Source organism: Desertivirga arenae (assembly GCF_017355785.1).
Classification (GTDB): Bacteria; Bacteroidota; Bacteroidia; order Sphingobacteriales; family Sphingobacteriaceae; genus Desertivirga; species Desertivirga arenae.
The window spans coordinates 173015-230685 of the sequence record NZ_JAFEWE010000005.1; the positions used below are offsets into that span (position 1 = coordinate 173015).

At 39.8% G+C, this 57671-nt stretch carries 41 protein-coding genes and 2 tRNA genes (2 of these 43 running past the window's edge); 14 read left to right on the forward strand and 29 right to left on the reverse strand.

Annotated features, from left to right (window positions below; all coding sequences use genetic code 11):
- The 5 genes from J4N24_RS12605 to J4N24_RS12625 form a co-directional block, all read right to left on the reverse strand.
- A protein-coding gene (locus J4N24_RS12605) for an MG2 domain-containing protein (RefSeq protein WP_207534048.1) crosses the window boundary here: on the reverse strand, positions 1-1978 show its 5' portion. It extends 479 nt beyond the left edge of the window; the window shows 1978 of its 2457 coding nt (coding positions 1-1978); it begins with the start codon at positions 1976-1978; the stop codon falls past the left edge of the window.
- An 82-nt stretch (positions 1979-2060) separates the two neighbouring features.
- The gene (locus J4N24_RS12610) at positions 2061-3131 is read right to left on the reverse strand and encodes a metallophosphoesterase (protein ID WP_207534049.1); all 1071 of its coding nucleotides are present in this window, start codon (positions 3129-3131) and stop codon (positions 2061-2063) included.
- A 49-nt stretch (positions 3132-3180) separates the two neighbouring features.
- Positions 3181-5295, reverse strand: a complete 2115-nt coding sequence (locus J4N24_RS12615) for a ComEC/Rec2 family competence protein (protein ID WP_207534050.1) — start codon at positions 5293-5295, stop codon at positions 3181-3183.
- Entirely contained in the window at positions 5292-7343 is a 2052-nt protein-coding gene (locus J4N24_RS12620; RefSeq protein ID WP_207534051.1) for a ComEA family DNA-binding protein, read from the reverse strand. Before J4N24_RS12620 ends, J4N24_RS12615 begins: the two co-directional genes overlap by 4 nt.
- The gene (locus tag J4N24_RS12625; protein ID WP_207534052.1) at positions 7333-8142 is read right to left on the reverse strand and encodes a PorV/PorQ family protein; all 810 of its coding nucleotides are present in this window, start codon (positions 8140-8142) and stop codon (positions 7333-7335) included. The genes J4N24_RS12620 and J4N24_RS12625 overlap by 11 nt, the downstream gene beginning before the upstream one ends.
- An 87-nt stretch (positions 8143-8229) precedes the next feature.
- Between J4N24_RS12625 and J4N24_RS12630 the strand changes: the two genes are divergently transcribed.
- Positions 8230-8898: a hypothetical protein gene (locus tag J4N24_RS12630; protein ID WP_207534053.1), complete on the forward strand. Its 669-nt coding sequence runs from the start codon at positions 8230-8232 to the stop codon at positions 8896-8898.
- 58 nt (positions 8899-8956) lie between these two features.
- On the opposite strand, the gene J4N24_RS12635 is transcribed toward J4N24_RS12630, so the two are convergent.
- Genes J4N24_RS12635 through J4N24_RS12645 form a run of 3 tightly spaced genes read right to left on the reverse strand, consistent with a single transcriptional unit; the run spans position 8957 to position 11540 of the window.
- A complete protein-coding gene (locus J4N24_RS12635; RefSeq protein ID WP_207534054.1) occupies positions 8957-9706 on the reverse strand; it encodes an ABC transporter ATP-binding protein in 750 nt (249 codons plus the stop codon).
- Positions 9703-10572 carry an ABC transporter permease gene (locus J4N24_RS12640; RefSeq protein ID WP_207534055.1) on the reverse strand — a complete coding sequence of 290 codons (870 nt, stop codon included), beginning with the start codon at positions 10570-10572 and terminating at the stop codon, positions 9703-9705. The genes J4N24_RS12635 and J4N24_RS12640 overlap by 4 nt, the downstream gene beginning before the upstream one ends.
- A complete protein-coding gene (locus tag J4N24_RS12645; RefSeq protein ID WP_207534056.1) occupies positions 10572-11540 on the reverse strand; it encodes an ABC transporter substrate-binding protein in 969 nt (322 codons plus the stop codon). Before J4N24_RS12645 ends, J4N24_RS12640 begins: the two co-directional genes overlap by 1 nt.
- Before the next feature lie 317 nt (positions 11541-11857).
- Here J4N24_RS12645 and J4N24_RS12650 point away from each other — a divergent pair, with 317 nt between their 5' ends.
- The 4 genes from J4N24_RS12650 (at position 11858) to J4N24_RS12665 (ending at position 19646) form a co-directional block, all read left to right on the forward strand.
- Positions 11858-13003 carry a methionine aminotransferase gene (locus J4N24_RS12650; RefSeq protein ID WP_207534057.1) on the forward strand — a complete coding sequence of 382 codons (1146 nt, stop codon included), beginning with the start codon at positions 11858-11860 and terminating at the stop codon, positions 13001-13003.
- Between the two features lie 23 nt (positions 13004-13026).
- Positions 13027-13803, forward strand: coding sequence for an amidohydrolase (locus J4N24_RS12655; protein ID WP_207534058.1), 777 nt, complete (start codon positions 13027-13029; stop codon positions 13801-13803).
- A gap of 91 nt (positions 13804-13894) precedes the next feature.
- Positions 13895-16348 carry a penicillin-binding protein 1A gene (locus J4N24_RS12660; protein ID WP_207534059.1) on the forward strand — a complete coding sequence of 818 codons (2454 nt, stop codon included), beginning with the start codon at positions 13895-13897 and terminating at the stop codon, positions 16346-16348.
- A gap of 70 nt (positions 16349-16418) precedes the next feature.
- The gene (locus J4N24_RS12665; RefSeq protein WP_207534060.1) at positions 16419-19646 is read left to right on the forward strand and encodes a basic secretory protein-like protein; all 3228 of its coding nucleotides are present in this window, start codon (positions 16419-16421) and stop codon (positions 19644-19646) included.
- A 59-nt stretch (positions 19647-19705) separates the two neighbouring features.
- Here J4N24_RS12665 and J4N24_RS12670 read toward each other — a convergent pair whose 3' ends face one another.
- Positions 19706-20377, reverse strand: a complete 672-nt coding sequence (locus J4N24_RS12670; RefSeq protein WP_207534061.1) for a DUF6766 family protein — start codon at positions 20375-20377, stop codon at positions 19706-19708.
- Between the two features lie 240 nt (positions 20378-20617).
- Between J4N24_RS12670 and J4N24_RS12675 the strand changes: the two genes are divergently transcribed.
- Together J4N24_RS12675 and J4N24_RS12680 are read left to right on the forward strand one after the other, a co-directional pair.
- Complete coding sequence (locus J4N24_RS12675) at positions 20618-22003, forward strand: type III PLP-dependent enzyme domain-containing protein (RefSeq protein WP_207534062.1); 1386 nt, start codon at positions 20618-20620, stop codon at positions 22001-22003.
- An 80-nt stretch (positions 22004-22083) separates the two neighbouring features.
- The gene (locus J4N24_RS12680) at positions 22084-22281 is read left to right on the forward strand and encodes a hypothetical protein (protein WP_207534063.1); all 198 of its coding nucleotides are present in this window, start codon (positions 22084-22086) and stop codon (positions 22279-22281) included.
- A 17-nt stretch (positions 22282-22298) separates the two neighbouring features.
- Here J4N24_RS12680 and J4N24_RS12685 read toward each other — a convergent pair whose 3' ends face one another.
- Positions 22299-22730 carry a GNAT family N-acetyltransferase gene (locus J4N24_RS12685; protein ID WP_207534064.1) on the reverse strand — a complete coding sequence of 144 codons (432 nt, stop codon included), beginning with the start codon at positions 22728-22730 and terminating at the stop codon, positions 22299-22301.
- A 143-nt stretch (positions 22731-22873) separates the two neighbouring features.
- Here J4N24_RS12685 and J4N24_RS12690 point away from each other — a divergent pair, with 143 nt between their 5' ends.
- Positions 22874-23950 carry a spore photoproduct lyase family protein gene (locus tag J4N24_RS12690; RefSeq protein ID WP_207534065.1) on the forward strand — a complete coding sequence of 359 codons (1077 nt, stop codon included), beginning with the start codon at positions 22874-22876 and terminating at the stop codon, positions 23948-23950.
- 80 nt (positions 23951-24030) lie between these two features.
- Here the strand turns inward: J4N24_RS12690 and J4N24_RS12695 are convergent, their stop codons facing one another.
- The 4 genes from J4N24_RS12695 to rpe are packed head-to-tail and all read right to left on the reverse strand — an operon-like array spanning position 24031 to position 29236.
- Positions 24031-24981: a D-2-hydroxyacid dehydrogenase gene (locus tag J4N24_RS12695; protein WP_207534066.1), complete on the reverse strand. Its 951-nt coding sequence runs from the start codon at positions 24979-24981 to the stop codon at positions 24031-24033.
- Between the two features lie 34 nt (positions 24982-25015).
- Complete coding sequence (serC, locus tag J4N24_RS12700) at positions 25016-26083, reverse strand: 3-phosphoserine/phosphohydroxythreonine transaminase (RefSeq protein WP_207534067.1); 1068 nt, start codon at positions 26081-26083, stop codon at positions 25016-25018.
- Between the two features lie 53 nt (positions 26084-26136).
- On the reverse strand, positions 26137-28566 hold the full coding sequence (locus J4N24_RS12705; RefSeq protein ID WP_207534068.1) for a TonB-dependent receptor: 2430 nt from the start codon (positions 28564-28566) through the stop codon (positions 26137-26139).
- Position 28567: 1 nt separating this feature from the next.
- Positions 28568-29236 (reverse strand): ribulose-phosphate 3-epimerase, encoded by a 669-nt coding sequence (rpe, locus tag J4N24_RS12710; RefSeq protein WP_207534069.1) that lies wholly within the window; start codon positions 29234-29236, stop codon positions 28568-28570.
- A 382-nt stretch (positions 29237-29618) separates the two neighbouring features.
- Between rpe and J4N24_RS12715 the strand changes: the two genes are divergently transcribed.
- Positions 29619-30482, forward strand: coding sequence for an alpha/beta fold hydrolase (locus tag J4N24_RS12715; RefSeq protein WP_207534070.1), 864 nt, complete (start codon positions 29619-29621; stop codon positions 30480-30482).
- A gap of 66 nt (positions 30483-30548) precedes the next feature.
- On the opposite strand, the gene J4N24_RS12720 is transcribed toward J4N24_RS12715, so the two are convergent.
- Positions 30549-30836, reverse strand: a complete 288-nt coding sequence (locus J4N24_RS12720) for a DUF3817 domain-containing protein (protein WP_207534071.1) — start codon at positions 30834-30836, stop codon at positions 30549-30551.
- A 273-nt stretch (positions 30837-31109) separates the two neighbouring features.
- Here J4N24_RS12720 and J4N24_RS12725 point away from each other — a divergent pair, with 273 nt between their 5' ends.
- Positions 31110-31502 carry an SPW repeat protein gene (locus J4N24_RS12725; RefSeq protein ID WP_207534072.1) on the forward strand — a complete coding sequence of 131 codons (393 nt, stop codon included), beginning with the start codon at positions 31110-31112 and terminating at the stop codon, positions 31500-31502.
- A 132-nt stretch (positions 31503-31634) separates the two neighbouring features.
- Positions 31635-31799, forward strand: a complete 165-nt coding sequence (locus J4N24_RS12730; RefSeq protein ID WP_207534073.1) for a hypothetical protein — start codon at positions 31635-31637, stop codon at positions 31797-31799.
- Positions 31800-31842: 43 nt separating this feature from the next.
- On the opposite strand, the gene J4N24_RS12735 is transcribed toward J4N24_RS12730, so the two are convergent.
- The 9 genes from J4N24_RS12735 to J4N24_RS12775 form a co-directional block, all read right to left on the reverse strand.
- Entirely contained in the window at positions 31843-32787 is a 945-nt protein-coding gene (locus J4N24_RS12735) for a DUF6929 family protein (RefSeq protein ID WP_207534074.1), read from the reverse strand.
- 63 nt (positions 32788-32850) lie between these two features.
- Positions 32851-33348, reverse strand: coding sequence for a pyridoxamine 5'-phosphate oxidase family protein (locus J4N24_RS12740; RefSeq protein ID WP_207534075.1), 498 nt, complete (start codon positions 33346-33348; stop codon positions 32851-32853).
- A 45-nt stretch (positions 33349-33393) separates the two neighbouring features.
- Positions 33394-33990 (reverse strand): DNA-3-methyladenine glycosylase, encoded by a 597-nt coding sequence (locus J4N24_RS12745; RefSeq protein WP_207534076.1) that lies wholly within the window; start codon positions 33988-33990, stop codon positions 33394-33396.
- An 11-nt stretch (positions 33991-34001) separates the two neighbouring features.
- Positions 34002-35471 carry an RtcB family protein gene (locus J4N24_RS12750; RefSeq protein WP_242691609.1) on the reverse strand — a complete coding sequence of 490 codons (1470 nt, stop codon included), beginning with the start codon at positions 35469-35471 and terminating at the stop codon, positions 34002-34004.
- A gap of 3 nt (positions 35472-35474) precedes the next feature.
- Entirely contained in the window at positions 35475-35837 is a 363-nt protein-coding gene (locus J4N24_RS12755) for a cupin domain-containing protein (RefSeq protein WP_207534077.1), read from the reverse strand.
- Between the two features lie 161 nt (positions 35838-35998).
- Positions 35999-37003 (reverse strand): PorP/SprF family type IX secretion system membrane protein, encoded by a 1005-nt coding sequence (locus J4N24_RS12760; RefSeq protein WP_207534078.1) that lies wholly within the window; start codon positions 37001-37003, stop codon positions 35999-36001.
- A gap of 2 nt (positions 37004-37005) precedes the next feature.
- Positions 37006-43701 carry a PKD domain-containing protein gene (locus J4N24_RS12765; RefSeq protein ID WP_207534079.1) on the reverse strand — a complete coding sequence of 2232 codons (6696 nt, stop codon included), beginning with the start codon at positions 43699-43701 and terminating at the stop codon, positions 37006-37008.
- Between the two features lie 693 nt (positions 43702-44394).
- Complete coding sequence (locus J4N24_RS12770; protein WP_207534080.1) at positions 44395-44988, reverse strand: DUF502 domain-containing protein; 594 nt, start codon at positions 44986-44988, stop codon at positions 44395-44397.
- A gap of 62 nt (positions 44989-45050) precedes the next feature.
- Complete coding sequence (locus J4N24_RS12775; RefSeq protein WP_207534081.1) at positions 45051-47519, reverse strand: bifunctional UDP-N-acetylmuramoyl-tripeptide:D-alanyl-D-alanine ligase/alanine racemase; 2469 nt, start codon at positions 47517-47519, stop codon at positions 45051-45053.
- A 63-nt stretch (positions 47520-47582) separates the two neighbouring features.
- Between J4N24_RS12775 and J4N24_RS12780 the strand changes: the two genes are divergently transcribed.
- The 3 genes from J4N24_RS12780 to J4N24_RS12790 all read left to right on the forward strand — a co-directional run bounded on the left by J4N24_RS12780 (position 47583) and on the right by J4N24_RS12790 (position 48393).
- Positions 47583-48056: a regulatory protein RecX gene (locus J4N24_RS12780; protein ID WP_207534082.1), complete on the forward strand. Its 474-nt coding sequence runs from the start codon at positions 47583-47585 to the stop codon at positions 48054-48056.
- Between the two features lie 103 nt (positions 48057-48159).
- Positions 48160-48232: transfer RNA gene (locus J4N24_RS12785), tRNA-Gly, on the forward strand.
- Positions 48233-48304: 72 nt separating this feature from the next.
- Positions 48305-48393: transfer RNA gene (locus tag J4N24_RS12790), tRNA-Leu, on the forward strand.
- Positions 48394-48539: 146 nt separating this feature from the next.
- Here J4N24_RS12790 and J4N24_RS12795 read toward each other — a convergent pair.
- From J4N24_RS12795 to J4N24_RS12815, 5 genes are all read right to left on the reverse strand, one after another.
- The gene (locus J4N24_RS12795) at positions 48540-50744 is read right to left on the reverse strand and encodes an alpha-galactosidase (RefSeq protein ID WP_207534083.1); all 2205 of its coding nucleotides are present in this window, start codon (positions 50742-50744) and stop codon (positions 48540-48542) included.
- Between the two features lie 22 nt (positions 50745-50766).
- On the reverse strand, positions 50767-53106 hold the full coding sequence (locus tag J4N24_RS12800; protein WP_242691610.1) for a glycoside hydrolase family 95 protein: 2340 nt from the start codon (positions 53104-53106) through the stop codon (positions 50767-50769).
- Positions 53107-53140: 34 nt separating this feature from the next.
- Positions 53141-55489: a GH92 family glycosyl hydrolase gene (locus J4N24_RS12805; RefSeq protein WP_207534084.1), complete on the reverse strand. Its 2349-nt coding sequence runs from the start codon at positions 55487-55489 to the stop codon at positions 53141-53143.
- 8 nt (positions 55490-55497) lie between these two features.
- Positions 55498-57342, reverse strand: coding sequence for an SGNH/GDSL hydrolase family protein (locus tag J4N24_RS12810; protein ID WP_207534085.1), 1845 nt, complete (start codon positions 57340-57342; stop codon positions 55498-55500).
- Positions 57343-57506: 164 nt separating this feature from the next.
- Positions 57507-57671: the end of a DUF4998 domain-containing protein gene (locus J4N24_RS12815; RefSeq protein WP_207534086.1), read on the reverse strand. The gene runs 1056 nt beyond the window's last position; the window shows 165 of its 1221 coding nt (coding positions 1057-1221); the start codon falls outside the window, past its right edge — the gene reads right to left on this strand; it ends in the stop codon at positions 57507-57509.

A 57671-nucleotide genomic window follows, 5' to 3' on the forward strand; every position in this document is an offset into this window, starting at 1 on the left:
GCCTTACCCTTTTTCCATCCGACAGGAACTCAACTCCATCAGCAGTAGCATCTTCAGGATTAAGGGCTCCATTCACATTCGTCATAAGATAGTGTGTCAGGCTATTATAATCATAATCTTTGGGTCCAATTACGAAATTTTGATCAGGGTAACCAAAAGAAGTCAATACATCTCCGAAAATAGTCAGAGTTTTACTTCCTTTCACGTTTACCTCCTTCAAGGCAATCGTATCAGAAAGAGAAAATTTGTCCATGGCAACCTTTCTTTTAGCTGCTTCAGTTTTAAACTTTATTGAGAGCACGCTTTCTGTTTTGTATGCGGGTAGAACGTTAATAGCAAAGGGTGGTGAATATAGTGAATCGATTACAAGACGCCCTACTTTCTTTGCCTTACTGTCTGTAGAAACCAGCTTGATTACTTTGTTACCATCGAAATTGATATTATCAAAATAATATCTCCCTTCTGCATTAGTTGTTGCAGCAAAAAGTTTATCACCTTTGGAACCACTGGCAAACAAAGTGACATTCGCTCCAACCACTGGTTTAGTTGAACTCTTCTCAGTAACGCGTCCCGATATCGTAAATCCAGTTTCATTCCTATTCTTGATCACTATAGAGGTATCGCGCATACGCTTCCAAATAAAATCTCTCCAGCCCTGGGTGATCAACAAGTTGTCAAGGTCCTTTTCCCGATCGCGATTGGCAGGATCGAAATATTGCCTTGGGTTTTCTATTTCGCCCCGGAGCTCCGATTCAAGCATATAATAAGTCATTAAATTATTTCTTCCCTCCCGGACAATGTCGGCATCAACTGCAGCTAAAGATAGATTAGCTTTAACAGGCCTATTCTGTAAATCTGTTGTTTTTACTGTTACAACTACTCTTTCTTTAGACTGGTAAACAGGTTTCGTAGTACTTACATTCACCTTTAAGGCATTTTTGGAATGAATGTAAACCAAACGTTCACAGTGAGAACGCCCTTTGTCATCCGCGAGAGAAATCGCTGCAATTCCAGCAGGGAACTTATCCTTTGGAATTTCAGCAATAGCCTGAGGGTTATTCATGGGAAATCTTACTGAAAAATAAGAAATCCCCCCATGCCTTGCCCTTAACTCCATTTCATGTCCTTTGTAATCTGCAAGGGTGGCGGGATTCGTACTTATAATCACTTTAACAAAAGCTGAATCGGTATTTACAGTCCTGATGGAAAAACCTGTATGTAAAACTTCCGGAAGACTTGCAGTAAATGCCGTTTTACCATTTATTACCCCCTTCACCAAATATTTCAGGCCAGCTTCTGGTTTTAATAAAAACCGACCTATTCCTTGATCATTACTTTCCAAACTGGTAATGGTATCTCCAGTGTTTGAAATGACAACAGCCCTTACTTTGCCGCCCCTGCCATTACTTGCCTCTGTCTTAAAAGCCACTATCCCGGCTACACCTTCAAGCATACTCCCTCCTTCGGGAAAAAATCGAAGAATGTTTTTTTGCCCGGTATCATTTATTGCAACAAAACTTTTAGCCGGTGCAACTCGACCACCTTTAGGGAGTTTAGCATGATCATTGCTTACTTCGATCCTTTTTTCAAAAACAAAATTATCTCCGAAATTCTTCATCCAGTTGGTGTAGGCCCTAAGGCGGTAGGTTCCTGCACTAATGGAGTCACTTAAACGGATATCGCCGTAGCCTAGCCCCTCTTCTAGTCGGATCACTTTGCGGTCAACAATTGCGGCGTCAGGAGTAATAAGTTCAACATACAAATTGTTACTGGTATTGAGGAGTTGATTTACCTGTCCATTCAGGAGATAAGCTTTATACCAAATATCTTCTCCGCTAAAATAGAGGTCACGGTCTGTATGCAAATAAACTTTCTCAAAGAAGACTCTCACTTTCGAATTATCCTGAGGGTAGGACGGCGTTATAGTTGCCATAGCCACAATTAACATAACCCAGCAAAGGAGTTTAGGTCTTCTCATAATTGGTTGAAAATTTAAGCTAAGTTATAGCTTAGCACGAGAATTCCTATACTATGCTATTGAACCTTCAAAATCTTTTAATCTAGATGATCTGTTCTTCAAACACTACTCTTCCTTTGTCGAGCTTCCTGCTCATGTCAACCGCCCAGGCAGATAAATAGACGGCACCATCAGGATCATATCGAAGTTTGAAAAAACCTTTAACCTTCTCTCCAAAACGAAGATATTTTCCGTCTTGCACAACATATTTCACTTTCGAGCCTGATCCGCTTACAATAAAATGGTTGTGATTTTTGCAGATATATTGCAGATTATGTTCATGGCCTGCGGCATAGATCAGGTCGGGATATTGAGATAAGATCTCTTTAAGTTTTTTTCTCAAGCGCCTGTATCGGGGGTGAGCCATATCTTCCCGCGCCCCTAAAAACTTCCGGTATAATGGAAGCAGCGATCCGATGCCGGGTAATGGAAGCCAGGCGTTCTTGTCGTAAATAGTTAGAGGAAATATATGATGCTTAAGCTGAAACTTTCCCCCGTGAATGGCATAACTGTAGACGGGATGGTGCCCTACTACCAGTAAGTGCTTATTCTCGCGCTTATTCCTATCAAGAATCTCTATCAAATGCTCAAAGAACTCTTCCTCTGTAGAAACCCTGCACCCGTACTGTTTTCCAATCGGCCTTAATCCCTTCTGGAGCCACCATTGAGTATCCAGCGCAACGATTGTTAAACGTGGATTAATGTCCATTTCTACAGGTCCGGGACAACCGTTAGAAGGAAGAAACACATTGCGCCCTTCAAAAAGCTTCTGTATGTATTTTTCCTGACGGACAATGTAATCGTAGCCATCCTTCCTTCCCTTGTTCCAGTCATGATTACCCGCTATAAAAACCACCTTACCATGATAATCTTTCAAAGCTTCAAAATGCATCTTCATGGTATTTTCAGCATTTCGCCTTAATAAAGTTCCTTTCGGCGGCATTCCTCTCGGATAGATATTATCACCCAGAAAGACAACAGCGGATGGTTGGTCTGGATTAAAATGGGCGCACAGCGTTTGAAGAACAGGATCGGGCTTTGTAGGATGGATATCACCGGTATCGCCAATTAAATATACTTCAAAGGAATGGTTTGACTGAGCTATTAGGGACATATGGCTTTTAACAACAGAAAAAGGAAGATTGTTGGTTTTAATGGTTGGTTTAAGATTTGATGACAATCCTGAATGCAGGATGATGCTTTAAAACATAATACTTAATTCCAAGTTTTTGAGCTTGCTCTACCCATTGCTTTATTCGATACTCCCTGTTTGTAGCATCAATTAGCAGTAAGGAAAACTGGATTTCATCCATCAACTTCCTCAAATCAATTTTAACATTATTGGTCAATAAAAGAGTGTTAACCTTTATGCTTTTATTAAAATGTTTTCTATTCCAACGGTTATCCCAGATCATCAGGCGCCAGTTTCTGAAGGAAAAAAAATAATTGCAGGGATTGATGCTGTCTGGAGTTACAGTAGAGTTCACAATTTTAACATGAGAGGCAAATGCGCTAAGGGAAGGTTGAATTGAAAAGGAATAGTTTTTTTGATGAGGCTGAAGGTCAGTATATAATAGGCACTCGTCGCCACGAAAAAAAGCAATAGCCCGATTTTTCCTTAAGCTATAAATGATCACCTCCTCCCTGTTATTTCGTTTCACCTGCTCAAAAGAGGTATAGATTGAAATAAAAGCAAATGCTAGCAAGGATAAAAACAGCGTCTTTTTATTTTTAAACTGAATGGAGATCATTAGTAATAGGGTAAAAATAAAAAAGGCGAAGTAGTACGCAGCACCGTATGGATAAAAGCTCAGGCTGGAAAAAGACAGTTTTCCAATATAGATCAATCCACTGTCAATGCATTCAATACAAAGTTTTAAGAACCATCCAACTACTTCAAGAATACTAATAGGAATGGATGCCTTAAAGGAGAACAAGATCAAAAACCCGATCCCTATATACATCACCACTTGTATTGGGACAGTAATAAGGAGGTTGGCTATAAGAAAGTACAAGGGGAACTGATGAAAGTAGTATAGACTTAAGGGTAATGTGGCCACTTGCGCTGCGATAGAAACCGCTGCACCAGTCCATATAGTGTCGATGATTCTATTTTTAAAGAAAAACAGGTGCCGTATTTTGGGATATAAATAGACAAGACCAGCAACAGCAAGGTACGATAATTGAAACCCGGCATCAAGAAGAAAAAAGGGGTTATATAATAAGAGTAAGAGTGCAGAAGCCGCGAGAGTATTGTAAGAATTTGTCCTTCTGTTAAACGTTTTTCCAATTACATAAATGGTACACATAACTGCAGCCCGGCAAACTGCAGAAGAGAATCCCGTTAACATAGCATAGAACCAAACCGCACTTATGATTAACATAACCTTAAGCACCCGTAACCAAACGTTCTTATCCAGGAACGACAGAAGTACCGTTAATATTGAAAATACAAGAAGCACATGCATTCCAGAAACTGATAATACATGCATGGTACCTGTTTTAGAATAAGCTGTTATGATCTCTGCACTTAACTCTGCCCTATATCCTAATACTAAGGTGGATGCTAAAGCTGCAGCTTCCTTATCTTTAATATATTCTGAAAACCCTGCAACTAACTTTTTTCTTAGCCTCAATGCTGAGGAGACAAAACCATTTCCTTTATTACTTCCAATAACCCTGTACTGAGCAACGTTTAAAAAGACCTGTTTCTCTAAACCCTGGTTTTTGAGATAGCTTTTGTAGTCGAATTCAAAGGGATTATACGGCGGATCTATTTCAGCTAACTTATTCGGAATGATCAGGTCGTCCCCATACTTAGGATTGCTTTTCCCATCGGTCCTTATGGAAACAAGTAATTTCCCTCTCGATGTCTTAGCGCCCGTTTCATTGAATACCTTCAAAACCTGGGATTCGAACCGAAGCAGGCCATTTGCCAGACGAGGTTCCGACTTTACCCTTATCATAAAGGCTTGTCCTCGGATTTTAGCATAATAGTCCGGCTGTATTGAATCAATTTCAGATAATGTGATAGAGAGCCCCAGGCTAAATAAGAATATATGAAGCACGCAGCCAGGCAGCCATCTATAGAAATAAATATCGAGTGCTTTGTAGAGATACCAGAGAATGATAAGAGTTGCAAGGGAAACTAAAGAACCCTTTATAGCTATGCTCAACAGGAGCAGATTCGGAAAAAGTAACGCAGTTATGATAGCGCCAATTACAGGAGTGAGTACCCTGACAAATACAAGTTCTCCTTTATAAATTACATTTTTCAAAACCGTGCTCTTATTTGTACTTTGAAATCGGATTTACTGTTTCCCGATATTTTATCCAAACCTGATCCTACTTCATCTACATTTGAATAACTAGTGATCGAATACCGAAGCCAGAGGTCTAGGTTCCTTAGTATCTTGTACCTCAAGTTAGTATAAAATCTCAATCCCTGATTCTGATAATCAGGTGCAGAAAAACCATACAAGACATCATTTTCGTAAGCATAAATTCTGGAATTAAAACTCTGAGTATCAAATAGGGCAAGCCTTAGGTTACCTGCTACCTTTGATCTCATCGGACTGTAGATAACATCCTGAAAAAGTAGAAAACCAAGTTCTTTATCAGCTTCTCCTTTCTTAAAACTTGTAACTTCGGCTCTGTTTCTCAGCTGAAGGGAGGTGTTTAACTTATAGCTAAACTCCAGACGGTAATTTTGTCGGACCTCTACTTCCAGATAATTCAAGGTATTTTCCAGGTTGTCGTTCTCCTGCTTGCATTCATATTTATATCGCAATGTAGTCTTCAACCTCTTATTCGGAGTATAGCTGAATTGTGAGAGAAGTTCATAACCAGTAGAAGGAGCGTCCGCTTTAAATCTGAGCCAGGGGAACCGGAAGAAATCGACGTAAGAACATAACTCGAACTTACGTGTTGGAGTGAAGACTACGCCGGAATAAAAACCTTTTTCATTGACAGCTTCCGATGCTTCTGAAATTGCCTGGTTAAAAAAGGAATGGTAATCAGGCTGATATGTCCGGTGAAAAAGTACAGCAGCTACCTTCGGGCTCATACTGACTACAGCTCCATTTAAAAAAGCGTATCCGTATTTCAAGCTATGTGCACCCTCACCAAATAAAAATAAATTGCGCCAACCATAGTTATAAAAAGCACTTATATTAAACAACTTACTTCCAGTAAACTCATTAATATTGTACATCGCGTCATCACTTTCGAAAGATCTGTTGAACCTTGTGTGAAAAGTATTCAGGCCTACTCGCAACGAGTTTGAGGTGTATTGAGTATTGAAACCGTAAACATTCTGGGCAATACTATTTCTGTTTTTTATCTCAGCCTTAGTTCTGTGTAATCCACTTTGGTTAATAGCACCGATCTCGGTTTCACTCGTTTCATCATTCTGATTAAGACTCGCGTCAAGTTTTCGTGATGATATAAACGGTGTTACCTCAATCCTTCGAAACTTTAGGGTAGTAGCAATGCCTCTGAAAAACAACGCTTCATTGGTTGAAGAGTAAGGCTTAAGTCCTATTTCCGGTTTTGGAATTGTAGAAATTGCTGCACCTTTTCCAAAGCTTAGGCCAGACCATAAACACAATCCCTGACCAAACTGCAAAGAGTAATCTCCTATTGCCACTTTTTTAATTACTCTATCCCCCTTGTAAAAAAGACTTAGGGAGTAAAAATCAAATCCAGGGATCGGGTACTTTGACGACAAGGCTTCCCCTGCATCTTTTTCCATCGTTAAGAATAGATTCAGACTATTCTTATAGCTATACTTATATTTGGTTAAAATACGCTGAGGTGAGCCTAAATAGTGAGATCGGGTCTCATCCTCATTCTGAAAACCATCTTGTTTTTCTACAACCTGTCCCGTTAGAAAAATGAGCTCATGTTGGCCTTGACGGAGTAAATTTCTAAAGGTTAATTTGCCTAAGGGTCCACCCGGTTTAAGCGTGATGAAAGGTAATAACATGCGAATAGTTCCTAAATCAAAACCATCTACTGCTTGCAACTCATACAATTCCAGTAGATCACCATTCTCCTTTCTGTATTTTAAAAGTTGGTGGATTTGAAGGGGAGAAAGGAAAACCAGCTCAAGCAGGCTTTCTTCGCTAGCATTATTTATATCCAGGGGGTTTTGCCTGTAAAATTGTAAACGTTCTATTAATTCCGAAAAATCAAAATCAGGCGCAGCTGTTTCCATTACAGATTCGACGATTGATTCAATGATGGGATCTTGTTCTGTTTGAGCTTCCAAGCGACGCAGAGGGACAATCAGCAAGCCAAGAAGTAATATGCTCTTAAAACTCATAAGACATGGATACTTGAGGTGAGTAACCAAGAGTTGGATGAGATGATGCTCCGCCATCCAAATGTAATTTCTGCCACTTGCACCCCAGTCCCGCATACTGTCTGAAAGGATTAAGGCTTATACCACCTCTGAAAGAAAGCCACTGTATCGCATTATACTCTAAGCCAAACCTTGCGTCAGTCATCCAGTCCAGATCTTTAACCAAACCGCTATTGAAAATCACCCGGTCCGATATTTCATAAGCCGCTCCTATCTCAAGGACTGTTGGTATTCGTGCGTCAACTTCGCTGTTATAACTGTTCCTGGCAGGGTTGGAGATATGAGACCCGATAAGTATTTTAGGTGAAGGTTTAAATTGAATCCCGGCTTCAAAAGAGTAAGTCCTTGCTGTGCCATACTGAATTATTTTTACCTGGTGTGCATTAAGACACAAGGCTGCAAAAACTGTTTTCCCAAAACCTTTAGCGTAAGCCAAGCTTATTTTTTGCTCAGAATAAGCAGAAATACCATAGTTCTGAAGACCGAGCCCTATAGCATCATTTTTGAATGGACAAACAAATACAGCCCCTTGCGTAGCAATGTCGGTTTCAAGAAAGGTGTTCTGATAACTAATAGCCACTAAGGGATCTTTGAGCGCAGCTATCCCTGCCTGATTGCTTTGCATGCTCCAGGCATCTTGTAAAGCAACGCCGGTATTTCCAAGAGAGCTTATTCTGGCTCCAGAAGTAACTTCCTGTCCATGAACGTTAAAAACGATAAGAACAAACAGGCAAGTTCTAATTGTTAGGTTTGAAGGCATATTAAAGGTTTGGAAAACTAAAGTAAATTTTTTTTAAAAAAACGCGTTACATTTAGAAAAAAAAGCTGTCTAAGCGTTAAAAATATTATGAAGAAACTTATTCTTGGAGTTGTTCTTGGTTTGATCTCCACTGGCTCCTTTGCACAGAAAAAATTTTCGGAAGGCACCATAACCTATAAAGTTGAATGGCAACCAGCTCCTCAAATGCAGCAAATGGCTGCTATGTTCCCTACTGAACTGACGGTATACTTTAAAGGGGATTCGACGGCAACCGTATCAAAATCCTCATTTTCGAACACGAATAATATTTTAAACCCTAAAACGGAGTATCAACGTCTATTGATAGACGTTCCTATGAGGAATAAAAAGTTCTCTGTGATACTGACACCGGATGATGTTGAGCAGATGAAAGAATTCGGACCCGAGTTCAAAGTAAGCCCAACCACAGAAACGAAAACGGTAAATGGGTACAATGCTCAAAAATACACGATCAGCGAAAAGAAAAGCGGAAAAACTTTTGACAGCTGGTTCACCAAAGATGTTGATGTTAGTGCTAATTCTTTAACACAATTCTTCGACAAGGCATTTGGATTTCCTTTAGAGTTCCAAAGCTTTCAGAGTGGTATGGGTGTAAAAGCAACCGTTAAAGAAATTAAGGAAGGTAAAGTACCTGCGGGAATTTTTTCGGCGACTAAAGATTATGAAGAAATCACTTTTGCTCAGCTTGTCGCAATGATGGGTGGTGGCAAACGTTAATTTAGGACAAAAGTAAAAAAGCTTCACAAAAGCTTTTTTACTTTTCTTCACCTGACCTCTAGCCGAACCACTCATAAATTGTGGCTACATCTAAACCTTTTTTTTCTTCCTGTTCAATATCTCTTAACACCGAACCTTCACTCATTTGTACCACACGATTTCCGTAAGTGTAAGCATCTTTTATATTGTGAGTTACCATTACAGCCGTAAGGCCATACTCTTTTATAATCTTATCAGCTGTTTTCATCACCAGATCTGCCGAGCGAGGGTCAAGAGCTGCTGTAGGCTCATCAAGAAGCAGGATCTTCAACTCATCCATCACTGCCATAAGCAATGTTAAGGCCTGGCGCTGTCCGCCGGATAAAGTTCCGATAGGCTGTTCTAATTTTGCTTCCAGGCCCATTCCTAACAATGCTACTTTTTCTTCTACCTGGTTCTTGAAAGCTTCCGTGGTTCCAATGGTCAGGCTTTTAGATCGTGTTCTCAGTGCAGCCAGGCGAAAATTCTCGAGGATACTTAAGTCTGGTGCGGTGCCACTCAGAGGATTTTGAAACACCCTTGCAATCCACCTGCTTCTTTTATAATCGGGCAATCTGCTTACATCTGTCCCGTCAATAATTATTGAACCAGAGCTGGGCAATACACTACCAGCAATACAATTTAAAAGAGTTGACTTCCCTGAACCATTAGCACCCACAATCACTACAAAATCATTTGCGGCAATAGAAAGATTCAAATTCTGAATGCTACGTACCTCATTAAGCCTACCCTCGTTATAGGTTTTATTTAAAGCTGATATCTTAATCATAAAGCCTTCTTAAATAATAATTTCGGGAGGCTGACAATAAGTAACACAAACACTGCGGTTATTAACTTGAGTAGACTTGCATCTATACCCATACTTAAGGTTAGCGCTAGAACTGACTGAAAAATTATAGCGCCTATTATAACCAATATTAAGCTTGTACTTACAGAAGTAATGCTGAGCCTGCTTATAAACACTTCTGCAATAATTACAGAACCCAAACCAGCTATTACGATCCCGATCCCCATGTTGATATCTGCAAATCCCTGGAATTGCGTTAGGAGATAACCGCTAGTGGCTGTTAGTGCGTTCGCCAAAGCTAATCCTATTACTTTCATTCGATCTGTATCCACTCCCATCGAGCGGATCATAGTTTCACTATTACCAGTTGCACGCATAGTAATTCCAAAATCAGTACTTAAAATATAAGAAATTATAATGACTAGGGATAGAACACAAAGTAGAAGTATAAGAAGTGTATTGAGGTTGGAGTTATCAAAAATACGGAGCAGAGTATAAAGGTTTGCAAAGTTAAGCAAAGGGATATTGGATCTGCCCATCAAACTAAGGTTAACGGAATATAGCGCAGTCATAACCAGGATACCGGAAAGCAGAGGATTAACTTTAAGCTTAGTATGAATAAGGCCTGTGCAAGCACCTGCAAAAGCTCCTGCTAACATTGCTATGAGTAAAACAAAAAGCGGAGAGTATCCAGAAGACAATAAAACTGCCGAGACAGCTCCTCCTAAAGTGTAACTTCCATCAGTAGTTATATCAGGGATATTAAAAATTTTCATGGAAATATAAATGCCAAGAGCAATTCCAGAAAAGCAAAGACCCTGTAAAATAGCTGTTAGGTAAAAATCCATTATTTAACTGCTTCGAAACCCTCTGGAATAGAAATATTATACTTTTTAACAGCTTCAGGATTATACACTCTTTTACGAACTTTGACCATCTCCCATCTTAATCCCTCTGTTTTTCCTGACTTTAAATACTTGACCGCCTGCTCACCAGCCTGATGTCCCCACTGGTAAATATCGGCACCAAAAGCTGCAACAGCGCCTCTTTTCACAAGTCCTGCCTCACTAGTAAAAATCGGGATATTTTGTTGATTACAGTTTTTTAGTATTGTTTCAAATGCAGCAAAGACTGTATTATCGGGATTGGCAAAAAAGGCATCAATATTTTTATTAAGAAGAGATTGAGTAACAATCTGAGCTTCGGCAGTGGTGTTGAGAGGTAAGGCTTCTATCTGAATATTATTTTGACGAGCTAAAGATCTTATCCGCTCCAGCGCATCGGCAGACTGAGGTTCGGCCTGATTGTAGATCATTCCAACAATAAGTTTTGCCCCTTTAGGCTTTAACATTTTAGGAATAAGGGTAAAAGAAGTATCGATATAAGCAAGTTCTTCAGCTACCCCATAAAGATTAACTGGGGGTTTACCTGCCGCATCTAATATTTTCATTCTTTCTGGCACAGGTGATACCATCATGAATACCGGGACTGTCTGCGTTCTTTGCAGGGCAGTTAAGGTAGATAATGTTGTACTTGTAGCCATCAAATCCACCTTCTCCGAAAGATAATAGTTAACGATCTGAGTTAGTGCAGGAATATCTCCCTGAGCGTTTTTATAAAGAACCTTGATGGTGTTTTTCTCCTCACTATAGCCTCCTTCTTTTAATGCATCTACAAAACCATCTTTTGCCTGTGCTATCGTTGCATCTTCAAATGCATCCACAAATCCGACTGTGGGAACCGGTTTATTGTTTGATTTACAAGCTCCGATAAGAAAAACAAATGCAGTTATATAAGTAAAGCGCTTCCAATTCATGTTGCTAATTTATCAAAATAGTTTTGCGATCCCTATCCTCCTGTCAATCCTTACATTATTCAATCATTCTATCATCCTATCACTCTATCATTCTATCATTCTATCATTCTATCATTCTATCAATTACTCATTCTCTCATCCTATCACTCTTTCATTCTCTCACTCTATCATTCTCTCATCCTATCAATCACTCACTCTCTCATCCTATCAATCACTCATTCTCTCACTCTATCATTTTATCCCTCTCTCATTCTATCAATCGCCCATTCAATCAATCCTCTCTCCTCCAACCAAAGTTTATTCATAATTTAGCCTCGATGATTCATTTTAAGTCAAAGCTACCTAAAACAGCAACTACGATATTCACGGTAATGTCTAAGCTGGCCGCCGACCATAATGCAATTAATTTATCGCAGGGTTTCCCTGACTACGATGCCCCTGCGGAATTGACGGGTTTGGTGAGCAAATACATGGAACAAGGTAAGAACCAGTACGCCCCTATGGCCGGGGTTCCGCTGCTTCGGGAACGTGTATGTGAAAAGGTTCAAGATCTCTATGGCACCTATTATGATCCTGAAACTGAGATTACTATTACAGCCGGAGGAACACAAGCAATTTTCACTGCTATTGCTGCTACCGTACAAGCAGGTGACGAAGTTATCGTTTTCGAACCTGCTTACGATTCATACGCTCCTACAGTTAAGCTTTTTGGAGGATTGGTAAAACCATTTGAATTATCGCCACCAGACTATAAGATCGATTGGCAAATGGTAAGGAAACTTATTTCCTCCAGAACAAAGATGATTATCCTGAATTCTCCTCAGAATCCTACCGGCGTAATTCTGGACGAGGAGGATATCAAACAACTTATAGCTATAACCCGTGGTACAGATATACTAATTCTTAGCGATGAGGTTTACGAGCACCTCATTTATGACGGGAAAGAGCACTTAAGCATGGCCCGCTTCCCTGAACTTAGTGAACGCAGTTTTATTACCTGTTCTTTCGGGAAACTATTTCATACTACAGGCTGGAAGATCGGCTATTGTTTGGCACCCAAAGAATTGATGAACGAATTTAAGAAAGTACATCAGTTCCTTGTTTTCAGCGTTAATACTCCTATGCAATACGCTATCGCGGACTTTCTGTCGAACAAGGGATATTACCACGAGCTAAGCAGCTACTTTCAATCAAAGAGGGATTATTTCAGGTCAATGATGAGCGCAACGCGTTTTAACCTTTTACCCTGCTATGGCTCTTATTTTCAAAATGCAGAAATAAGGCATTTAACGGAGGAAAAAGACACTGACTTTGTCAAAAGACTGACAACGGAATTCGGAGTGGCAGCCATTCCAACCTCTGCCTTTTATAATAAAGGAACTGATTACGGCGTTATCCGCTTTTGTTTCGCAAAAAAAGAAGAAACTTTAGAAAAGGCTGTCAATCTATTAACTAAAGTTTAAATTAGTATAAATTAAGCTAATCAATGAGTGTTTTAAAAATCACCACCTTCCAGGCGTATCTCTTCTGGGAAAACATTGATAAGAATCTCCAGAATCTGGGACTCAAACTATCATCTATCAGAGAAAAAACTGATCTCATTATACTGCCTGAAATGTTCAGCACAGGTTTTACCATGAACGCACCAACCCTTGCAGAAGAAATGGGAGGTAAAACAATGGAGTGGATGCGTGCGCAGGCAAATAAGTTTGAAGCCGTAGTTACAGGAAGTCTTATTATCAAAGAAAATAATCAATATTATAACCGTCTGATATGGATGCGCCCCGATGGAACTTACGAAAAGTATGATAAACGCCACCTCTTTGGATTGGGAAAGGAAGATTCTGTATACAGTCCCGGGAAGGATAAACTGATCGTAGAGTTGAACGGCTGGAAGATTTGCCCGGTTATTTGTTATGATTTACGCTTTCCTGTTTGGTTAAGGAACAACAATATTGATTATGATCTGTTGTTAATTGTTGCAAACTGGCCTGAGAAACGTTCTTTACATTGGCGGACTTTGATACCTGCACGCGCTGTCGAAAACCAGGCATATGTTGTAGGAGTTAACAGAGTTGGTCATGATGGAAATGAGATATATCATTCAGGTGATTCCATGTGCATAGATCCAAACGGAAAGACGGTTTACTATAAACCAAATGACGAAGATCTTTATACATTCTCAATTTCCAGGGAAGAGCTAATAAAAAACAGGAGAGCTTTCCCGTTTTTAAGAGATGCAGACAAGTTTGATTTATTTTAGTTAAAAAACGTTAAAAAACAGGCTTATTCCACTTGCCAGATTTATTATTACTAATTATTCCGGAAGTGCTTATGTGCGTTAAGTAAGTTGTATGTTCAGAGAAATTCGTATTAAACCGCTAAGGTACCTTGTAGTTCTTATATACTTTATCATTCTGTCATTTTGTGCCATAGAACTTAATTTCTTGTGGTTGTTTGGTTACTCTCCTACTCTCCACGATATTAAAACACCTAATATGCGGATCGCATCTGAGGTGTACACTGCTGATAAAAAATTGATTGGCAGATATTACAAAGAAAATAGAACACCTGTTGAATTTAATCAAATAAGTCAACAAACGATTAATGCACTTATTGCAACTGAAGATGCACGTTTCTTCAGCCATTCAGGTATCGATATCCGCTCCTTATTCTCAAGCATCATTTCTACCGCTTCAGGTGATAAACGAGGAGCCAGTACGATTACCCAACAGTTAGCTAAAAATCTTTACCGTACACGTAATAATAAAAGGCAGGGGTTGGTAAAGAAGATACCGCTAGTAAGAACTATCGTTTTCAAGTTAAAAGAGTGGATAACTGCGTTTAAACTTGAAAGCCATTATTCTAAGGAAGAAATTCTAACCTTATATTTTAATACTGTTCCTTTTGGCAGTAACACATTCGGTCTTAAAACTGCAGCTAAAAAGTATTTCAACAAAGACACTGATAAGTTGGGTGTAGAACAATCTGCTCTCCTTGTTGGAATGCTTAAAGCAAGCACAACCTATAATCCCGAATATCATCCGGAAAGAGCCCTGGAAAGAAGAAATGTGGTTTTATCTCAAATGGAGAAATACGGCTATTTGAGTAAAGAAGAGTATAAAAAATACAGCAATCGTGGATTAAACCTGACCTTGGGAAAAGTAGAAGACGACTCTCAGGGCGATTCATATCTTCGTACCGCTGTTGCCCGATATCTGGAAAAGTGGTGCGAAGACCGTGGTTATGACCTGTACGAGTCGGGTTTAAAAATATACACTACTATTGATTCCAAATTGCAGAAATACGCCGAAGAAGCTGTAGAAGATCAAATGAAGATACTCCAAACGCGGTTAAACAACGCATGGAGTGGTCAAAATCCATGGAGAGATTCTGAGGGAAAAGAAATTGAAGATTTTCCAATGAAAGCGGCACAACGCCTTCCCTATTATTCTTATCTTAAAACGAAATATAGAAATAGCCCCGATTCAATAGACTATTACCTGAATCAACCTAAGAAAATGAAGGTTTTCAGTTGGAAAGGAGATCAGGAAGTTACGTTCTCAACACTAGACTCTATCAAATACTACTCAAAGATCCTGAACACCGGGATGATGACAATGGATCCGTTTACCGGCTACATCAAAGTTTGGGTAGGTGGAATCGACTTTGATCATTTTAAGTTCGATCATGTGGATCAATCCAAGCGTCAGGCCGGTTCAACATTCAAGCCTTTTGCTTACCTCGCTGCACTGGAAAGTGGTTTAAGTCCTTGTGATAGATTTGTGGACAAGCCTGTAAAGATTGCGTATGATGAAAATAATCAGCATAAATTCTGGGAACCAAAGAACTCTGAGTACTACTTTTCAGGACAGGAAATGACCCTGAGACATGCCATGGGTAAGTCGGTCAATTCAATAACTGCACAAATCACAGAACAGGTGGGTTGGGACAATGTGGTAAAATATGCGCACGAGTGCGGAATTGAAAGCGATTTAAAATCAGTGCCTTCTGTAAGTCTTGGGTCTAATGATGTTTCAGTTTTCGAAATGGTAAGAGCATACGGGACGTTTCTGAATCATGGAAAAAAAACCGAGCCTATTCTTGTACAAAAAATTACAGATCATGATGGTAATTTAATTGAAGAGTTTAAAGCTGAACAAGAACAAGTTCTCACAGAAGAAATATCCTGGTTAATGCTCTACATGTTTAGGGGAGGTATGGAAGAACCAGGGGGAACATCCCGCTCACTATGGGAATGGGACCTTTGGAAAAAAGGAAATCAGATCGGTGGAAAAACCGGAACCTCTTCCGATTTCGTAGATGGCTGGTATATGGGAATAACCAAAGATCTTGTTACTGGAATTTGGGTAGGTTGTGACGAAAGAAGTGTACATTTCAGATCATCAGGAAGTGGAGAGGGAGCTCATACTGCCCTGCCAATCTTTGGAAAGTTTATGGAAAAGGTTTATCATGATCCGTCCACTGGGTACACCTATGGACCTTTCCCAAAACCTACCATTGAGATCACACGAGAATATAACTGTACAACTCCAGAAACTTACGTTGACACAACTGCCGTAGACACGCTTTTAACGGACTCTTTAATGATTGATACCATGTCAACTCCTGCTTCTGAGGACAATCAGCAAGAGCAACAGCAGCCAACAACTACCCCGACGACGGATCAACAGGCTCCTGCAGACAATACTGAAACCCAGGAGTCCACAGCCGAGGATGGCAAAAGCAGAAGGGAAATCCGGAGGGATCAGAGACGGCAAAAAAGAGAAGACGAAGCAAACAATTAAAAATTTCATCTATTATTCATAATCGAATGATATACTTGCACAAGCCCAATTTATTTAATTTAAAATTAAAATGAAGAACGAATCCGGTCGCTATAAAAGGTGGTTAGTTAAATCACTCTTCTTATCATTATTTATTTTAATATCGGGCATGGCAAATGCTCAGTATTTCGGGCAAAACTTAGTTAGGTATAAAAACCTGAAATTCAAGGTAAAACAATCTCCTCACTTTGAGTTATATCATTATCTGCGTAATGATAGCCTTGTAAACAGGTTTATGCAGGAAAGTGAGGTATGGTATGATCTTCACCAGCAAGTGTTTAGAGATACTTTCGCTAAAAGAAATCCGGTAATTCTTTATGAGAACCATCCGGATTTCCAATCTACCACTGTCCTTCAGGGCGGGGCGAGTGTAGGTACCGGCGGTGTTACAGAAGGCATGAAGAACCGGGTGGTTATGCCAATTCAGATGCTAAACCATCAGACCAGACACGTACTGGGACACGAACTTGTTCACGCATTTCAATATCATACGCTTATAGAAAACGACTCTACTAATCTTGAAAATATTGGCAACCTTCCTCTTTGGATGGTTGAAGGAATGGCTGAATACCTTTCGGTCGGTAAAGTTGACGCCTTCACAGGGATGTGGATGCGCGACGCTTACCTGAACAGGGATATCCCGACACTCCGGGATTTAACCACAAATAGCAGGTATTTCCCCTATCGTTATGGACAAGCATTTTGGACTTATATCGGCTCCACTTATGGAGACACTGTTATCGTCCCTTTATTTAAAGCAACGGCTAGGTTCGGATATGAAATGGCAATCCGAAGGACTTTTGGATATGATGAAAGAACTTTATCAAGTCTTTGGAGAACAGCTATCGAGAACCAATATAAGCCGATGCTGAAAGATACATCACAGGTTCCAATTGGAAAAAATATCATCAACAATAAAAACGGTGGGGATATGAACGTAGCTCCTGCAGTTTCTCCTGACGGAAAATACATTGCTTTTCTATCTGAAAAAGAACTTCTGAGTATAGACCTCTATCTTGCAGATGCTCAAACTGGGAAAGTAATACGACGGCTCACGAGCAGAGCTAATAATTCCCATATAGACGAGTTTAGTTTTATAGAATCGGCTGGAGCCTGGTCGCCCGATAGTAAGCGCTTCGCCTTCAGTGCCTTCAGCTCCGGCAGAAATAAACTATTCGTCATTGATGTAAAATCAGGTAAAACCCTTTCTGAAAATGCAATGGGGGAAGTTGGCGAGTTTAGTAATCTAAGTTGGTCCCCTGATGGTTCAAGCATAGCATTCACAGGTCTTAAAGACGGACAAAGCGATATTTATGTCTTTAACTTAAATACAAAACAGCTAAATCAGTTAACAAACGATAAATACTCAGATTATCAACCTGCATTCGCTCCAGACGGAAAGTCAATAGTTTTTTCTACAGACAGAACTACTTTTGATAACGCTACAAAAACGGTGGATATCACCTACAGTCTTGCTTTGATCGACTTAACTACAAAGGCAATAACGAATATCAATGTCTTTACGGGTGCCAATAATCTAAATCCCCAGTTTTCAGGAAATAGTCAACAGCTTTATTTCCTTTCAAACCGAGACGGGTTTAGAAATATGTACAGGTATACTCTAAGCAGCGGACAGGTAGAACAACTTACAGACTATTTTACAGGTATAAGTGGTATCACTGAGTATTCGCCCGCTCTTAGCGTTTCCTTAAATGATGACATTGTTTACTCTTACTACAGATATCAGAAGTACACGATTTATAATGCTAAAGCAACGGATTTCAAGCCGGTGGTGGTAAATCCACAGGAATTGAACTTTGATGCAGCTATTCTCCCTCCTTCAAAATCATCAGGCGTGGATATTATTAACGCTAATTTGGAGAACTTTGAGCGGTTTGAAACAATCAGTGCTAATAACCTTAATCCTACAAAATACAGGCCGCAGTTTAAGCTTGATTATTTGTCAAGCAATGGTGTAGGAGCGTCAGTTGGACGTTTTGGTACAGGTATGTCAAGTGGTGTACAGGGAGTATTTAGTGATATTCTTGGAAGGAACCAAATTTATGCGTTGGCATCTGTAAATGGAGAGATTTATGATGCAGGGGGTCAGGTAGCTTATATTAATCAAAAAAGCCGTATTAACTGGGGAACAGCAGTCTCGCACATCCCTTATTTATCGGGATACAATGTTGCTTACTTCAACAAGGACCAACCAGCTGCTGATGCAAATGCCAGCTTTATTTATGGGTACGATATTATAAGAACATTCGAGGATCAGGTGCAACTGTTCGCATTTTATCCCTTCTCCAGGACATTCCGTTTTGAAGCAGGAACAGGGGCTGCAAGATATAGTTATCGAATTGATAGATATGCAACATATTACTATGCCAATTACGACGAAGCTAACAGAACAAGTGAGATTTACAGTCCCTACAGATCTGACCGAGCAAAATTATCAAAGGATGATGCTCGCGACTATTATGGAATAGACTTCAAGTCATTTTCCATTTACCAACTTAATGCAGCCTTTGTTGGTGATAATGCGCTATCCGGGATAACCTCACCTTTAAGTGGTTTTAGGTACCGTTTAGGGGCAGACGCAATGTTTGGGGATTACCGGTTAACTTCTGTAACTGCAGATTTCAGAAAATACGTCCGCCTAAAGAAAGTTACCCTTGCTGGTCGTGCTTATAGTTACTCAAGATTAGGTCGTGATGAGGACAGGCTTTACCCGCTGTTTATAGGTTATCCGTATCTTATCCGGGGATACGAAGCTAACTCCTTTTACAACAATGAATCCGCCAGTGGAAGTACCTTCACCCTCGACCAGTTAGTAGGTTCAAAAATTGCTGTAGGTAACCTTGAAGCTCGTATTCCATTTACAGGACCCAAAAAACTAACTGCGATTGAGTCTAAATTCCTTTTCTCAGACTTGAACTTCTTCTTCGATATAGGGCTAGCCTACGACAAAGATTCAAAGGTTGCATTCCGGGGTACACCAAGAGCTATTGGAACTAAAGAATCTAACCAAGGAGGAATTGGCGGTGGTGGTATCATTGGCACTCCTATTCCAGGACAACCCACAACTATCACCTCTGGTACAACCATTTACGAAAGAATTCCGGCAATGAGTGCAGGTGTTTCTTTAAGGGTTAATGTATTTGGCTACTTCGTACTTGAGCCTTACCTGGCCTATCCATTCCAACGTAAAGACACCAAAGGCCCCGTATTCGGACTGGCTTTTGCTCCGGGTTGGTAGTCTAGAAAAAATATAATATCTACATAAAAAAAGCGGCCTGGAAGCCGCTTTTTTTATTTCTATTTTCCTGTTTCCATATGTGCCGCGTCTACCGGTTTAGATTCAGGAGATCCCCGGTGACGAAGATAAATCGACAGCCATACAATAGCGGCAACAGAAAGGAATTCGCTCTGCCAGTTCTGAAAGGTCTCGAACCAAAAAGTTGGTTGTCCTAAAAAAGTAGCCACGCTTTCCTCCGGCTTATGCATTAAAAATAACTGCAGGTTATGTTCCTGCCAGCTCCCATACAAGTGTGCTGCCCAACTAAATAAAAAAAGGATAAGAAAAGTAATGGAGAGGGAGTAACTATAGAGCTTCAAGATCCAACCTCCTTTTTTAACTGCCCAAGGAGCATCATCCCTCGGAACCGGCTTACGATCCACCTCCTCATCCCCTTCCATGCTTTTTGATTCCGCAGATCCCACCTGACGAAGAAATACAGTAAGAACAACGTACAAACCCATCTGCAGAAATTCACTCTGAAAATTCTCAAAAGTCGCAGATATAAAATGGCCTGAGGTAAGGTATATCGACAAAGGGATCTCATGCCCTCCCCTTTCTGTAATTTCCTCATTAGATTCTTTCCAGCCGGTTAGTGTCTGGCCTAATAGGGTTATTAAAAAAAAAGATAAAAAAACTATTGTTAAACTGTTCCTGTAGAACCAGGAATATCTTTTAGGATCGTCTGCCATACTTTCGTTCTTAATTAATAATATAACTTCTATTTATACTATTTGTTCAACTCATGCCTTACTCTCCATTTTTAACTGTTCCTTTAGTTGTCTAATTGTAAAACACGTTTTTCTACCTATTTAAAAGGTTTGTATTTATTAAGATTACAATTCTATTTTTATTATTTTCGCAGGTTTTAATTGAAGCCTTTATACGGATTTTTCGTATAACGCATTGCAGCAATAATGTAGATTTAACACATGCAGAGTTACCAAGAGTTCCTTGACCTTAGTGTCGGTTTCCCTCAGGAAGGTTTTGAAGTTATAGATGATGAGTTATACTTCCATGATTTGAATTTGATGGAGATGATCGAGACGTACGGTACTCCCCTACGCTTCACCTATATTCCACTTATCTCGAAGAAAATCCAACAAGCGAAGCTGTTGTTCCAGAAAGCTATTGTGAACAACAATTACCGGGGCACGTACATGTATACCTACTGTACTAAAAGTTCCCACTTCAGACATATAATTGAAGAAGCTTTAAAAAATGATGTTCATTTGGAAACTTCTTCTGCCTTTGATATGCCTGTAATTGACACTTTAGAGAAAAAAGGCATAGTTAGTAAGGATATAACCGTAATCTGTAATGGATTTAAGACTTATCAGTACAAGCAGTACATAATTGATATGTTCCATGACGGGTTCAAGAATATTATCCCGGTTCTTGACAATAAAGAAGAATTTAACATCTACGATGACGAACTAGATCTTCCATGCAGCCTTGGTATCCGAATAGCATCAGAAGAGCAGCCTGATTCCCAGTTCTACACCTCAAGGTTAGGCATCAGAATGGAGGATGTTATCGAGTTTTACAACAATAAAATTGCTCATAATCCAAACTTTAAAGTAAAACTTCTTCACTTCTTTATCAATTCTGGTATATCTGACACTCCTTATTATTGGAATGAATTAGAGAAGTACGTTACCCTTTATTGTAAGTTTAAAAAGATTAATCCGGATCTTACTACTTTGGACATCGGTGGAGGCATGCCATTTAAAGATTCACTTGTATTCGATTTTGACTACGAATACATGGTTAATGAGATTGTGAAACGTATCAAAGAGATCTGTGCAGAACACGATGTAGAGGAACCGGATATTATTACTGAGTTTGGTAAATATACAGTGGCAGAAGCCTCTGGTATTTTATACAAGGTTCTGGGCCGGAAGCAACAAAACGACCGTGAAAAGTGGTTGATGCTTGACGGATCATTCATTACTAACCTGCCTGACGTATGGGCTTTAAATCAGAAGTACATTCTATTACCAATAAATAACTGGGATTCGGAATACGAACGTGTTAACCTTGGTGGTATTACTTGTGACGGACAGGATTACTATAATCAGGAAGCGCACATGAATAGTGTTTTCATGCCTAAAACCCGGAAGGTTCAATACCTCGGCTTCTTCCATACAGGAGCATATCAGGAAGTTCTAAGCGGTTATGGGGGTATCCATCATTGTTTATTACCTTCTCCTAAACACGTTATTATCCGGAGGAACAGGGACGAAACTTTTAACTTTGACGTATTCGGGGAAGAACAAAATAGTAAGCAAGTTTTAAAGATCCTTGGTTACACCTAACAGTTAAGCTTTAGAAGTCAGAGAGCATATCACTAGCATTTCTGACTTCTGAATTTTCCCCTCCAATCCATATCCTTCTCATGGCTAAGAAAAAACTTTCAGATCAACAGATCCAGGCAATCGCCGAAAGCTTATTACCGTCGTTTATTCCAAAGGATACTACCGATGATAAGCTTCAATTCCACTTCACAGCTGAAGGTTCTCACTTCAAAGTTGATTTTGTAAAAGACGGAAGGAATTGGAAATTTACGTCGTCCCAGGAACAAGTACAAGAATAATAATAGTTTTTGTCGGCCTAGATGGATTTCTGGAAATGAAACCCAACTATAGAATATTCCTGATTCAATAAAAACTTGTGCACTCTTGAATTCTGAGGATAAGTATCAAGTTCTACACCCTTACAATTATTCTTTTTAGCCCAGGTTTCAATAAAAGCAAAGAAGCGAACACCAAGGTCACGGGATTGATTAGAGGGATCTATTATAACATTATCCAATTCAAGCTGTCTTCCTGAATTAAACTTTATTGTAATCCAGCCACTAGCAAAACCAATCAGTTCGGTGTTTAGAAACACTCCGAAGCAGTGATAATTGTTAAAAGAGAACAGCTCTTTCAAGTACTCTTCGATAATCCGTATCGTCAACTTTTGATTGTACTCTTTTCCTAACAAAGCCATCGAGCCTATGTGGTTCTCAGCAAGTATATCAAATGTTAGATCTTCAGACATATCAGTTAGTTAATCAGAGCATCAATAGTTGTATAACAGCAAAACTTGTTCAATGATTTTAAAAAGGCATAGTATTCTTCTTAAATAGTAACATCACAACAAACCATTTATTTACAGCCCAGTTATTCAACAAACATTCACCTATGTTACATAATAAAACTGTCGACGACCTACTCGACATAAAGGAGATCTATCTTGAGCCAGATGTCAGGAAATACAAGCGGGGATTGGATATTTTAGAGAAGTACTCTGGGGCAGAGCTAAAGGAAGTAGAATCCCATTGGAAGATTCCTGAGCTCTTTGGTTTTGAGGGCTCCGTGGAGGACTGGATTTCCAACAAAAAGAATGTTCTAATCCTTGGCATTAAAAAATCTTTGAGTGCAAGGCCAAATACCAGAAGTTCTCATTGGGTGGCTCCTTCCCAATCAAATGGTTGTACCATGTCATGCTCCTATTGCTATGTACCGAGAAGAAAAGGTTTTGCTAATCCTGTTTCCATATTTGTCAACATAGAACAAATTTTAGGATACTTGAAAAGACATGCCTTCAGGCAAGGTATTAAGCAGGAAGCGGACCATATTGATCCTAAGTATTGGGTTTATGAAATTGGAGAAAATGGTGACTGCTCCGCGGATGCAGCAATTTGCGATAATGTGAAGGATATGATTGATCTTTTCAAAGAGATTCCTAATGGTAAACTTACCTTCGCAACTAAATTTGTGAACCGCGAAATGCTGAATTATGATCCTCAACTCAAGACTCGTATTCGCTTTAGTCTGATGCCTCATAAAATGTCAAAATTGGTAGATGTACGGACAAGTCCAATAAGCGAAAGGATTAATGTGATGAACGATTTTGCTGAGGCAGGATATGAGGTTAATGTTAATTTCGCCCCGGTCATCTACTACGAGGGTTGGCTTGAAGATTGGAAAGTCCTATTTGATGAGATGAATGATAAATTGAGTGAAAAAGTGAAGAAACAGCTGGTAACCGAAATTATCTTCCTGACACATAATCAACAGTTGCACGAGGTTAACCTAAATTGGCATCCGAAAGCTGAAGATGTATTATGGCGACCGGAAATCCAGGAAGTAAAGTACAGTCAGACGGGAGGCAGAAATGTCAGGTACAAACGAAACTTAAAAAAGGAATTGGTGGAGTCTTTAGTAGATTTAGTAAAGGAAGAACTTCCCTATTGCGGTATTAGGTACGCATTTTAGTCACATAGCATAAATGCTGATTATAAAAAAGGTTGTTCGCATAATCGAACAACCTTTCTTATTAAGAGTTAAACAACGATTTATTTTTTAAAAAAGTCGATGATCAAATTAGCAAGTTCAACCCCAATTCTTTCTTGGGCTTCGTTTGTAGCTGCACCAATATGTGGAGTTAAAGAGATCTTGGGATGAGAAAGAATCTCCTGACGAGGAGTTGGTTCGTTATCAAAGACATCTAATCCAGCGAAAGCAACTTTACCAGAATTCAGAGCATCAATCAAAGCTAACTCGTCAATAGTACCACCTCTTGAACAGTTAACCACACCAACGCCTTTCTTCACTTTCTCAAACTCCTCTTTACCTAATATAGGTTTATCAGTGAAAGGAGTGTGTAAGCTAATAAAATCAGATTCACTGATAAGCTGATCTAAACTTACTTTAGTAACGGGTACTTTAACATTAACACCGCCTGCCAGGTTTAACTCAAGATCTGCAGGGACGTCATAAAGGTCATATGCTAAAACTTCCATTCCAAGACCTAAAGCGATCTTTGCAGTTTCTCTGCCAATACGTCCAAAACCAATGATACCGATCTTTTTACCTTTCAGCTCGATGCCTTTCGCATAAGCCTTTTTAAGATCATTGAACTTAGTATTACCTTCAACAGGCATTTTACGGTTTGCATCAAAAAGGAAACGAATTCCTGAGTAAAGATGAGCAAACACTAAATCAGCTACAGATGGAGAAGATGCTGCAGGAGTATTCACTACTGCAAGACCTTTGCTTTTTGCATATTCCACATCAATATTATCCATACCTACGCCACCGCGACCGATAAGTTTAAGGTTTGGAACTGCATCAATCAGTTCTTTACGAACTTTTGTTGCACTACGTACAGTAATAGCGTCGTAGTTCTTTAATGCTTCAGGTAACTGATCCTGAGGAATATTTTGTGTATCAACAGTAAAGCCAGCAGCTTCCAACAACTGCTTTCCAACTGCATCAATACCGTCATTTGCAAGAATTCTTACCATTTTAGTATTTATGTTATTACGAATTAAAGAAGGATTAAGCGTGTTTCTCTGCAAATTCCTGCATAGCCTCAACTAATGCATGAATTGAAGTTATTGGCAATGCATTGTAGATGGAAGCTCTGAATCCGCCAACGCTACGATGACCTTTTATACCAACCATACCGCGCTCTTCAGCAAATTTCAAGAAAGGTTTTTCCAATTCAGGATTTTCCATTACAAAACAAACATTCATACGAGAACGATCTTCACCAGCACAAGTTCCTTTGAACAATGGATTTCTGTCGATCTCCTCATAAAGAGCAGCTGCTTTAGCGATATTTTCTTTTTCCATTTGGGCTACACCACCTTTAGATTTTAACCACCTAAGATTTAATAAAGAAGTGTAAATAGCGAAAACAGGAGGAGTATTATATAAAGATTTATTATCTGCCTGAACCTTGTAATCAAGCATTGAAGGAAGCTTTTTGCCAGATTTACCAAACAACTCATCTTTAATGATCACAAGAGTTACTCCTGCAGGACCCATATTTTTTTGAGCACCAGCATAGATTAAACCGAAGTCAGCAACATTAATTTCACGGCTGAAAATATCAGATGACATGTCACTTACCAGGGGAACTGGCGACTTAGGGAATTCAAACAACTCGGTTCCGAAAATCGTGTTGTTACTTGTTATATGGAAATAAGCTGCATCAGCTGGAATTTCATATGTTTTAGGAATGTAAGTATAATTAGCTTCCTTAGACGAAGCAACTACATTAACGTTTCCATACAATTTCGCTTCTTTCAATGCCTTGCTTGACCATGCACCTGAATCAAGATAAGCTGCAGTTTGTCCCTCTCCTAATAAGTTAGCAGGAACCATTGAAAATTGTAAGCTTGCTCCACCCTGAAGGAAAAGAACAGAATAGCCATCCGGAACGTTAAGTAATTCTTTAACAAGGCGGGTAGCTTCTTCTACAACAGCTTCAAACTCCGGTGCCCTGTGCGATATTTCCAGGATCGACAAACCGGTATCGTTAAAATTCAAAACAGCCTGAGAAGCCTGTTTAAATACTTCCTGTGGTAGAATACAAGGGCCTGCGCCAAAATTAAATTTCATCGTTAAGTACGTTTTATTTTGGGGTCAAATTTAGAAGAATTATATCTTTTTATTTATCTATTTTTAATTTTTGCAATAATCTTGAAATTAAGCTGACGGGAGGTTAAATAATTGGGTATGGCGTACTGATAGTTATTGATGTCCTTTATCCAAAAATAAGAGACCGTATTATTGATATTCAGCAGATTAAATATCTCTGCATAAATCTGAAAGGAATCAAAATACTTAGTTGCGAAGCTTAACTTTCGTGCCGAGCCTCCCTCCAACAAGTTTTTTGAAAAGCCTATATCCACTCTGCGATAAGCTGGAATGTGAAAGACATCAGCATATCTTTCAGTTCTTGGAGGACCAACCGGAAGCGCAGAACCATAAAGAAGTGTAAGGTGAACTTTATAGGTAGGACTATTAAACAGGCGGTCCTGAAAGAACGCGGAGAAATTTAACCTTTGATCCGTAGGTCTCTTCAAATAACCTGGGTAGATAGTGGCAGAATTTCCATTTGCATCTTTCCTAACGAATGAGTCACCCTTAACATCCTCCTGGGTTTTCATCAATGAAACCCTGAAGGAAGACTCCAATCCTGATACAAATTCTCCACTTATACTAAAATCTGCTCCGGCTGCATATCCCTTTGCTTGCTGACCAGAGAAATATCTTATTCGTAGATTTTCAACTTTGTATGGTATTAGCTCAGTTAGTTTTTTATAATAGAGTTCCGAGCTGAACTTCAACAGCGTACCTAATGAAATAAAATTATAATCGGCTCCAGCTAGAATATGGAAAGAGCGCTGTGCTTTACCGCCATCATAAATTTTTCCATCAAAATCTCTTAACTCACGGTAGTAAGGAGGCTGATTATATGACCCTACCGAAAATTTCCAATTGAGCATTTTATTCGCCTTATACCACAAGCCCATTCTTGGACTAAATAATACCTCTTTTGAATATGAATTAAAGTTTCCCCTGATTCCCACGTTTACATTTAAACGCGAAGACAGGCTGAAATTATTTTGTAAAAATCCAGAGTAACGATGGGTGTAGTTTTTATTATTTGAAAAGACGACCTCAGTGAGCCGAAAATCCAAATCATTGTAGGGTAAAGAATAACCGGCTGAATCAATAAGATTATACTCATTCATTTCGTCATTGATTTTATCGTATTGATACCGAATTCCTCCTTCCCAGTTAGAGCGCCCATGCTTAACGTAACCTCTCAGTTCAGTGCTATATATGCGGGATTGCAAAAAATTGCGTGCATAGTTATAATCTATACCTTCTCCCCTTCCTACCCGTATATTTTCAAATCCTGATGAGTTTTCAGATTCCTCTAACTGATCGAAGATATACCTTCCTTCTATATCGTAGGTCTCCTTCTCTGAAATTGCGAAAACTGAGTTGATAGATTTTAATAATACATTTGACCCGGGTTTATAAGCAAAAGTCACAGCTCCGGTAAAGGATTCGTAGCGATCCTTCTCTGACCCTTCATAATCAACATTAAGCTTATATTGTTCGTTCAGTGTCCCAAAGGTTGTTTCACGGCTTGCAGGAATTAATTCGAACCGACTCAGATTATAATCTGCGAAGAAGGATATATCCCATTTAGGGCCAACACCCAGATTATGAAAGGCTTGAATATCATAAAACCGTGGCTGGTAATTCCCCGCTACCGGCTGCGTTTTTAAAATACTCTGGTTCATTTTGGTTCTGAAACCAATTAAGCTGTAACTCTTTTTGGAAAGAAGTTTAGAAGTAGCAGACAAACCGAGAAGGCCTGCAGAAAAAACAATTTGCTGACTATCCGGACGATTGTATCGAATATCTAAAACGGAGGATAATTTATCGCCGTATTTGGCCTCAAAACCTCCTGCAGAAAAGTGTGCCTGACTAACTAATTCCGGATTAATAAAACTTAAGCCTTCCTGCTGCCCATTTCTGACAAGAAGTGGGCGAAAAATCTCTATATCATTAATATAAATAAGGTTCTCATTAAAATTCCCTCCACGAACAGAGTACTGAGAGCTAAGTTCGTTATTCGCTGATACCCCAGGAAGGGTTTTAAGTATTGATTCAAAATTCCCAGAGGCTGCAGGAAGGTTAATGATTTGTCCCGGACTAATCCTACGCAAGTTCCCTGATTGGCTGCCGCCACGCACCTCCACCTGATTTAACTGTCGATAAGTCTGCCGGAGCACGATATCCTGTCTGACCTCTGAACGCTTAGCCAATCGGATTTCCATTCGTTCCGTCTGGAAGCCATCAGAGCTGACATATAAAACAACAAATGGCTTATAAGCAGTGGCTATTGAGTAAGCTCCGCTGTCAGAACTAATTGTTTCGACTCCCGCTATGGCAACTTTTATAGTTGCCTTGGAAATAGCTTGCCCTTGTTCTGTCTGAACAGTCCCAAAAATACGCACCGACTTTTGGGCGAAACTTGCACTTGTAAGTGATAACAGAACAAGGACAAACACGTGTCTCATGTTAAGCTTGAATAAGGGTCGAAGCTTCTTTAAGTTCTTTAATTACTTCCACAGGATTTGTTGCACTGAATACAAAATTCCCGGCAACTAAAACATTTGCTCCTGCACTAAGCAATGCACCCGAATTATTACTATTTACCCCTCCATCAATTTCTATCAAAAGATTATCATTCCTTCCTGCTGTTAAACTCTTCAATGTTCTGATCTTCTTATAGGTATTTTCAATAAATTTTTGTCCGCCAAATCCAGGATTTACAGACATTAATAATACCATGTCCAAATCCTCGATCAGGTCATCTAAAACAGAAACCGGTGTATGCGGATTTAAGGCAACTCCAGCAATGCAACCAAGGTCTTTGATAGCGTGAATTGTACGATGAAGATGAGTACAAGCTTCATGATGAACAGTAATCGTTGCAGCTCCAGCCCTCTTAAATTGCTCCAGGTATCTGTCAGGATCGACAATCATCAAATGAACATCTAAGGGTTTAGAGGCATATTTCTCCAAGGCCGCGAGAACAGGAAAACCAAAAGAGATATTCGGAACAAAAACACCATCCATAATATCCACATGGAACCAGTCTGCTTTACTCGAATTAATCATTTCTATATCCCGCTGTAGATTACCGAAATCCGCTGCAAGTACTGAAGGTGCTATAAGGTGATTCATCCTGCAAATATAAATCTTTCAAACTGTAGTCGCTGATATTAGGAGTACTTCATTTTCGGAGGATTGCGAAACTAACCATTGGTAGAATAACTATTATGGGAGTTATTAGGCCAGTTAATAAACAAAATGCCCCTAGCCAGTAAAGGCTTGGAGCATAGGTAGAATGTAGGGGGAACCCCCTTGATTTAGGGACTGCAAATATAACAAATAAGCTTCGACATTTTTCCTATTATGTTAAATACTTTCAGAAAACTCCCTTTCAAAACGTAGGTGAGGCTGAAGGTTGAATTAAAATTCAGGAAGAAGACTTTGAGATAGCCGGTTTAAAACTTATTGATTGGTAAAGGGTTAATGTTAGGTGTTTTAAATCAAAACAAATACTATGAAATTTATCAGATCACAAAACGCGGACGGCACTCCAGTTAATCTTTTTTACGAGGATTGGGGTTCGGGGTCTCCCGTTGTGTTTATCCATGGCTGGCCACTGGATCACCAAATGTGGGAATATCAAACAAGTGTCTTACCTAACTTTGGCTTTAGATGTATCGCTTACGACCGTCGCGGTTTTGGAAAATCCGACAAACCCTGGGATGGGTATGATTACAACACGTTAGCAGATGATTTAAAAGCCTTGTTGGATCAGCTGGATCTACAGAACGCAACCCTTGTCGGCTTTTCAATGGGAGGAGGTGAAATTGTTCGATACTTCAGTAGACATGGCGGTAAAAGAGTTTCAAAAGTTATTCTAATTAGTTCCATCGCTCCTTTTATGAAGCAAACGGATGATAATCCCGATGGAGTTCCCGCTAGTAAGCTTACAGAAATCACAGAGTCTTTACAGGAAGATAGAGCCGGCTTTCTGGTAGATTTCGCTAAACAATTCTATGGCTTTAGTTTGCTTAGCCATCCGGTAAGCCAAGGGGTACTCGATCGTGATTTCCTTATTGCCTCTCAGGCGTCCTTAAAAGCCACAATAGATTGTGCCCAGGCTTTTGGTGAAACTGATTTTAGAAATGAAATGCGATACATTAACGTTCCTACTTTGTTGGTGCATGGTGACGCAGACGAGACTGTACCAATTAAGGCGACAAGCGACCAGGCCTCAGAATTAATCACCCAATCAGAATATATTGTTTATGAGGGTGCACCTCACGGTTTGTTTTTTACCGATAAAGAAACTCTAAACGGAGATTTGATCCAATTTATCCAGGCGGAGAATAGCGTAGACGTAAACAGAAGTGTTTAAATCTTAATATAAATTACTTCCAAAGAACATCCTGGTTAAGCCAGGGTGTTCTAATTCCTTAAGAAATTAATATATCTTCTTTTCCGCGTAGAAAGTACCAAAGGGAATCATTGATGCTAAAAATGCAAGAGCTATCTTTTTAAACTTCCACTGATAATCGAGCGAAACCTGTATTAATAAAAAAACATACGCCACAAATAAAACCCCGTGGGCCATTCCGACTATCCGGTTAGGCAAAGGCATTTCGTACTGGTATTTTAACACCATAGTAAAACCAAGGAGGAGATAAGATAACCCTTCTAAAAACGCAACTAATCTGAACCTTCCTAAAGGTGTTTTAATAAGATCTGACATAAAATTTGTTGGAAATACAATTTTACGTAATCGGGAATGAATAAAGAGGTACACGTTCTGAAATTGAACTTAGTATGACAACAGGAGTATTTAAAAAACTGCTCGTCCTCTTCCCCCGAATAAGAACCTTTACAAAGTTTTTTGTAGTTTTTTCCTTACAAATTGATGCTTACTTGCTACAATAGATTCTCCTTATGCCATCAAATAATCCTAAATTGAATGTACTGGCACCCTAATTGAGTCATTTACTGCAGAAACCAAAGCTATAAAACTATGAGATTCATTAGCAGAAAATTCCACGCAGTATTAGATTATATGGCGGGTATTATACTTATCGCAGCACCCTGGATTTTAGGATTTGCAGATGTAGAAGCCGCTAAATGGTCGGCAGTAATTGTCGGTGCTTTAATCCTTGTAATGTCTTTCTTAACAGACTATGAAGGCGGAGGAAAGAAAGTCCTTTCCATGTCAACTCACTTAACGATGGACGTGATAGCAGGTATCTTCCTTGCAGCATCTCCATGGTTATTGAACTTCGACGAGCAAGTTTATCTGCCTCACTTAATTATGGGTATTCTTGAAATAGGTGCAGGTATATTCACTGTTACTCAATCAGAACATTCTCATGATCATCATGTAGATAGAAATATAAGGACTGCGCATTAATTGTTTTCAATACCAATTCGATTGAAAAGCTACCTTGAAGGTGGCTTTTCTTGTTCAAACTAAAACATAAACACTTTCATATTTTGTCAAACCTATTACCAAAGCATAGTGTTTCTAAATAAAAATGTATCTATGGCAAATTTCAAATTCGGAGACCGAGTTAAAGCAAACGATGGCCGGGAAGCCATTGTTCAGGAAGATCAGGAAGCAGGATCAACTGATGTTAAGTTAATGTTTGAAGGAGATGATTTTGCTCATGTAGCTAAAGAATCAGAGCTTCAGAAAATAGAAGAATAAAATGATTAAAAAACGGCTGTCATGTTCACCATGACGGCCTCTCCTAAAACTTCAACCTAACTTTATATAGGATACTCCTTCCATCGTCGTTATCGGCAACAAGATAAATAATAAAGCCACCCTTTACTCTTCCTCCTACCGCCACAGATTCTATTTTTATATTTTTAAATACGGGATCTATAGCTGTAAAAGGCAAAAAACCGTTGATACTTAAGGAATCCGAATCTGCTTTTTTAGAGATGTCTGTGATAATTGCAAGAGCTCCATTGCCTATTTTGCCATCTGCAGAAGCGCTTGCGGTTGCTTCAGAAGAAAGTGTAATAAACATCATATCCTTTTTCCTATAATAGTCCAGCCCTGAAATTCCTAGGGTACTATCAGTAAGCGCCAGGGGGATTACCTTAATAGGCTGTTGGGAAGTCAGAGAAATTTTATTTTCCAACCTGATCAAATAATTTCTTTTTTGACTTAAGTTACTCCGGTTTGCCAGGAACAAATAATTTTTTACGAAAGCCGCTCCTTCGATATTTACTTCGGCCACACCTTTTTTAGTAATGATACTATACAAGGGCAACAAACTTGTTTTATCAAATTTCCTGCTCCTTAAATTGAACTTAAATAAAGTATCACGGTAGGGAGAAACACTACCCGAGCTTATAAGAAACAGTTCCTTTTTATTTTCAGATTGAAGAAAGTCACCCGCTTCTATATCTGCCTTAAAAGATTTCCTTTGTCTCGAACTTTTCCCCGGAAAAAGAACAATACTCTTCTTCACAGTAAAGGCAGTGTCTAAAATAAGAAGTTCCCTAGCATCATCCCCCATTAAATAAAGACTATCCTGATCAAATGTAAGCGATGAACCAGACGGATAATTTATGTCCTCAACTTTTAATAAGGTGCCTGTTATTGCCTTTAGACGTTCAACAGAGGGACCTCTGTTACATGATATCAGGATTAAAAGAACAATTATAAAACTGAATATTTTCATTTAGCATAAAAAAGAGGCTGTCTTATGATTTTTAATAGACAGCCTCCTTATGAATCAATATATCTATAACTTTATTTTCCCATGTTCACCATGATGCAACTCCTCATCAATTACAGGTGAAGATCCTAGTATTCCCATAAACCTAAGCATACCTTCATCGTGTTGGTTTATCCAGTACTCAATTTCATACGGCCTTACCTTAAGAAGAGCGAGGTCGGGCGTGTCCACCCCTTGAGGGAAAAAAGCCCTTGTAGCAGAATTGAACAGCTTTTCCATTTTAATGCGATCTTCTACCACTATAGCATTACCACTAACCACAACATAAGTATTATGCGTTGAATTAGAATAAGTAACTGATACTTTGTGCTCTGCCTCTACATCATCAACTTTTCCCGAATATTCATTGGTAAAAAACCAGATGTTACCATCCTCATCAACTTCAGTAGTAGCCATTGGCCTGGCCTTTATTTCATTACCATTATAAGTAGAAAGGATAGCGATATCTATACCGTCAATTAATTCCCTGAATTTCTTTATATTTTCATAATAGGTAGTTTCCATTTTATTTACGCTTTTTGATGAAAACAGTTCAGGAAAAAGATAGTTTCACCCACGACTAATAAAGCTGCTGCCGCGGATATAAAACCTCCAAGGAATACTTCTATAAGGTTCTGCTATATTTAAACCTATCCTTGGAGCAGCTATAATTTCCTCTGCTTTATAACTCCGGCCTTTATCCTCCAACCATAACTGCCCTCCCTGAAGAGAAATTCCATTGTGACTTTTAGTTAATCCCATAGCCTTTGCCAATGCACCCGGCCCTTTACATAACTTCCTGTCATCGTTAACTATCTGTCGTCTATCCCGCATTATCTCAATTCCTTCAACAGGCTCGAGTGCCCTTATGAGTACAGCATGGGAACTATTTTCTGCTCCGGTTACTATATTGAGCATGTTGTGGATTCCATAGCAGATATACATATAAGCCACCCCACCCTTCGCATACATTATCTCATTACGGGGGGTACGGCGATCATTATAAGCGTGAGACCCCAGATCTTCAGGACCTTTATAAGCTTCTGTTTCAACAATAATACCGGCTGTTAACTGCCCATTGATATCTGTGCAAAGGACCTTTCCTAATAGTTCAGAAGCAATTAATACAACGTTTTCTCTTTGATAAAACTCACTTGCTATTTTCATTAATAGAATAACTAATCTTCCGGACGTTCTTTAGGATTGGCCATTTTAACGATACGTGGTTGAAATTCGGCCAGGACTTCTACAAGGTCTACTTGAGCTGCCATTACTGAATGAATATCTTTATAAACCATTGGGGCTTCATCTAAGTCTGAGCCGATTAAAGTTATATTCTTACTTCTCAATTCCGCCTCAACCAGATCTCTTTTTAATGTTTTGAATGCTACATTTCTACTCATCAGCCGTCCAGCACCATGAGAGGCAGAGTTGATGGATTCTTCATTACCTTTGCCTCTTACTACAAATCCTGGCGTGCTCATCGATCCGGGAATAATACCAAGAACTCCCTTTCCTGCTGGAGTTGCCCCTTTTCTGTGAACCATCACTTCGGTTCCATCAAGCAACTGCTCTTTCCACGCAAAATTGTGGTGATTTTCAATTCTAAGAACCGGATCAAGTCCAAGTGCCATGGCTATCTTATTATGAATTTCATGGTGGTTAGCAGAAGCATAATCACCCGCCAGGTTCATAGCAATCCAATACTCCTGCCCCTCTTCAGAGTTCAAATCAAGCCAGGCAAGATGTTTAGCTTCCTTAGGCAACGTAACCTTTTTCATCGCAAGTGATGAATAATGGTTTGCGACATTCCCCCCGAATCCTCGCGATCCAGAGTGGGAAAGCAGAGCCAGGTACCTGCCTTCCGGCACTCCCTCCAACTCTCCCTGAGGGATATTTAGTTCACCCCATTCTACGAAATGATTGCCAGTGCCCGAAGTGCCCAATTGTGCATATGCTTTATCCCGTAAAGAGCGGATAAGCGCGGTTTCCTTCCACTCCTTTTTGTCAAATAAACTAGTATCAAAATGCTTTTTCGTAGTGCCACCCATTCCAAAAACTGTGTGCTCTTCCAGCATCCTTTTCAATTTATCTTTCTCATCATCTACGGTATAAGCAGGTAAATCAAATATACTCAAACACATTCGGCAGGCAATATCGACTCCCACAGCATAAGGAATTATCGTATTTGCTTCAGTTGCAAGCACACCTCCTATTGGTAAACCATACCCTTGATGAGCATCTGGCATGAGTGCTCCAGCTACGGAAACAGGCAGGCTAATTGCAGTGTTCATTTGTGCGAAAGCGCCTGCTTCAATATGTTCCCTTCCAAAAACCGGAAAATCCCTCATATTTGAGGACACCTCAGGTATTGTTTTTTCAAAGCGGGGCATTAATCCCTCTTTCTGAAGGCTAATTACTTTCTCAGCGAGATTCTTAAACTTACCGTGTTTCTGTCTTAAATAGGCTTCCGGATCTCGTACCAGTTGGTGCAAGTGCTGAAGAATTTCATCTTTGCCCATTACTTTGTGTTTCAGCAAACCATTTGAAACACGGATAAAAAGTTCGAAAGTCTCCTCCTTGTTTAAGCGCAGGTGCTCCAGGTCTTTATCAATTATCCTTTCTTCTTCTATATCAGTCTTACCCATGTATTATTCGTCCTCCCTGTTTACTGTATCAATGGAAAATGCGGGGACGCAAATACTCCAGTATTCACATTCCTCCTCGAAAGGATTACTATACCTCACCCTGGAGCCCTTTCTTACTAAAATGCTCTGTCCTGCTAATAGAACAATGGAATCTCCGTCCACCTCAATCTGCTTTTTACCTTTGTAAACTAATGTCCATTCGTCAAATTCAGGGGTTTGGAAAGGTTCGGACCATCCCGGAGGTGCTTCCATTCGTGCTATACTAATACCCTCTTCCTGAGAAGATATCCTGCCGAAATGTTCTTCGATTAACTTTCCTCCAGCTGCCGGAATTATTAGTGGGTTATTTTGAACAACATGTGCCATCTAGTATCTCTTCTGGTATAGATTAAATAACGCAACAAGCAGGATTGTTTATCGAAAATTAAAAACCCCACAGGCTTTGAAATTCCAAAACTTAAGGAACATCTCCAACTACTATGACAGAAAAGGTAAAATGAGAAAAGATAGTTCAGATAGTAAGTTGACTAGTAGAAATCATAACAACGCTTCCCATAATTATAACGTTCATTTGCATCACTGTTAGGAAAGGTAGTTTCCCAGGTAACTGCGCCTTCTGTGCTTCCACCTGTTTCACCGTACTTGAGTTTAGAAGCGGTAGCATCGTGACTAACGCCTACCCTTATTTTATCGTAAGAATCAGAACGGTCGAAAATATCAAGACTGATCGAGAATACAAAAGCGTCTTTTTGTTTATTCTCACCTCTGTACCACGCCCCAAGGTTAACCCTCCTGGTTTTAAACTGTAAGCCGGTACTCACGGAGTTTCGACCATATTGACGGTAATACACAACGGATGGGATTAACGCCGGACCATTAATATCATCATTATAGTCTAACGGGAAACGATAACTTGCATGCCCGTTAATTCTCATATCTAATACAGACCTTGCTCCAGAAAAAGATTCATTTGGTTTGTTGATGTGCTGAACGGAACCTCCAACCATAGCATTAAAGAACACCAGGTTCACTCCCGCACCAGAATCGAAATAAAACCGATTATTTTGAGAAGGCAAGTCTGCCTTGGTTGGACTGCCGACCGGGCCGTCCTCATTCAATTGATCATAAAAGACAGCCTTATTGTAATCAAATTTCAAATTACCTAAACCTGCCTGAACACCGAAAGACAGTACAGCATAATCCCATTCAACACTATACGAATAAATGCCTGATAAAGTATTTCTTTTAAGGTAAGTAGTTCCCTCACTGCTTCGTGTGGCTAATAGGCCAATCCCCCCTCCAAACTTCGGCACGTTATAGTCGACAGAGAATGATGAGTAATTAAGAGGGCCATAAATGGTGGTCCACTGCGAGCGGTGAATGAAATTTACTCTGAGACTTCCTGCAAACTGACCGTTTAATGATGGGTTCAGATAATTAGGTGCATTATAGAACTGAGAATAAATAGGGTCTTGCGCAAACACACCTAACTTTAATAAAATAAGAAAAATTACTATTAGAACCCTTTTCATCCTTATCTGATCAAAGTTACACTTCCATTTCGGATTTTCCGTCCTTTAGCTCCACCGTAACTCATCCCCTTCCATTCTGTCCCATCAGCAAAGCTTCCCGAAATCTCCCATACATAAACGCCCTGAGGTGCAGGGGCACCTTTAATAGAGCCGTCCCATCCTTCAAGAGGAGAACCTGTTTCATCTAATTTATTCGATTCCCAAAGCATTTCACCCCAGCGGTTGAAAACACGTATAGAATAAGTAGTAAGCCCCTGTGCTTTTGGCCGGAATGTTTGAAGTTCAGGATGAAGACTTCCTGGCTCGAAGGCATTTGGAACCTGCATATAGCACGGAATGGTTTCAACATTAACATATTTAATGATTGTTGAATCGCATCCATTATCATTACGAACGGTTAGTTTTACCTGATATCTTCCTATTGCCGGATACTTATGCGTTGGATTTTTTTCATACGAGATCTTTCCATCGCCAAAAGACCATGTATACCTTATAGCGTCAGAACTACTTCTGTTTATGAAATCAAAAGTAAAGTTAGGTGCTTTAATTACTGTATCAGGAGAAACAGCAAAATCTGCAACAGGTGGTCCTGACACATTAATGAATCGGGTGGCCGACTGCTGCATACAAGTTCCATACCTAATGGTAAGTGTTACGGGATAAGGTTTATTCCCATCCTGGTAGTTAAACACCTTTACAGGTTCCTTCAGTGACGATTGCCCGAGGATTCCGAAGTCCCATTCATAGCTCACATCATCTGGAGCCGTCGAAGTAAACTTGACGGTAACACTACGGCAGCCTGCATCTACAGATGGTTTAATTACTGGTTTTTGAAGATCGATCACTTTAAAAGGTTTGCGAAGTACATCCGTACATAACCCATTACTTACAGTCAATTGTACCCAGTGATCTCCGGTTCCAAAGGATCTATCAGCGGGAATAAGGCCAGTTTGTACAGGCCCCTCATCATACTCCCATTTGTAGGTCGTAGCACCTAGAGAAGAGTTTTGCAATACTTTTAACACCAAAGACCCATTACACCCCAGCTCACTTTGAAGGGTAAATGATGCTGTTGGTTTTGGATAGGTGGATATAGCAATTTCTGGACTCTCAGCATTACCACAATTATCATTTAACACCCGGAGCTTCAGCTTGTACACCTTATTAGGGGTCTGTAAAGGAGGAATTTGTGGATCCGTTCCCGTAGCTATTACTACTCCATCAAGAATCCATTCGTAGGCATCCGCATTTTTAGATTTATTGTTGACCTTGACCTCTAGCGGAACACAGCCAGCCTGGGCCGATATTAATTGGAAATCTGCTACTGGAAGAGGTTTGTAAGTAATATATTTAGTCACGGTTTCAGCACAACCTGTAAGAAGATTGGTAACTGTTAATTGAACTTTATCGGTGTACGGGAAAGTAGACCCGGAATAGCTAAATAACTTTCCCCCCAGATCTCTGGTATTGCCTAAAAACTCAGTATCGTTTCTTGTCCAGAAATACTTCAATGCACCAGCTTCAGCCGAAGTTGTTTTATTCTCAAAACTTAAAATTGCAGAGCTTCCACAAATAAATTCCGACGAAGGTATAAAATCTACTTTAGGCCCAGAGGTAACCGTAATTTGCTGACTTTCTGTTGAGATACAACCTTCACTATTGTAGGCTGTCATTTTTACTGTATATGTTCCCGCCTTTGTATAAATATGTTCAGAAGTATTTCCAGTAGTTACGTTAGAAAGGTCCCCTTGGTCTCCAAAATCCCATTCTACAGCTTTCGCATTGGTGGAAGTTGATTGAACGGTTAGCTTATAAGGCTTACAATTAATACTTCCTGCTGTTGTTACAAAGGAAGCAACAGATAATGAAGTAATTGTTACCTGTTGGCTATAAACATCAGAACAAATTTCCATAAATGGTGAAGACCGCTGTGCTTTTAAAGTAATAGTATACGTACCAGGATTAGCATAAGAGAAGTCTGGGTTAGGACTGCTAATAAACATACCATTCCCATAGAAATCCCAACTGTATGCCACTCCCACTTGGGAGCTTTTCTCAATACCAATTTTCTCCCCCACACAATAAATGTCCTTTTGCAACTTGAAAAGGGCCTTAGGCGATTCATTTACAACTATCACTAACTCCCTCTCATCTGTTGAACAATCATCCTTCACCTTGAGCTTAACGTGATACGTACCAGCATTTAAGAACGTGTGCGGTTTATTAATTTCTGTTGCTACGGTATACTCTATATCTGTCCCATCATTAAAGTCCCACTCATAGCCTTTCCCATTGAAGCTCTTATTATTAGAAAACTTTACTGTAAATGGAGCACAACCGATTTGCCTGTCAGATTCCAGTATCGCTGTCACAGTTTTAGGGTACACAGTAACATCGAAGCTCATCTCGTCCTCACCACAGGCATTACTGACCTTAAGCTTTACCGTAAATGTCTTAGTTTGAGTAACATCAAATTTATAAGTCTCAATATCTCTAAAATCCTGTGTTTTCTTTTCTTCAACAACAGTGTTTCCCAGCATCACCTTTATTGTATAATCTGTAGGGATGAATGCAGAAACTTTTGATTCATTTTTGAAAGTTACCGGAAGTATAGCGCAGCCATACAACTTGTCAGGGACGAACACGGCCTTAGGCTTTGCGTAGACTACGATATCTTCGCTTTTATCAGAGATACTGCAATTGAATCCATCACTTACGGTTAGCTTAATTTTATGAACTGCGTCTTCGAAGGATCGGAGTTGAGTAAGTTTACTAGCGGGAATTGTGATATCCTTAGCGTTACTATAAAACTGTCCATCTAACTCCCACTTATAGATTATTCCCTCAACTCCGGTAGACGTGTTAATGATTTTAACATCCAAAGGATTACACCCTTTACTCTTATCATCTTCAAATTTGAAGTCGGCCACCAGTTTAGGTAGAATATTTATCTTCACCTCTGAAAACATTGGAGGGCAGCTATTATCATTACTTGTAAATGTCCAGCGGAAGGTATAAGAAGTTCCAGCGGCAAAACTGTTTACAAACGCTTTTGGATCTGTCTTATCAAAAAAGCCATTGAGGGCAGGGCTTACTGACCATTCTCCTTTGAAACCCTGAGGGGCAGGATTCGCATTTAGCCTGAAACTAAGTGGGGGAGTACAGAAGTTTTGGTTAACTCCTGCATTAGGAGCCGTACCAGGTTTAACAACTATCGAATAATCTATAGGTAGTCCATAACACGTCACGTTGCCATAATTATATATAGGAGTAATAGTGAATTTGGTTGTTAGGTTATCCGGTCCTGAGTTAGCTGTCGAAATAAGTGGAATCTTAGGATCTGTGCCCGAGATTAGGTCTGTGCCCTTGCTTGAGGGATCAACAACTCTAAGGTAAGTTATAGATGCTCCATCAGGAAGACTTCCCGCATCTGTTAAAGGGGAAAAGGGTTCGATTTTCTCACCACTACATACCACGCTGGGTAACGGACTACCCGAAATACTAATAGCTGGGAGGATATGATATTTCACCTCCACCGGTTCTCCGGTACAGATGATACCACTTCCATAATCGTACATGGGAGTAACTACTACTTTTACTGCTTGTGGTACTTTGGAAGTATTAATAAAAGTGGCGAAGGATGGTATAGCAGGAGTAGTTTTAATTCCATTGATGCTAGAGTTATTCGAGTATGGAGAATCAGAACTAAGGTTGAATTTTGTAATAGCACCCGGTTGCGGTATCACAAGAAGGTCAACAGCAGGGGTTGCCGAACTATTACATAAATAAAACTCAGTTTTTGCTACCTTTAATTCTGGTTTTTTTCGAACCGTGATAGTTAAAACATTAGAAAGCGCTTCACACGAGTTTTCAATTGCTCTGATTTGTACATCTGTGGTTTTCGCTAGACCGATAAGATCTAAAATAGAGGATGACAATGATTGTTCCGCCGACCAATCTTCTCCAATTTCCCTTTTTCTCCAATAGTATGTGGCATTTGAATTATAGCCCGTCAATTCCAGTTGCAGATTATCCCCAGCGCAAATGCTGGCGGCACCATTGTTTTTGACAGTTAAAGTTCCAAGAGATGGAATTGGCTTCACGACTACTGATAATTCATTCGAGCCAAACTCCGTACTTCCACAAGAAATTCCTCCACCTACTACCACTGCCTGAAATGTTGTGTTCTTGTTTATTACAGTGGTGAAAGTACTTGTTGTATGGTTTATTATTGTCCAATTTGAAGCTCCGGCCTCCTTAGATTTCCAGTGTTTGATAACTCCATTATACCCGTCTAAGGTAAGGGTAACCTCAGAACCTGCACAAGGATCCTCAGGACCCTTACTTAAGGTTCCAGATTTGGGGGCAGGGTAGATCGTTATAGTAATATAGGCGGCCTCCTGACATTCAATTTTACTTAAATTAGCTACCCCCCAGCGGAACTTATATACTGCAGGTCCAGGACCTACTGCCTTCAAACCATTTACCGTACAACTAGCGGAACTTGAATTGCTAATTGCAGCAGAAACAGCATTTGTTGCACCCCCAGGAGCTTCAACGCACAGCCAATTCCCTATTTGTCCAGCTAACACCGGGCTTCCTATAAGCTTGATAGATCTTGGAACTGGGTTAGTTAGATCAAAGCCACAAATTTCTGCATCATTACTACCTAATCCTTCTAACGGATCTATAACAGCAGTTACAATAAAACCTTCTCCCACCTCTATCTTTTTCGTAGTAGATTGACCTGGGTTAGCACATTCGTTGCCATGTGTAACTCTCAAAACATATTTACCCGACTTCTTTATGTTAAGTTCCGGCTGTCGAACATTATCACCATTCGGAAAATCGTAAATAGTTGATGGATTAATTATTGCAGTAAGATCCTCATTAAGCAATTCCCACTTGTACGTTGGAGTATTTGAGAACCCATTGATGTCCAACTCCATCTCGGCAGGATCAATTAAAGAGGGTTTACACAATACCAAATTACCTTTCTTGAAACTAACTGTCAGTTCATTAAGGGAAGATGAGATAGTAAGCACCTTAACTGCTTTAATCATCCCACAATTTTGCAGATTTCCAACACTCAACCTTATCTTATATAATCCGGGCTTGTTAAACTTAATCTGCGAATTGGCACTGGTTGGAGATCCAACAAAAGTATAGGCATTTGGATCAGCCGGAGAATCCGAGGAATTGTTGTTCAACACTTCCCACTGATAAGAAACAGGCATACAAATACCAGCAAGAGGGGTTGTACTTTCTAGTTTAACAATAGCTCCAGCACAGTAGTTGTTCGTGGTAATGTTGAAATCAGGCTCGGGTTTAGCCGATACACAAAAATCATATTTTCTTTGAGCAGTACAGGCTCCGGTGGTTCCTACTAACAAAATTTCATGCTGCCCAGGAGTTAAGAATGTGTATTTAAAAGGTTTTACTACACGGTTTTTGCTTATATCAATTTCGGCAGCTTCAGAACTCCCATCCACGTACCAATAATAGATTGTTGGTGCATCGCAATTCGTCCCACCATCTGGATTTTCACCCGGCTCGCTTAGGTTATCGAAGGTGAGCTCATTGCCTACACAAAGACCGTTGGTAGGTACTTTGTAATTGACTATTGGAGGTTTACTTACCTTCGCTGCTTTAACAGTTGGAGTTGGTTCACAAAACGGACTTGTTCCCAAGATCTCTACCTTGTAGCTATTTGCAAATTTTTGTCCATCAACCCAAAAATCCTTTCCGCAAGAAGACGTATTTTCAGCATAAACATGTGGGATAATACCATCTGAGGCAAAATCGCAAATGGTATACTGTTCTATAGTTTCATCTCCCCAGTTTACCCGGTAAGTGTAGCCAGGGTAGTTCTCCAATACCGATTGATCACCATCTTTGGTAAATACTAGCTTAAACGGCTCCCTTTTACATTCGTTAGCAGGAATAAGATTTACTGCAAAATTACGTCGGCAATTCAAGATGAGATAACTTTTTATTGAGGTAGAGCCATTAGAAGGGTTCGTTGCAGTAAAAACGGCTGTATAGTATCCTTTTCCAACGGGAAGATTAAACTGACCATTAGAAAATTCAATACTTTTAACTTCCTTAAGTTCGCTGTCATATACCTTTCCGGTAACTTGGGTGCTACCGATAGCATTTATTAAAAGTAAGCTAGCATTATTCCTATAGTCGCAAAAGCCAAAGGCTGGAATTGAACCAGATGTTTTATCGATACAATCAATATCGATAGTTGCAGGGGCGCCACCAATTACACCAAAAGATGCTCCTCCTGCTACATTAGCTTCTTTCGCTGGAGATGTAGATCGGACTTTTAATTTATAATTTGATCCTGCGGTTGCGAGAACAGAGCCATTTATAAAAGTTGTGAAATGGCTTGCCACGGTACCGATCACTTTTTCCTTACCCGCCCCAAAAGTTCCATCTGCACCTGAAATAACAAGCTCAAATTGGTTACCAAGAGCGAAACATCCCGTAACTTTAATAGGAACAGAAATCTGGCCACCATTAACAAAAACACCCGTGCCCTTATCAAACTCCCCTACCTCCAGTGTCTGTCCCTGCACCATCAAAGACAAAAACATGAATAAGCCACACAACAAAGTGTAAAAGGCGCCGTTAGGTTTAATAAAGCAATGCGAAAATAAAAGGTAAAAAGCCTTCAATCTAAAATCTTTCAAATTATTCAAATCTATTGCAGCAAGGTATCTTTTGAAGATACTTCTCAGCTAATAATAAGATCTGCCCCTCAGATCATCATACAATAGCAATTACCTGAATCTTGGTAAATGCTCTAAAATCTCATCAATATTTAAACTTGTTGTTCGAAGGAACAAACAAGAGGGAAAAATATGAAATTCATACGGTTTATTAAAGCACTATCTTTCATTTACTTCCAACATCCATAATGCCATCAATTACTCCTAGTATATCAGCATATAGATTGCTAAAGATCAAGTGCCTTGTAAAGTCGACAAACTTGATTTGTAACTTCATATTTTCCCTGAAATTATTAACAAAATAACGGCAAAATCTGAATTAGCAGCAGACCCAGCCAGGAATAGAAGGCAGTACTTATTGAAGCTGCAAATTCAATATCTTAAAGCTAAAAGTGTATAGGAAATTGCTTCGGCGTTAATTAAACTTATAATTAATACACCTGATAGCTAACACTCTCACAACACCCTAAAGTTTTTCCTAAAATTTTACTAAAAAATTAATCCTCAGCAACCTTCCAAATTAAAAATCCGTTTAATAAGTACAAAATGAATAAGCATGATAATAGAAATCACAGTCACTCTTTTCCTTGTAGCTTACCTTTGGATGGGTTATGAATTTGCCACTGCGCCAGTGTTAAAAGACGAGGAAAATCTCTAGTCAATACCACTTACTCCTCCAGAAACAACAAACTTCATAGCCTCACTGGCCGACATGTTTAGATGTTTCACTTTGCTGGAATGAACAATATAAAGCTGGCCTGCGAAGGAATAGGAAAAAGGGAAGTATACAGCAACTTCACCGGGCAGGTTAATCTTCGTCAGATCCTTACTAGTAACGAAACCAATTTGTTTAAGGCCGTTTTCATTCAGCTCAACCAACACCGGTTCATTAAACTTTTTCTCATCCCCAACGAATGCTTCAGTCAAATCCTTTATAGAGGTATAAAGGAAGTTGAACAACGGAAGTTTTTGAAGCCAACGGTTTATCCAAACTTTAATGGGATCAGTGATAAGATTGGTGACAACTATACCAGCAAATAGGATAATTATAACTACAGTTAGAATTCCCAAACCTGGGATATAGATCGGCTTTCCAGTTTCAGGATCTATCCAGAGTGAACTTAGATTAAGAGAGTTATCAATGGATGATACAGCCCAATAAATCAAAAAAATAGCAGCAGCGAAAGGAACCACTACTAATAAACCTTTTATAAAGTAGGTAAAGAGTACTCTGAATAATTTATTCATTTGAAATACCAGATGTAAAATCAGCAAAGCTGGAAAGCACCAAAAGTACTTATTGACAATGGCTATTCGTAAAAATAAATTCTTTTTACCCTTTCTGACACTCCGGTTAGCACCTCATAAGGAATAGTTTCCAGCTGACTGGCAATATCCTCAACCCGAACAACTTCGTTAAAAACAATCACCTCATCACCCTCGGCTGCGCTTATCCCCGTTATATTCAGCATGCACATGTCCATACAAATATTTCCGATCGTAGGCACTACCTGTCCGTTCACCATCATCTTACCATTACCGTTACCTAACCTTCTGTTATATCCATCGGCATAACCTATTTTCACAGTTGCGATTTTTCCATCTGTTCGGAGTATACCCCTTCTGTTATATCCTACCGAGTCGCCTGCCTGCAATTCTTTTATTTGAGAGATGCTTGTTTTTAATACTGTAACAGTCTCCAACGGAGACCTCCTATTCTTGTAAGAGCTATCGAATCCATACAATCCTATCCCCAATCTCACCATATCCATTTGCGCTTCGGGGTGACGACTAATTCCGGAGGTATTGGAGATATGCCTTATGAAAGAATACTGAAGGGCGCTTTCCAGCTGTCCCGTCATGTAAGTAAAATCTGCCAATTGATTCTTCGTAAAATCATCAGAGGCCGGATCTTCACTGGCAACCAGGTGAGAAAAAGCACTGACAATTTTAAGATAAGAACAGCCCGTTAACTCCTCCACCAGGGCTGTAGTATCTGAAAGCATAAAGCCTAATCTATGCATACCCGTATCAAGCTTAATATGAACAGGGTAGTTTTCAATCCCTTTTAATTTAAGCACATTAACGAAATCGCGTAGCACCCGGAAGCTGTATATCTCGGGTTCCAACCCGTGTTCAACCATCACATCAAACCCCAGCACATCGGGATTCATTACCATGATCGGCAATGTAATTCCGGCCTTTCTTAATGTAACTCCCTCGTCAGCGTAAGCAACTGCTAAATAATCCACCTTGTTAAACTGAAGAAGATTAGCAATTTCAAAGCTTCCACTGCCATAGGAAAAGGCTTTTACCATAACCATCAATTTTACGCCGGGCTTCAATTGTGATTTATAATAGTTGAGATTATTTTCCAGGGCATTTAAATTTATTTCTAATACAGTCTCATGAACTTTGTGAGTAAGCATCTTGCTTACTTTTTCAAATTCAAAGCTTCTCGCACCCTTCAGTAGAATGGTCTCGTTGAACAGTTTCAGCTCTTCAAGATGATTCAAAAGGTTATTCGTACTCTCAAAAAATACAGTATCCTGTTTAAACTTCCCGGCATGCTGACCGATCTCTTTACCCACGCCAATCAGACGGTCGACTCCTTTACTGTCAAGTAGCTGTGCAATGCGCTCATACAGATCCTCATGATCTACTCCTGCCTCAAGTATATCAGACAGGATTACTGTCCTTTTCAAGTGCTGATTTTGTTGCTTAAGAAAATCAAGTGCGATTGCAAGTGAGGATATATCCGCACTGTAGGAATCATCTATAATTGAACAATTGTTAATCCCGTTTTTCAGTTCGAGACGCATTTTAACAGGTTGAAGTTTTTCCAGCCGTTTATCCGCATCCTCGGGCAGATACCCTAGAGCAAGCATAGTCGCCCAGCAAATAATAGCATTTTCAACCGAAGCCGCATCAATGAAGGGAACCACACACTGTACATCCCTGTCGTGGAAAAAGCCGCGAAGGAATAGGTATTTTTCCTCTAAAACCTCCTCGTCAGTAATCTTTAAATCAGCGGGAGAATTCCAGGCCCATGTAAATTGCTTTTTGCCGGGAATAGTTTTTGTATACCCTTCTAAATATTTCGGGGAGTAGATAAAAAGATCTACATTTTTAAATAATTCTAGTTTTTCCTCAATTTTCTCAATGCGGTTAGCAAATCCTTCATTATGAGCCTCTCCAATATTTGTTAAAACTCCGATGGTAGGCTTTATAATACTTTCTAAAGAAGCCATCTCTCCAACCTTCGAAACACCAGCCTCAAATAGCCCCAGAGTTTGCTCTTCAGTCATGGACCAGACAGAAAGTGGCACTCCTATCTGTGAATTATAACTTTTAGGACTACGCACAATATTTTTTTCAGGAGCAAGCAATTGATACAACCATTCTTTCACGATAGTTTTCCCGTTACTACCAGTTATGCCAATTACAGGATAGGAAAATTGTTGGCGATGAGCGGCAGTAAGTTCTTGCAATGCAATAGTTGTATCGGCGACCAAAAGAAAATTCGCATCTCTGCATCTTTTCAGCATACTGGTCTCTGAAGATACAACAAAGTTCCTAACACCCGCTTCGTAGACTTCTGCAATGAAGTCATGACCGTCCCTTCTTCCCCTTAGGGCAAAGAATAGTGTAGTTTCAACATCAACAAGCTTCCTGCTGTCGAAAGAAATATTTCGTATACCTGCATCTGCGGAACTAATAAAATCCTTAGCCTTAATAATTTGAGATACTTCTGTTATCGAATATAATTTATGCTGCATTGGCCGCTAATTTCTTTATTTTTTTAGTATTTGGTGCTAATTTTACCAATTAGAATTCTTGTTGTGAAATCAGAAAAAATCAGGCCATTGGATAAGAAGGACGCACTCTTGAAGGTAGAACACTTTTGTGCCTACCAGGAGCGGTCGCATCAGGAAGTCCGGGATAAGCTCTATTCTTACGGCTTGATAACTCCAGATGTTGAGGAGTTGATTTCACAGTTGATTGAAAATAACTTTCTGAATGAAGAACGTTTTGCTATTGCTTATGCAAACGGAAAATTCAGAATGAAAGGCTGGGGTAAATTAAAGATTAAACAGGGACTTAAATTGAAACACGTGTCACCTAAGTTAATTGAACTTGCTTTAAGGCAGCTTCAGGAAGATGAATATTTAGGTAAACTGAAGGATATTCTTGAAAAAAAAGACGCTCTATTGAAAGAACCTAATACTTTCCACCGGAAACAAAAGCTTATTAACTTCGCTCTTTCCAAAGGGTATGAAAAAGATCTCATACTGGACTTATTGACTATCAAATAATTACCGGTTTTTTTAAAAAAATATCAAAAAAATATTGACAGAAGTGCATTTCTGTCTATATTTGCATCACCAAAACGCAAGAGCAATAGGCTCAAAACAAAATGCGAAAGTAGCTCAGTTGGTAGAGCACAACCTTGCCAAGGTTGGGGTCGCGAGTTCGAATCTCGTCTTTCGCTCTAGAATCCCTTCTCAAACGAGAAGGGATTTAAATTTTAAAAAGGTTCTATTCTCTTTATTGAGAAATACCTGCTCGGGTGGTGGAACTGGTAGACACGCAGGACTTAAAATCCTGTGACCCTTAAAGGTCGTGCGGGTTCGATTCCCGCCCCGAGTACCAGTAGAACGGGAAAGTTTGATAAAACAAGCTTTCCCGTTTTTATTTTAAACGCCTTTTCATTTCTCCTGGCAGTAAATTGGAATTCTTGTGTGTGTGTATAAAAGCAAGTTCTGTATTTCCACAGAACTTGCTTTTTGGCATGCATCCTATTTCGCCTCTTCCAATTGCAGAACAACACTCGTTCTTGTGCTATTAACCTGAGGGTTAAATCCGACATCCATTAAAAAGTTTCCGGAAAAAATGGTTTCAGAATTGATGCTTGACTTAGTACCAGGATATAGATTAATTTCCCTAACACGGTATTTTTTGGCAGGATCCAATCCCTTCAACCTGATCGGCGTTTTGCTGTTTTCTGCATACCGGTTACTTACCAGGTAATTGAAGATTACACCCGAAGTTTTTGCCTCATTAACATAGGCCATAGACGCAACACTGTTCTCTCTGGGGTTAGATAACCGATACTGGTTTCCATGCCATATAATATCCTTCAGAACATTATAATTTTTAATTGCTTGCTGACAAAACTTTAGATCATTTTCAGGAAGCTTGCTCACTACAATATCAAATCCCAACTTACCCATCATTGCTACATCAGTGCGGAATTTAATAGGTTGCTTTCCCCAGTCTGTTACATGATTGGACGAGCTGATGGCAGGGTAGAAATAAGAATACTCCCACTGAATAAAAATTCGTTCAAGCGGATCTGTATTATCACTTGGCCAAAACTCGGTAAAATATTGAAGGGCTCCATAATCAACGCGACCTCCCCCACCGGAGCACAACATCATTGGCGTATTAGGATATTTAGTACGAATACGTTTTAAAACAGAATAAAGACCACGCATGTATTCAATGTAGAAATGCGATTGGTTCTTAAGATAGGCAGAATGAGCATTATAGATCACCGCATTACAATCCCATTTAATATAAGCGAGCTTAGGATTTTTAGTAAAAAGATCATCCACTACATCAAATACAAAGTCCTGAACTTTCGGGTTAGCAAGATCTAACACTAACTGATTGCGAAAATAATGTTCGTCCCTGTTTGGTTGCTTCAAAACCCAGTCAGGGTGTTTTTCATATAACTCACTCTTAGGATTTACCATTTCAGGTTCGATCCATATCCCAAATTTCACTCCCTTGGCATCAGCCTCTTTAACTAAAGAACCGATACCATTTGGTAATTTTTTCTGGTTCTCCTGCCAGTCGCCTAAACCGGCATGATCATCATTTCTAGGATACTTATTTGCGAACCAACCATCATCCAATAAAAACATATCAACACCAAGCTTCTTGGTATCCCTGATCAAATCTGAAAGCTTACTCTCATTAAAGTCGAAATAGGTTGCTTCCCAATTGTTCAACAAAGTCAACCGGTTTCCTTTTCCATCCAACAACTTATAATTCCTTGCCCAGCTTTGTAGCTTCCTACTTGCAGCCCCCTTCCCTTCAGTTGAAAAGGTATAAAGAAAAGCGGGAGTTGTAAAAGCTTCACCAGCTTTCAGCGTATAAGGAGACGCATAGTTGTTAATACCCGCAACGATGCGAAGGTTATCCTGATAATCTAACTCGAGGTCAATTTTAAAATTTCCACTATACTCCAAAGCTCCGTACAACACATTTCCTTCATCCTCATTGGCGGGACTGTCCATTGAAATCATAAAAACTGAAGGCTGAAAGAGATTTGCCCGGGTACCGAGTTTAGAGTCCAGTGTTTTTATTCCATGAGTTAGCTTACTTTCTTCGGGTTGCATTTCTTTTGCCCAATCTCCGTGATACTGATTCAGCCAGTAAGACTTCGCCTTCAAATGAAGATTGGCAGATGCATATTTGTGCAAGGTCACATCCCCTTTTTCCTCGTGCCTTATCTCACTCCATTGCTCTACAACATCCTCTTTGTAATAAGATTTGTAATAAAGTATCACCTGAAAATCATAGACAGGGTCCTTTAATACTATACTAAGCAATGAAATGTCGTCACCAATTTTAGTTTCTTTGTGACTCACATAGCGAAGGTCAAGAGAATTATTTCCATCACTATGCGTTACAGATAGCGCTGGCTCTACCAGATTACGGGAACCCGATGGTGTGTAGACGGAGTTTAAAAGCTGGGTGTAATCCTCTGTCTGCTTATACATACCGCTAACTAACGGGTACTCGTTGATATCATTTAACTTCTTGCCAAAGAAAATAATGTTCAAATCCTTGTTCTTGCCAGCCTCCAGTACTAACGCATTATTCTGCGTTTGAATAGGAATAATAGTTTGTGCAGAAAGTGGACTTGACTGCTGTGCAACCAAGAGAACTGCCACACTTACCAGCCTCTTAATTGTATTGGTACTTAATTTCATTTCTTAATGCTTTATTTCCCTCTTATATTTTCTTTGACAATACTTCTGTAACCTTTCCATTCACTTTCAACTTTACCTTTTTTGCGGTTGGAGAACTAATGTTATACTTTGTAATTTGTCCATCTTTCCAACTGAAACCAACGGTAAAGTTTCCTCTAGCCTTCAAACCCTTCACTTCGCCATAAGCTTTCCAGGAATCAGGAATAGAGGGGATAAGTGCGATATAGCCATCATGACTTTGGACCAGCATTTCCGCAATTCCTGCAGTTGCTCCAAAATTTCCGTCTATCTGAAAAGGAGGTCCTGCTGATAGTAAATTTGGATATACGCCACCACCTGCTCCATAATTAATGTCAGTTTTTAGCGTCGGTTTCAGCAACTCCCTCAGTAGTTTAAAAGCACGGTTACCATCTTGCAGTCTAGCCCAGAAAAGCAATTTGTATGCAATCGTCCAGCTAGGTCCATCGTCACCACGAACATTTAAAGACTTTTTCGCTGCTTCTGCAAGGGCTGGAGTTTGATTAGTAGTGATTAAAGTTGCTGGATACAGTCCGTATAAATGAGAAATATGCCTGTGCTGAGGATCCGTTTCACGGTAGTCCTCTAACCATTCCATTATTCTTCCATCTTTCGAAATTTGTCCTACAGGTGGTAGCTGCTTCATTTTTGCTTCCAGCATTTGCCTGAATGCTACATCCTTTCCCAACACTTTACTTGCCGTGATGACGTTACCAAAAAGCTCACGGACTATCTGGTTGTCGATAGTTGGTCCCATTGAGATGCTTGCACTTTTACCATTGGGCAGGAAGAAACTGTTTTCAGGGGAAACAGAAGGTGAAGTGACGAACCAATTATGCTTTGGCTCCTTAACAAGGGCGTCATTATAGAATTGTGCCGAGCCCTTTAGAATTGGGTAAATACTTTTCAGGTACTCTTTATCACCTGTGAAGGCATAATGATCCCATAAGTTATTACAAAGCCATCCCGAACCTGCATTTGATGCCCCCCATGATGCACTTTCGCCTGGTTCAGTAAAGCCCCAAACATTTGTTATAACATGTGCAATCCAACCATCGGCATTATAATAAGCTTTTGCTGTTCTTTCTCCATTTTTAACCATTCCACGAACTAGTTCCGCAAGAGGAAGATTTAGTTCCGAAAGATTAGATACCTCCACAGGCCATTGGTTCATCTGTATGTTCACATCCAAGTGATAATCGCCGTTCCACGGTGTGTTAATCTGATTTGCCCATAATCCCTGTAAGTTAGGAGGCAATAATCCAACTCTTGTACTACTAATGCTAAGGTATCTACCAAACTGATAAAACAAGGCTGGTAGTGCTTTATCTGCATTAGGATTGTTGTAATAAAGACTTAAGCGTTTATCAGTAGTTAATCCACTGTTTTCACCTTCTCCCAGGTCAATGCTTACTCTTGAGAACAGTTTCTGAAAATTTTTTATATGCTCCTGCTTCTGTTGCTCATAGTTTTTCTTGAGGGCGGTGTTCAAATTCTTTGAAACTTTCTGAGCAAATCCTGGATCTTTAAATTCTGTACCAGCTGATATATAGATCAGGATCTCGCTGGCATTACTTATTTTAATAGAATTGCCACTGGCTTCTTGAGACCCATCTTTTACTACAGCTTTCACTCTGGCAAGATATCTCATCCCCTTGCCATCCGTTCCATTATCCAGCTGTCCACTCATCACCAGATCACCATCCAGCACTTTAGTTTCAAAGCGTTCCGCTCTCGTAAGAGTCATGCTGCAATTCAATTTTCCAGCTTTAGAGGAGATAATTCTAATCACACCTACGTCATCCCCAAAACTCGTCAAGTATTCTTTGCAGTAATCAATTCCATTAATTGTATAAGAACTATTAGCTATCGCAGTGCTTAATTGCAATTCCCTGCTATAGTTTTGGGGATCCCGACCTCCTTTTTCAAAATCAAAATTAAACTGCAATTCTCCTAATACCTGAAACTTTCCATACTGTGCACCCCCGGACCCTGGCCCCTTACATACAAACTCTTTATTTACCAGCTCCTGGGCTTCATCATTCTTACCCTCCATGATCAGTTTTCTTATTTGAGGAAGAACTTTATACGCTTCATAGTTATTGGCATCCTGGGGGCTTCCCGACCATAGAGTAATGTCGTTGAGAGTTACTTTTTCAGTTGATACTCCGCCATCAGGAGTCATCCCCAGCCGGCCGTTTCCCAAAGGGAGAGTTTCCTCCCACATTTTGGCAGGCTTGTCGTACCATAATTTCAGAGCCTTATTCTGAGCCTGGCATACTTGAGTGATAGTAGCAAATAATATAAAGGCGCTAATTATCCTTTTAATGATCATAAATTTCATTCAACTAAGTGTGTGGTATTATTAATTCCTTTTTTCAATTTCTACGTCCGTAACCTGAATCGATGGCAAAAAAACCGCTCATAAAAAACGCGTTAAGCAATGGCCTGCTATCTTTTGCTGTGCCCCAGCTTTTATTGGGCTTAGCTCCCATAAATAGCTCCAACTTCCCTCCTTTTCCTATATCACCCTGAGTAAGAAATGCATTATTATAGGTCTTTCCATTAAGCTTGGCTGCCTGGATATAAATATTTTTCCTGGAAGCATTATGGGCCTTCACCTGAAATTTTCTGTTGTTTCCCAGGTCTATAATAGCACTTTCCATTGCAGGGGAGCCGATAACATAAACACCACTTGCAGGATTAACAGGATAAAATCCCATAGCACTAAAGACGTACCATGCCGACATTTCTCCACAATCATCATTTCCAGCATAACCAGAAAATGAGGTATTGTATAAATCGTTCATTACCCGTGCAACATAGTACTGAGTTTTCCAGGGCTGACCAACGTAATTATATAAATAGGTTACGTGATGGCTTGGCTCATTTCCGTGCGCGTACTGACCTATAAAACCTGAAGCATTTCCATTAACCTCTTCAGGTTTTGCATTCAATGTGAAGAAGGCATCAAGTTTATCAGCAAAAGCTTTATCTCCTCCGACAAGACCGATCAAGCTATAGAGATCCTGCGGCACATACCAGAAGTATTGCCAGGCGTTTCCCTCAGTAAAAGGATTACCACCATTGGCCCCGTATTTCAAGGGGTTAAAAGGCTCTATCCAATTCCCCTGGTCATCTTTAGCTCTAAAAAAGTCGGTTTGTTTATCGTAAAGATTTTTGTAGTAAGAAGCTCTTTTGGTAAACAGCTCATAATCATCTTTTTTTCCAAGCTTTTTGGCTAACTGAGCAACGCACCAGTCATCATAGGCTATCTCAAGCGTTATGGATACTGATTGACTTTGCTTATTTTCCGGCATGTAACCGTATTTCTCCCAAATACCAAAAGGAGAATTAGGATGATCTATTATGGAGGAGCTTTTTACAGCTTCATAGGCTTGATTAATGTCAAAACCCTTAATCCCCTTTAACACAGCATCTACTACCACAGGAATGGAATGATTACCAATCATACAATAATTCTCCTGCCCCCATAATTGCCAGATTGGAAGATATCCATAGGTTTCGTATTGCCTCAGCATGCTGTTCACAAACTTCCCACTCCGCTCGGGCTGAATAAGTGTATAAAGCGGATGAGCAGCTCGATAAGTATCCCAAAGGGAGAAAGTTGAGTAGTGCGCCTTATCCTCGGCTCGCTTTATCGTATAGTCGGCAGCCATATAATCGCCGGAAACATCCGCGATGTTGTTTGGTTGCAAAAGCGCATGATATAGGCTTGTATAAAAAATCTGCTTTCGCTCCTTTGATCCTTCAACTTTGATTTTACTTAATTCCTTTTCCCATTTTCCCTCAGCCTCCTTAACTTTTATGTCAAAGTCCCAGTTCGGAATTTCGGACTGAAGGTTTTCTTTTGCATTTTCTATGCTTACTGCAGATAAGCCTACTTTAGCGAGTAAAGGCCTGGCATCTTTAGTTTCAAAGTCAAGGATAGCCCTGAGATCAGTGCCATTAATTACCTTTTGATTAAAGTACTCCGTCCCGCCTTCTACAAAATCGTTACCTTTAATAGGTTTAGAAAATTCAATATGGAAGTAAACCTTTCTTAGCTTCGCCCAGCCCGTAATCATCCTATAACCCTCTATTGTAAAATCATTTACCTGTTTAAACTGAGCATTTACAATACGGCAGTTCCAGTCGGGCTTTTTTAGCGAATGATCAAGATCAATCACCACATGAGCCTTGCTGGTTTGCGGAAACGTATAACGATGAAAACCTGCATGTTCCGTAGCCGTAAGTTCGACCTTGGTTTCAGGATCTTGAAGAAAGACGCTGTAGTAGCCAGGCCGCGCCGACTCCTGATCATGAGAAAATCTTGAACGATAACCGCTGCCAGGTTGAGAAGGATTACCCGCTCTGGTTTTTATTTCCCCGGTTATAGGCATCATCAGGACATCAAATAATTCAGCAACGCCTGTTCCACTGAGGTGTGTGTGACTAAAACCTGCAATGGTATTATCATTGTGATCATATCCGCAGGCCGCGGACCAATCAGGAGAATCTCTGGTGTCCGGACTTAATTGAACCATCCCGAAGGGTACTGTTGCTCCAGGAAAATTATTTCCTGACAAACTGGAAGTAACAGCGCCGGTGCCTATAAAAGGGTTAACGTAGCTTGTTGCTTTCTCAACAGGCTTCTGAGCAATAGCGCTGATTGAAACCAGGCAGCTGATATTAAAGATCGTTATGTATTTGGAAGCTGTACTCATCAACTTACCTAATTTTCGTTTATAAGAAAGTTGACTATCCGACAGGCATTGCCTTTGCTCTTACTATTTTTCCTTTCCGAAATACTTAGAGTTAAGGTATGAGAGCCCTTTTTCAAATCGCCTTGAAACAAGATGTACCAGGGTAAATGCAACCAGCTGCTGTGCTCGGTATATAAATCAATCTCTTTTGTAGGACCCTTATCGATGGAATAGGAAACAACACCTGCATCAGCTCCGGAAACGATGGCCATACCTACTGCCGTTCCTTTAAATGGAAGGGTTAGGATACTACCTGCTTTTTCCGCAACCAGCATAGGTACATTTACAAATCCATCCCTTGTAGAGAGATTATCGGAGGGTTTCCAATTGGAAACGTATGTCCAATTGCCATCTGTTTTTGCATTTTGGATGTTGTAGTAATGACCCTTACTAAAACTCAAAGTATTTAGAGATTGAGGCAGCTGAACTTTCGAGATGCGTGAATAGGCCCTAGTTTGAAATAGACTCTGCAGAAGACTTTTGATCGTCGCAAAATATAGCTCCTGACCAAACGGAGAAGGGTGAATATCCTTGAAATCGTCGTTCCAGGAAAACTCCTTATTTCTGATCTTATCAGCAACCTCTTTAGCAAGGTTAATGGAAGGTAAATTATAACGACTGGCGACGAGTTCATGATTTGCTACTTCAAGCGGAACCCTTCCATTGTTATAATCCACAGTTTTATAAGTATCAGCAAACGACATCATGATAATGTTTATAGCAGGATTAGCCATTAGGGCCTGTCTTACTATTCCTTCCAATGCACGAACTTCAGTTACACTGTCGATGCCACTTCCTCTATCGTTCACAGCAGCCTCAAGAAACATTAAATCAATTTTACCTGAATCTAGTAAATCCTTCTGCAAACGGAATGTATGTGCAAGACTTCCTAGAGATGGTATTGCCGCCTCTATAAAACGAAATTCTGTTTCAGGGAAAGTTTCCACAAGGTACTGGCTTACTTTTTCCCGCCACCCTGGATTGTGTGTGATAGATCCACCAACAAAACCTACGGTTGCCTGCTTCTTTGCTTTAAATAGATGGAATGCATTATCAATACCTCCTCGTATATTTATGTATTTCTTATAATTAAGTGGTGTATCTACGGGATAAGAATTTTGATAAATAAAATCAGCAAAGTCAGTAGCTTTTTTAATAGGAAAATGATGTCCATCTAATTCCTGAGGGCCGTTACTAACAGGATACACTGCAGCTGGTCCCCCAGCCGCGATGTATTTTTGAATAAGTATAAAAGTATTTTCAGATGAAGGGACAAGCCTATCATCGTATCCCACCACATGCAATAGAGGAACCTTAAAAGAAGCGAGCCCTTCAAGATTATCAATAGGATTATCTGTAAACTTCAGCAACCTCTCTTCTTTAAGGCCATAGGCCGCCTGCAACTTAACCCACTCTTGTCTATCTCCCGGCCCTATACCTTTGCCTCCTGGCCAGCTTTTAAAATCGCAAATCGGAGCCTCTGCATAAATGCAGCTCACCTTATCCGGATTTCTCTTTGCCCAGCCATAAGCATATAACCCTCCGCGACTTATAGCTTCCAATGAAGGCTTGACTGCAAATCCCTCTTTGCTTACAAGGTAATTGTAAAACTCATCCCATACTTGCATTGCATAAGGACTTCCAAACTGATCATCTACACTAACATAAGCAACATGAAACCCTCTGGTTAGAAGAAGACTGTCCATTTCAGTATGCCAGTCGGGAAAAGAGGCTCTCCAAACCCAGGGTTTACCGGGAAGAGGATTGGAAGGTTTGATAAAATAGGCAGAGTGCGTTGAGATGGTAAAATTCACCCTCTCGAACCCCTTCCATTTTGAACTATTTGCTTGGCAAAAACAGTTCAATGAATAAAGGATGAAAAAAATAATTAAGTGCTGTCGCATGGATTAAATAATGGAGGAGAGTGAATGGAAAGAGTCCGAAGATGCCCTTTCCATTATTTAAACTAACCAAAAAACTATTGTTTGTTCCAGAATGTAAGCTCACTCATATTAGTATACCATCCTTCGTTGTTTGAATTGTGCTTAACGCGGATTCTTATATACCTAACAGGAGGTGGATTTTCCATTAAGTTTACCTTAAACGGTGCCTTACCGTCGTCAGTCCTTACAACTTCCTTCAA

Bases quoted from the DNA above. Each gene is read 5' to 3' on its own strand.
- J4N24_RS12645 (WP_207534056.1), bottom strand. From the start codon at position 11,540: ATGAATTGGAAGCGCTTTACTTATATAACTGCATTTGTTTTTCTTATC.
- J4N24_RS12665 (WP_207534060.1), top strand. From the start codon at position 16,419: ATGAAGAACGAATCCGGTCGCTATAAAAGGTGGTTAGTTAAATCACTC.
- J4N24_RS12620 (WP_207534051.1), bottom strand. From the start codon at position 7,343: ATGAGTTTTAAGAGCATATTACTTCTTGGCTTGCTGATTGTCCCTCTG.
- rpe (WP_207534069.1), bottom strand. From the start codon at position 29,236: ATGAATCACCTTATAGCACCTTCAGTACTTGCAGCGGATTTCGGTAAT.
- J4N24_RS12800 (WP_242691610.1), bottom strand. From the start codon at position 53,106: ATGAAATTTATGATCATTAAAAGGATAATTAGCGCCTTTATATTATTT.
- J4N24_RS12730 (WP_207534073.1), top strand. From the start codon at position 31,635: ATGGCAAATTTCAAATTCGGAGACCGAGTTAAAGCAAACGATGGCCGG.
- J4N24_RS12650 (WP_207534057.1), top strand. From the start codon at position 11,858: ATGATTCATTTTAAGTCAAAGCTACCTAAAACAGCAACTACGATATTC.
- J4N24_RS12760 (WP_207534078.1), bottom strand. From the start codon at position 37,003: ATGAAAAGGGTTCTAATAGTAATTTTTCTTATTTTATTAAAGTTAGGT.
- J4N24_RS12705 (WP_207534068.1), bottom strand. From the start codon at position 28,566: ATGAGACACGTGTTTGTCCTTGTTCTGTTATCACTTACAAGTGCAAGT.
- J4N24_RS12735 (WP_207534074.1), bottom strand. From the start codon at position 32,787: ATGAAAATATTCAGTTTTATAATTGTTCTTTTAATCCTGATATCATGT.
- J4N24_RS12670 (WP_207534061.1), bottom strand. From the start codon at position 20,377: ATGGCAGACGATCCTAAAAGATATTCCTGGTTCTACAGGAACAGTTTA.
- J4N24_RS12680 (WP_207534063.1), top strand. From the start codon at position 22,084: ATGGCTAAGAAAAAACTTTCAGATCAACAGATCCAGGCAATCGCCGAA.
- J4N24_RS12745 (WP_207534076.1), bottom strand. From the start codon at position 33,990: ATGAAAATAGCAAGTGAGTTTTATCAAAGAGAAAACGTTGTATTAATT.
- J4N24_RS12685 (WP_207534064.1), bottom strand. From the start codon at position 22,730: ATGTCTGAAGATCTAACATTTGATATACTTGCTGAGAACCACATAGGC.
- serC (WP_207534067.1), bottom strand. From the start codon at position 26,083: ATGAAATTTAATTTTGGCGCAGGCCCTTGTATTCTACCACAGGAAGTA.
- J4N24_RS12775 (WP_207534081.1), bottom strand. From the start codon at position 47,519: ATGCAGCATAAATTATATTCGATAACAGAAGTATCTCAAATTATTAAG.
- J4N24_RS12655 (WP_207534058.1), top strand. From the start codon at position 13,027: ATGAGTGTTTTAAAAATCACCACCTTCCAGGCGTATCTCTTCTGGGAA.
- J4N24_RS12640 (WP_207534055.1), bottom strand. From the start codon at position 10,572: ATGGATTTTTACCTAACAGCTATTTTACAGGGTCTTTGCTTTTCTGGA.
- J4N24_RS12720 (WP_207534071.1), bottom strand. From the start codon at position 30,836: ATGTCAGATCTTATTAAAACACCTTTAGGAAGGTTCAGATTAGTTGCG.
- J4N24_RS12635 (WP_207534054.1), bottom strand. From the start codon at position 9,706: ATGATTAAGATATCAGCTTTAAATAAAACCTATAACGAGGGTAGGCTT.
- J4N24_RS12740 (WP_207534075.1), bottom strand. From the start codon at position 33,348: ATGGAAACTACCTATTATGAAAATATAAAGAAATTCAGGGAATTAATT.
- J4N24_RS12725 (WP_207534072.1), top strand. From the start codon at position 31,110: ATGAGATTCATTAGCAGAAAATTCCACGCAGTATTAGATTATATGGCG.
- J4N24_RS12660 (WP_207534059.1), top strand. From the start codon at position 13,895: ATGTTCAGAGAAATTCGTATTAAACCGCTAAGGTACCTTGTAGTTCTT.
- J4N24_RS12755 (WP_207534077.1), bottom strand. From the start codon at position 35,837: ATGGCACATGTTGTTCAAAATAACCCACTAATAATTCCGGCAGCTGGA.
- J4N24_RS12610 (WP_207534049.1), bottom strand. From the start codon at position 3,131: ATGTCCCTAATAGCTCAGTCAAACCATTCCTTTGAAGTATATTTAATT.
- J4N24_RS12695 (WP_207534066.1), bottom strand. From the start codon at position 24,981: ATGGTAAGAATTCTTGCAAATGACGGTATTGATGCAGTTGGAAAGCAG.
- J4N24_RS12690 (WP_207534065.1), top strand. From the start codon at position 22,874: ATGTTACATAATAAAACTGTCGACGACCTACTCGACATAAAGGAGATC.
- J4N24_RS12770 (WP_207534080.1), bottom strand. From the start codon at position 44,988: ATGAATAAATTATTCAGAGTACTCTTTACCTACTTTATAAAAGGTTTA.
- J4N24_RS12675 (WP_207534062.1), top strand. From the start codon at position 20,618: ATGCAGAGTTACCAAGAGTTCCTTGACCTTAGTGTCGGTTTCCCTCAG.
- J4N24_RS12805 (WP_207534084.1), bottom strand. From the start codon at position 55,489: ATGAGTACAGCTTCCAAATACATAACGATCTTTAATATCAGCTGCCTG.
- J4N24_RS12715 (WP_207534070.1), top strand. From the start codon at position 29,619: ATGAAATTTATCAGATCACAAAACGCGGACGGCACTCCAGTTAATCTT.
- J4N24_RS12795 (WP_207534083.1), bottom strand. From the start codon at position 50,744: ATGAAATTAAGTACCAATACAATTAAGAGGCTGGTAAGTGTGGCAGTT.
- J4N24_RS12625 (WP_207534052.1), bottom strand. From the start codon at position 8,142: ATGCCTTCAAACCTAACAATTAGAACTTGCCTGTTTGTTCTTATCGTT.
- J4N24_RS12630 (WP_207534053.1), top strand. From the start codon at position 8,230: ATGAAGAAACTTATTCTTGGAGTTGTTCTTGGTTTGATCTCCACTGGC.
- J4N24_RS12750 (WP_242691609.1), bottom strand. From the start codon at position 35,471: ATGGGTAAGACTGATATAGAAGAAGAAAGGATAATTGATAAAGACCTG.